Annotated in this window: 53 protein-coding genes (1 of these 53 only partly in view); 19 read left to right on the top strand and 34 right to left on the bottom strand. The window is 71.8% G+C overall.

The window, feature by feature from the left end; genetic code table 11:
- Positions 1-681: the 3' portion of a sensor histidine kinase gene (locus ACRWK8_RS20565; protein ID WP_431872242.1), read on the top strand. The gene continues 606 nt to the left of window position 1, outside the view; only the last 681 of its 1,287 coding nucleotides appear in the window; the start codon falls outside the window, past its left edge; it ends in the stop codon at positions 679-681.
- A 394-nt stretch (positions 682-1,075) separates the two neighbouring features.
- Here the strand turns inward: ACRWK8_RS20565 and ACRWK8_RS20560 are convergent, their stop codons facing one another.
- The 3 genes from ACRWK8_RS20560 to wecB all read right to left on the bottom strand — a co-directional run bounded on the left by ACRWK8_RS20560 (position 1,076) and on the right by wecB (position 6,366).
- Positions 1,076-3,265 carry a glycosyltransferase gene (locus ACRWK8_RS20560; RefSeq protein ID WP_378742483.1) on the bottom strand — a complete coding sequence of 730 codons (2,190 nt, stop codon included), beginning with the start codon at positions 3,263-3,265 and terminating at the stop codon, positions 1,076-1,078.
- Between the two features lie 136 nt (positions 3,266-3,401).
- Positions 3,402-5,147 (bottom strand): hypothetical protein, encoded by a 1,746-nt coding sequence (locus tag ACRWK8_RS20555; protein ID WP_431872240.1) that lies wholly within the window; start codon positions 5,145-5,147, stop codon positions 3,402-3,404.
- Positions 5,148-5,256: 109 nt separating this feature from the next.
- The gene (gene wecB, locus ACRWK8_RS20550) at positions 5,257-6,366 is read right to left on the bottom strand and encodes a non-hydrolyzing UDP-N-acetylglucosamine 2-epimerase (protein WP_378742420.1); all 1,110 of its coding nucleotides are present in this window, start codon (positions 6,364-6,366) and stop codon (positions 5,257-5,259) included.
- A gap of 235 nt (positions 6,367-6,601) precedes the next feature.
- Here wecB and ACRWK8_RS20545 point away from each other — a divergent pair, with 235 nt between their 5' ends.
- The 4 genes from ACRWK8_RS20545 to ACRWK8_RS20530 all read left to right on the top strand — a co-directional run bounded on the left by ACRWK8_RS20545 (position 6,602) and on the right by ACRWK8_RS20530 (position 11,991).
- Positions 6,602-8,356 (top strand): glycosyltransferase family 4 protein, encoded by a 1,755-nt coding sequence (locus ACRWK8_RS20545; protein ID WP_431872237.1) that lies wholly within the window; start codon positions 6,602-6,604, stop codon positions 8,354-8,356.
- Between the two features lie 112 nt (positions 8,357-8,468).
- The gene (locus tag ACRWK8_RS20540) at positions 8,469-9,839 is read left to right on the top strand and encodes a nucleotide sugar dehydrogenase (protein WP_378742416.1); all 1,371 of its coding nucleotides are present in this window, start codon (positions 8,469-8,471) and stop codon (positions 9,837-9,839) included.
- Positions 9,840-10,089: 250 nt separating this feature from the next.
- Positions 10,090-11,271, top strand: a complete 1,182-nt coding sequence (locus ACRWK8_RS20535; RefSeq protein WP_431872235.1) for a glycosyltransferase family 4 protein — start codon at positions 10,090-10,092, stop codon at positions 11,269-11,271.
- 114 nt (positions 11,272-11,385) lie between these two features.
- A complete protein-coding gene (locus ACRWK8_RS20530; protein WP_378742412.1) occupies positions 11,386-11,991 on the top strand; it encodes a malonic semialdehyde reductase in 606 nt (201 codons plus the stop codon).
- 54 nt (positions 11,992-12,045) lie between these two features.
- Here the strand turns inward: ACRWK8_RS20530 and ACRWK8_RS20525 are convergent, their stop codons facing one another.
- The 6 genes from ACRWK8_RS20525 to ACRWK8_RS20500 all read right to left on the bottom strand — a co-directional run bounded on the left by ACRWK8_RS20525 (position 12,046) and on the right by ACRWK8_RS20500 (position 17,780).
- Positions 12,046-13,719, bottom strand: a complete 1,674-nt coding sequence (locus ACRWK8_RS20525; RefSeq protein WP_431872233.1) for a PP2C family protein-serine/threonine phosphatase — start codon at positions 13,717-13,719, stop codon at positions 12,046-12,048.
- Positions 13,716-14,762: a SpoIIE family protein phosphatase gene (locus ACRWK8_RS20520; protein ID WP_378742408.1), complete on the bottom strand. Its 1,047-nt coding sequence runs from the start codon at positions 14,760-14,762 to the stop codon at positions 13,716-13,718. The genes ACRWK8_RS20525 and ACRWK8_RS20520 overlap by 4 nt, the downstream gene beginning before the upstream one ends.
- Positions 14,759-15,196, bottom strand: coding sequence for an anti-sigma regulatory factor (locus ACRWK8_RS20515; protein WP_378742407.1), 438 nt, complete (start codon positions 15,194-15,196; stop codon positions 14,759-14,761). Before ACRWK8_RS20515 ends, ACRWK8_RS20520 begins: the two co-directional genes overlap by 4 nt.
- Complete coding sequence (locus ACRWK8_RS20510) at positions 15,193-15,609, bottom strand: STAS domain-containing protein (protein WP_352388145.1); 417 nt, start codon at positions 15,607-15,609, stop codon at positions 15,193-15,195. Before ACRWK8_RS20510 ends, ACRWK8_RS20515 begins: the two co-directional genes overlap by 4 nt.
- 20 nt (positions 15,610-15,629) lie before the next feature.
- A complete protein-coding gene (locus ACRWK8_RS20505) occupies positions 15,630-16,508 on the bottom strand; it encodes an STAS domain-containing protein (RefSeq protein ID WP_431872230.1) in 879 nt (292 codons plus the stop codon).
- A 105-nt stretch (positions 16,509-16,613) separates the two neighbouring features.
- A complete protein-coding gene (locus tag ACRWK8_RS20500; RefSeq protein WP_378742481.1) occupies positions 16,614-17,780 on the bottom strand; it encodes a PP2C family protein-serine/threonine phosphatase in 1,167 nt (388 codons plus the stop codon).
- A gap of 169 nt (positions 17,781-17,949) precedes the next feature.
- Here ACRWK8_RS20500 and ACRWK8_RS20495 point away from each other — a divergent pair, with 169 nt between their 5' ends.
- Positions 17,950-18,447 (top strand): MarR family winged helix-turn-helix transcriptional regulator, encoded by a 498-nt coding sequence (locus ACRWK8_RS20495; RefSeq protein WP_431872228.1) that lies wholly within the window; start codon positions 17,950-17,952, stop codon positions 18,445-18,447.
- A 253-nt stretch (positions 18,448-18,700) separates the two neighbouring features.
- Here ACRWK8_RS20495 and ACRWK8_RS20490 read toward each other — a convergent pair whose 3' ends face one another.
- The 8 genes from ACRWK8_RS20490 to ACRWK8_RS20455 form a co-directional block, all read right to left on the bottom strand.
- The gene (locus tag ACRWK8_RS20490; protein ID WP_378742479.1) at positions 18,701-19,531 is read right to left on the bottom strand and encodes a glycosyltransferase family 2 protein; all 831 of its coding nucleotides are present in this window, start codon (positions 19,529-19,531) and stop codon (positions 18,701-18,703) included.
- A 289-nt stretch (positions 19,532-19,820) separates the two neighbouring features.
- On the bottom strand, positions 19,821-20,591 hold the full coding sequence (locus ACRWK8_RS20485; protein WP_378742400.1) for a CDP-alcohol phosphatidyltransferase family protein: 771 nt from the start codon (positions 20,589-20,591) through the stop codon (positions 19,821-19,823).
- On the bottom strand, positions 20,569-21,618 hold the full coding sequence (locus ACRWK8_RS20480; RefSeq protein WP_378742398.1) for an iron-containing alcohol dehydrogenase family protein: 1,050 nt from the start codon (positions 21,616-21,618) through the stop codon (positions 20,569-20,571). Before ACRWK8_RS20480 ends, ACRWK8_RS20485 begins: the two co-directional genes overlap by 23 nt.
- Positions 21,619-21,623: 5 nt before the next feature.
- Positions 21,624-22,355, bottom strand: coding sequence for a phosphocholine cytidylyltransferase family protein (locus ACRWK8_RS20475; RefSeq protein WP_378742396.1), 732 nt, complete (start codon positions 22,353-22,355; stop codon positions 21,624-21,626).
- Positions 22,356-22,388: 33 nt separating this feature from the next.
- Positions 22,389-23,030 carry a DUF5941 domain-containing protein gene (locus ACRWK8_RS20470; protein ID WP_431872259.1) on the bottom strand — a complete coding sequence of 214 codons (642 nt, stop codon included), beginning with the start codon at positions 23,028-23,030 and terminating at the stop codon, positions 22,389-22,391.
- A 77-nt stretch (positions 23,031-23,107) separates the two neighbouring features.
- Positions 23,108-23,845, bottom strand: a complete 738-nt coding sequence (locus ACRWK8_RS20465; RefSeq protein WP_431872225.1) for a hypothetical protein — start codon at positions 23,843-23,845, stop codon at positions 23,108-23,110.
- 172 nt (positions 23,846-24,017) lie between these two features.
- Positions 24,018-24,944: an ABC transporter ATP-binding protein gene (locus tag ACRWK8_RS20460; protein ID WP_378742392.1), complete on the bottom strand. Its 927-nt coding sequence runs from the start codon at positions 24,942-24,944 to the stop codon at positions 24,018-24,020.
- Positions 24,944-25,789, bottom strand: a complete 846-nt coding sequence (locus ACRWK8_RS20455) for an ABC transporter permease (RefSeq protein WP_378742390.1) — start codon at positions 25,787-25,789, stop codon at positions 24,944-24,946. The genes ACRWK8_RS20460 and ACRWK8_RS20455 overlap by 1 nt, the downstream gene beginning before the upstream one ends.
- Before the next feature lie 492 nt (positions 25,790-26,281).
- On the opposite strand from ACRWK8_RS20455, the gene ACRWK8_RS20450 reads away from it, so the two are divergent.
- Both ACRWK8_RS20450 and ACRWK8_RS20445 read left to right on the top strand, forming a co-directional pair.
- On the top strand, positions 26,282-27,028 hold the full coding sequence (locus tag ACRWK8_RS20450; protein WP_352388067.1) for an IspD/TarI family cytidylyltransferase: 747 nt from the start codon (positions 26,282-26,284) through the stop codon (positions 27,026-27,028).
- Positions 27,025-27,831: a glycerophosphodiester phosphodiesterase gene (locus ACRWK8_RS20445; protein ID WP_431872222.1), complete on the top strand. Its 807-nt coding sequence runs from the start codon at positions 27,025-27,027 to the stop codon at positions 27,829-27,831. The genes ACRWK8_RS20450 and ACRWK8_RS20445 overlap by 4 nt, the downstream gene beginning before the upstream one ends.
- Positions 27,832-27,839: 8 nt before the next feature.
- Here ACRWK8_RS20445 and ACRWK8_RS20440 read toward each other — a convergent pair whose 3' ends face one another.
- Together ACRWK8_RS20440 and ACRWK8_RS20435 are read right to left on the bottom strand one after the other, a co-directional pair.
- On the bottom strand, positions 27,840-28,895 hold the full coding sequence (locus ACRWK8_RS20440) for a DUF4429 domain-containing protein (protein WP_378742384.1): 1,056 nt from the start codon (positions 28,893-28,895) through the stop codon (positions 27,840-27,842).
- Between the two features lie 166 nt (positions 28,896-29,061).
- The gene (locus ACRWK8_RS20435; RefSeq protein ID WP_431872220.1) at positions 29,062-30,081 is read right to left on the bottom strand and encodes a glycosyltransferase family 2 protein; all 1,020 of its coding nucleotides are present in this window, start codon (positions 30,079-30,081) and stop codon (positions 29,062-29,064) included.
- 341 nt (positions 30,082-30,422) lie between these two features.
- Here ACRWK8_RS20435 and ACRWK8_RS20430 point away from each other — a divergent pair, with 341 nt between their 5' ends.
- The 6 genes from ACRWK8_RS20430 to ACRWK8_RS20405 all read left to right on the top strand — a co-directional run bounded on the left by ACRWK8_RS20430 (position 30,423) and on the right by ACRWK8_RS20405 (position 36,576).
- The gene (locus ACRWK8_RS20430) at positions 30,423-31,934 is read left to right on the top strand and encodes an LCP family protein (RefSeq protein WP_378742380.1); all 1,512 of its coding nucleotides are present in this window, start codon (positions 30,423-30,425) and stop codon (positions 31,932-31,934) included.
- Positions 31,935-31,954: 20 nt separating this feature from the next.
- The gene (locus ACRWK8_RS20425; protein WP_378742378.1) at positions 31,955-32,674 is read left to right on the top strand and encodes a YIP1 family protein; all 720 of its coding nucleotides are present in this window, start codon (positions 31,955-31,957) and stop codon (positions 32,672-32,674) included.
- 403 nt (positions 32,675-33,077) lie between these two features.
- Positions 33,078-34,409 (top strand): UDP-glucose dehydrogenase family protein, encoded by a 1,332-nt coding sequence (locus ACRWK8_RS20420; RefSeq protein ID WP_378742376.1) that lies wholly within the window; start codon positions 33,078-33,080, stop codon positions 34,407-34,409.
- Positions 34,410-34,539: 130 nt separating this feature from the next.
- The gene (locus ACRWK8_RS20415; RefSeq protein WP_431872217.1) at positions 34,540-35,238 is read left to right on the top strand and encodes a TNT domain-containing protein; all 699 of its coding nucleotides are present in this window, start codon (positions 34,540-34,542) and stop codon (positions 35,236-35,238) included.
- A 141-nt stretch (positions 35,239-35,379) separates the two neighbouring features.
- The gene (locus ACRWK8_RS20410; RefSeq protein WP_378742372.1) at positions 35,380-35,805 is read left to right on the top strand and encodes an OsmC family protein; all 426 of its coding nucleotides are present in this window, start codon (positions 35,380-35,382) and stop codon (positions 35,803-35,805) included.
- 204 nt (positions 35,806-36,009) lie between these two features.
- Positions 36,010-36,576, top strand: coding sequence for a TetR/AcrR family transcriptional regulator (locus ACRWK8_RS20405; RefSeq protein ID WP_431872215.1), 567 nt, complete (start codon positions 36,010-36,012; stop codon positions 36,574-36,576).
- 6 nt (positions 36,577-36,582) lie between these two features.
- Here the strand turns inward: ACRWK8_RS20405 and purE are convergent, their stop codons facing one another.
- Both purE and ACRWK8_RS20395 read right to left on the bottom strand, forming a co-directional pair.
- Positions 36,583-37,116, bottom strand: a complete 534-nt coding sequence (gene purE, locus ACRWK8_RS20400) for a 5-(carboxyamino)imidazole ribonucleotide mutase (protein WP_378742368.1) — start codon at positions 37,114-37,116, stop codon at positions 36,583-36,585.
- Positions 37,113-38,270: a 5-(carboxyamino)imidazole ribonucleotide synthase gene (locus ACRWK8_RS20395; protein ID WP_431872213.1), complete on the bottom strand. Its 1,158-nt coding sequence runs from the start codon at positions 38,268-38,270 to the stop codon at positions 37,113-37,115. Before ACRWK8_RS20395 ends, purE begins: the two co-directional genes overlap by 4 nt.
- Before the next feature lie 198 nt (positions 38,271-38,468).
- On the opposite strand from ACRWK8_RS20395, the gene ACRWK8_RS20390 reads away from it, so the two are divergent.
- Positions 38,469-38,930, top strand: a complete 462-nt coding sequence (locus ACRWK8_RS20390) for a GtrA family protein (RefSeq protein ID WP_431872257.1) — start codon at positions 38,469-38,471, stop codon at positions 38,928-38,930.
- Here ACRWK8_RS20390 and ACRWK8_RS20385 read toward each other — a convergent pair.
- A complete protein-coding gene (locus ACRWK8_RS20385; RefSeq protein ID WP_378742366.1) occupies positions 38,921-39,922 on the bottom strand; it encodes a CPBP family intramembrane glutamic endopeptidase in 1,002 nt (333 codons plus the stop codon). The two genes, ACRWK8_RS20390 and ACRWK8_RS20385, sit on opposite strands and share 10 nt — an antisense overlap.
- Positions 39,923-40,328: 406 nt before the next feature.
- Between ACRWK8_RS20385 and ACRWK8_RS20380 the strand changes: the two genes are divergently transcribed.
- The gene (locus tag ACRWK8_RS20380; protein WP_378742365.1) at positions 40,329-41,468 is read left to right on the top strand and encodes an Mrp/NBP35 family ATP-binding protein; all 1,140 of its coding nucleotides are present in this window, start codon (positions 40,329-40,331) and stop codon (positions 41,466-41,468) included.
- 99 nt (positions 41,469-41,567) lie between these two features.
- Here ACRWK8_RS20380 and ACRWK8_RS20375 read toward each other — a convergent pair whose 3' ends face one another.
- The 4 genes from ACRWK8_RS20375 to sigE form a co-directional block, all read right to left on the bottom strand.
- Positions 41,568-42,617, bottom strand: coding sequence for a S1C family serine protease (locus ACRWK8_RS20375; protein WP_378742364.1), 1,050 nt, complete (start codon positions 42,615-42,617; stop codon positions 41,568-41,570).
- A 568-nt stretch (positions 42,618-43,185) separates the two neighbouring features.
- Complete coding sequence (locus ACRWK8_RS20370) at positions 43,186-44,253, bottom strand: sigma-E factor regulatory protein RseB domain-containing protein (protein ID WP_431872210.1); 1,068 nt, start codon at positions 44,251-44,253, stop codon at positions 43,186-43,188.
- Positions 44,250-45,029: an anti-sigma factor family protein gene (locus ACRWK8_RS20365; RefSeq protein WP_431872255.1), complete on the bottom strand. Its 780-nt coding sequence runs from the start codon at positions 45,027-45,029 to the stop codon at positions 44,250-44,252. The genes ACRWK8_RS20370 and ACRWK8_RS20365 overlap by 4 nt, the downstream gene beginning before the upstream one ends.
- Positions 45,030-45,031: 2 nt before the next feature.
- Entirely contained in the window at positions 45,032-45,670 is a 639-nt protein-coding gene (sigE, locus tag ACRWK8_RS20360; protein WP_378742358.1) for an RNA polymerase sigma factor SigE, read from the bottom strand.
- A 318-nt stretch (positions 45,671-45,988) separates the two neighbouring features.
- On the opposite strand from sigE, the gene ACRWK8_RS20355 reads away from it, so the two are divergent.
- Complete coding sequence (locus ACRWK8_RS20355) at positions 45,989-46,579, top strand: O-methyltransferase (protein ID WP_378742473.1); 591 nt, start codon at positions 45,989-45,991, stop codon at positions 46,577-46,579.
- A gap of 230 nt (positions 46,580-46,809) precedes the next feature.
- On the opposite strand, the gene ACRWK8_RS20350 is transcribed toward ACRWK8_RS20355, so the two are convergent.
- From ACRWK8_RS20350 to ACRWK8_RS20335, 4 genes are all read right to left on the bottom strand, one after another.
- Complete coding sequence (locus ACRWK8_RS20350; RefSeq protein ID WP_378742356.1) at positions 46,810-48,300, bottom strand: leucyl aminopeptidase; 1,491 nt, start codon at positions 48,298-48,300, stop codon at positions 46,810-46,812.
- Between the two features lie 109 nt (positions 48,301-48,409).
- Complete coding sequence (locus ACRWK8_RS20345; RefSeq protein WP_017542172.1) at positions 48,410-48,577, bottom strand: DUF3117 domain-containing protein; 168 nt, start codon at positions 48,575-48,577, stop codon at positions 48,410-48,412.
- A 336-nt stretch (positions 48,578-48,913) separates the two neighbouring features.
- Entirely contained in the window at positions 48,914-49,498 is a 585-nt protein-coding gene (locus tag ACRWK8_RS20340) for a hypothetical protein (protein WP_378742354.1), read from the bottom strand.
- Between the two features lie 174 nt (positions 49,499-49,672).
- Positions 49,673-50,260, bottom strand: coding sequence for a hypothetical protein (locus ACRWK8_RS20335; protein WP_431872206.1), 588 nt, complete (start codon positions 50,258-50,260; stop codon positions 49,673-49,675).
- Positions 50,261-50,322: 62 nt separating this feature from the next.
- Here ACRWK8_RS20335 and ACRWK8_RS20330 point away from each other — a divergent pair, with 62 nt between their 5' ends.
- Entirely contained in the window at positions 50,323-50,742 is a 420-nt protein-coding gene (locus tag ACRWK8_RS20330) for a hypothetical protein (protein WP_431872204.1), read from the top strand.
- A gap of 7 nt (positions 50,743-50,749) precedes the next feature.
- Here ACRWK8_RS20330 and ACRWK8_RS20325 read toward each other — a convergent pair whose 3' ends face one another.
- From ACRWK8_RS20325 to ACRWK8_RS20315, 3 genes are all read right to left on the bottom strand, one after another.
- Positions 50,750-51,526 (bottom strand): LOG family protein, encoded by a 777-nt coding sequence (locus ACRWK8_RS20325; RefSeq protein ID WP_378742348.1) that lies wholly within the window; start codon positions 51,524-51,526, stop codon positions 50,750-50,752.
- A gap of 129 nt (positions 51,527-51,655) precedes the next feature.
- Entirely contained in the window at positions 51,656-52,720 is a 1,065-nt protein-coding gene (gene dapE / locus ACRWK8_RS20320) for a succinyl-diaminopimelate desuccinylase (RefSeq protein ID WP_378742471.1), read from the bottom strand.
- 120 nt (positions 52,721-52,840) lie between these two features.
- Positions 52,841-53,677, bottom strand: coding sequence for a 2,3,4,5-tetrahydropyridine-2,6-dicarboxylate N-succinyltransferase (locus tag ACRWK8_RS20315; RefSeq protein WP_378742345.1), 837 nt, complete (start codon positions 53,675-53,677; stop codon positions 52,841-52,843).
- Positions 53,678-54,025: 348 nt separating this feature from the next.
- Between ACRWK8_RS20315 and ACRWK8_RS20310 the strand changes: the two genes are divergently transcribed.
- Complete coding sequence (locus tag ACRWK8_RS20310; protein WP_378742343.1) at positions 54,026-54,913, top strand: hypothetical protein; 888 nt, start codon at positions 54,026-54,028, stop codon at positions 54,911-54,913.
- Between the two features lie 91 nt (positions 54,914-55,004).
- Here ACRWK8_RS20310 and dapC read toward each other — a convergent pair whose 3' ends face one another.
- A complete protein-coding gene (gene dapC, locus ACRWK8_RS20305; protein WP_431872201.1) occupies positions 55,005-56,111 on the bottom strand; it encodes a succinyldiaminopimelate transaminase in 1,107 nt (368 codons plus the stop codon).
- Between the last annotated feature and the right edge of the window lie 79 nt (positions 56,112-56,190).

Genomic DNA, 56,190 nt, shown 5'->3' with positions numbered 1-56,190 from the left:
ATCGCCGGGCTCATCGCCACCGAACGCCACTTCGCCACCGACGCCTCGCACCAGCTCCGCACACCGCTCACCGCGCTCACCATGCGGTTGGAGGAGATCATCGCGGAGTCCGACAACGCCCAGGTGGTCAGGGAGGAGGGCGAGGCCGCCCTCGCCCAGACCGAACGCCTCGTGGAGACCGTCGAGAGCCTGCTCGGCCGCGCTCGCAAGAGTCAGAACCCCGAGGTGGAACCGGTGGAGCTCGACCCGGTCCTCAACCACCTCCAGGCCGAGTGGTCGCCCGTCTTCCAACAGGAGAAGCGCCGGCTCCTCGTCACCGGAGACCCCGGACTGACCGCCATGACCGTCCCCACCGACCTCGCCCAGATCCTGGCCACACTGGTGGAGAACGCCTACAAGCACGGTGCGGGGACGGTGACCATCCGCCGACTCGACACCGGCCAGTCCGTGCGCATCGAGGTCAGCGACGAGGGCGAGGGAGTCCCCGAGCACCTGTCCGGTCGCATCTTCGAGCGCGAGGTCAGCGGCGGCGGCGGTACCGGCCTCGGACTCGCCCTGGCCCGCCACATCGCCGAGTCGGAGGGCGCGAGGGTCGAGCTGGTCCAGACCCGGCCGACCACCTTCGCACTGTTCCTGCCCGCCGGGGCCGGAGGCCTGTCGAAGATGACGGGGCCGGTGTAGCTGTGCCGCTTTGGACCTCCGCTTCGCTTCGGTGCGTGTTCGGGCGCCCCGAAAGGCAGGAACCTTCGGCACCTACGGTGTGATGGCTCGTTCCTCGCAATCCCACCTCCGGCACCTCCAGAACCCTGCCGGCGCCCGAACCAAAACACCCCCTTGTGGCCTCGGGCCCTGAGCGGGACTCACGACTGTGGGTGGGCGCGGGTCCCGCCCTCACGCCTCCATCACAAGGGGGTGCCCGTTCGGGCGCCGCCAGGGTTCTGCAAGACGAGTCAAGCCGCCAGCGAGGAACGAGCCAGGCACAGACGAGGATGCTGTGCTTGCCTCAACCCGAATCCCTGGCTTCTTGGGCGCCCGAACACGCACCGAAGCGAAGCGGAGGTGCAGAAAAGCACCCCTAGTTGGCGCTCGCGTGCGCCGTGGAACCCTGGGCGGCGGGGACCTCGCCCCGGACGACCAGATCACTCCACAGCCCCCGGACCCGCTCCAACCCGTAGACGGCCGTCACCTCCGCGCGGGCGCGCTCGCTCTCCTCACCGAACCGGCCCTCGGAGACGGTCGCGTGGATGGACTCCGCCATGGCCACCGCGTCGTCGTGGATCCAGTGCGGGTCGTAGATGGTGTCCGAGCCCGGCCACGCGAGGAGTGCCGGGAGCCCGCCGGAGGCCGCGCACTCGGCGGGGGCCAGGTGGAAGGACTCGTCGTCACTGGTGGAGAGCACGATCCCGACCCGGCGCAGCCAGGTGGCCACGTCCGGCCCGAAACCGTCGAAGACCACCCCGGAGGCCAGGCTCTCGTCACGCTGGATACGCCGGTACACCCGCTCGAAGTAGGCGCGCTCCTCCGGCCGGTTCCAGATCCACCAGTACTCCCACGGCTGCTTGGTCTTGACCGACAGCGTGTATCGGGGGTCCATCCGGCGCAGCTCCGAGAGCACGTCGAGTCCCCGGTCCAGGCGCTTGCGGGACGGCGCGATGCCGATCATGCCGAGCGAGTACTCGGCCCCGGCGAGCTTGGGGCGGTCCAGCTGGCGGTCGTCCACCCAGTTGGGCAGGACCACGACCTTCTCGGCGGGCCAGCCGGTGATCTCGCGGGTGAGGTCGGCGTAGTGCGGGCTCACGCAGACGACCGCGTCGACCTTGGCGATCTCCAGGCGGCGCGGCCACTCCGCGTACAGTTCGAAGCGGTGCAGACGGACGATCAGCCGCTGGTCCGGGCGCTTCCACTTGGCGTAGAAGAGCGCGTTGGGACCGCACCACTCGCAGATGACCACGTCGGCCCAGGCGGCGAGTTCCCGGGACCGGTACTGGTCGTGGGTGCTCAGCCCCTCCCACTCGTCGATGCGCACGTCCAGGCCGGGCAGCGAGTCCAGGTACTCGGCCAGGCGGGTGAAGAACTTGAGGTCGTGCCCGGCGATGACCACCTTGAGCGGACGTTCGGGGTCGGTGCCCTCGGGAGCGGCGGGGATGGCCTCGGCCAGGTATCCGCGCAGGCGCTCGGCCGCGCGTTCCAGGGTGTGGTTCGCGGCGGCGGCGCGGCAGCGTTCGGCGGCCTCGGCGTAGACGGAGCGGTCGTGGTAGGCGCGGGCGATCACGGCGGCCACGGAACCGGTGTCCTCACCGGCGAACAGCGGGTAGTCGGCGCCGAGCAGGGCCTCGTGCATGGGGGTGCGGTTGAGGACCACGGGCAGGCCGAGCGCGCCCAGTTCCAGGACCTTGGTGGACAGCTCCAGGCTGGCGTCCATGTCCGGGTCGCGCCAGGAGAGTCCGAAGTCGCACTCGGCGGACTGGCGGAGGGCGTCGGCCCGCGCCATGCCGCCGCGCCAGTCCACGTGCGGGGTGCTCTCCAGGGCCCTGCGCATGCGCTTGGCCCAGTCGGCGGGCTCGGCGTGGATCTTGTCACCGATCATCACCAGTTCGGAGTCCACCCCGAGGCGGGCCAGCTCCTCGGGCAGGCCGGTCATCTCCAGGGTGTTCCAGCGGGGCGCGAACTTGCCGGTGTAGGCCAGGCGTGTGCGCGCGCGGGTCCGGCCGTCGGCGGCGATGCCCTCGGGCACCACCGCGACGGGCGGGAACAGGACGGAACGGCCACAGGCGGCGGGGACCGTGGACTCCAGGAAGGCCCGCAGCTCCTCGGTCTGGCAGAGCACGAACCGTGAGGCCAGCGCGATGTCGGTGAGCTCGGCGGTGGCGGTCGCGGAAAGTTCCCCGACGCTGTGCGGGAAGTCCGTGAGGTAGGTCCACAGCTTCCCGGACAGGCTCTCCTCCTGTGCGGCCAGACCAGCGAGTCGGCGGCCCCGGACCACGACGAGGTCGAAGGGCCTGCGTGAGTGCAGCCCGCCCATGAGCTCCACGGCCTGCTCGGGCGTGAGGCCGCGCGGTCCGAGGTCGGACAGGAGCTTGTCCTCGTAGGGGCGGATCAGTCTGACCCCGGGGGTCGCGGTGAGCGGCGCCGTCAGCCGGTCGGTGCGGACCTGGGCCTTGAGCAGCAGGGTGACCTCGCAACCCGCCGCCGCCAGGGCCTGCGCCATCGACTGCGCCCAGATCGCCGAGCCGTCGATGATGTTCAGGTCCACGTCCCCGTACAAGAGTGCGCGCGGAGGAGCTGTGCTCACGTTCTTCCCTTCGGATGCTGATGGGTGGCCCGAGTCTTGCGTACTACCGCGCCGCGCGCGTCCGTCGGGGGCGGACCGGCCGACGACTGGTCGGGCGTCGTCGGGGTGGTCAACCGACCGCGCCCGTCGAGGCGTCGGCGTGGGCGGGTCCCTCGTTGTCGCCGTCGGTGCCGGAGCCGTGGTCCGGGCCCAGGGCCAGGAGCCGGGTACCGCGCCGGTTCCACTCCGCCGGGAGCCAGCCCCGGCGCAGGAGGTCGGTGCGCGCCAGCTCCGGGGTGACGGAGGTGACGAACACGTACTGTCTGCCCCCGGTGTCGCGGTCGAAGAAGCCCCGCTCCCCCAGGCCCGGGACCCCGGGGTCGTCGGAGTCGGGGGTGCCGACCGCGTCCGCGTCCGAGCACTCGGCGGCGCAGGCGAGGTCGGCCAGGCGGTGGCGGCCGACGGGGCCGGTCCACAGGTGCGACCACGGTGAGGTGGCCCGTTCGGCCAGGGCCGCCCAGTGCTCCGGTTCGAACCCGCCGACCTGGGAGCGGGTGCCCTCCCGGGTGAGTTCCTCGGGAGTGTCCGGCGCGGTCGAGCGGACGGTGCGCACGGTGAGGCCCTCGGCCCGCAGGCGCTGGACCCCGGGCATGCGCGCGGCGGTGTCGGGGACGACCACCTCGGCGGGGCGCAGGCGTGAGCCGAGGAGGTCGGCGGCGAGACGTTCGGCCTCGGCCTCGGAGGCCGGGTCCGCCAGGACGGCGACCCCCCTGCCGCTCAGCGGAAGTTCGGTGCCGGGGGTGCCCGACGCGAAGTCGAGACCCTCCAGGAGGGCGGCCAGCCGGACGGGGGCCGCCTCGTCGAGGAACACCTGGCGCAGCATGGCCCGCACCTCGCGGGGCGTGGGTGGCTCCGCGCGCAGCCGTGGCACGGTGACAGCGAAGTCCTCGGTGTCGGGCGCGGGCACGGCCGGGTGCGAGACCACCCGGGTGCCACAGGCCCAGGCGCGGCGGCGCAGGCGCAGGTCGCCGTGGCCGGACTCGGGGATCACGGCGACGTTGGCCGCGCGCAGGGCGTCGGGCAGGTCCGGGGAGTCGGCGTCCACCACACCCGCGCCGAGGTCCACCAGGACGTCGGGGACCGGCTGGTCCGGGGAGGTGCGGACGAAGACGGCCTCGGGTCCGGAGACGAGTTCGGCGGCCACCGGGTTGAACTGGTGCAGCGGCACCCCGGCGTCGCCCTTGTGCACGCGGTCGAAGCCGAGCTGGCGCAGGGCGGGCGGGGCCGGTGCGTCGTCGAGCAGGACCGTGGGGATACCGCGTGCGGCCGCGGACTCCAGCACCCAGTGCAGGGCGCGGGTGCGGTCGACGGCGGCGGGGTCGCCCACGTGGGCCCAGGGAGAGCCGGGCGCGGCGGCGGAGGACGACACCAGGAGCAGGTCGACGTCGACCGCGTCCATGACGATCTGGGCGTCGTGCGGGCGCAGCGGCACCGTGCGGAGGTAGGGGTCCACGGCCTTCTCCACGGCCGGGCCGAGGACGGTGGCGACCACCAGCAGGTCCTCGCGGCCTCCGCTCAGACCGGTGAGGAGGCGGGCCTCCTGACGGTCGGCGTCGAAGGAGCGGACCGGCTCGACTCCGCGCCGCTGGGCGTGGTTGGTGGCGCCGCTGCGGCGCCACAGCCGGTAGAGGTCGCGCGGGAGCCTGACCAGGGAGCGGCCGGGCCGTTTGGCGGCGGCGGTGAGTGCGCGACCCACCTGGAGGGAGGTCGACCCCTCGAGCGAGGCCAGGCGGGCCTGGGCCTCCTGGAGCTGGGCCTCGCGCTCGGCCAGGGCTTGCCGAAGCTGTTCGGTCTGGCTCTGTTCACGCCGTTTCACGGTCTGCCACCTTGTGCTCGGTTCGGGAAACCTCGGGTCGGGACACCGGGGTGTCCGTGGTGTGGTCCGGGTGCCGGGGGGCGCCCGCGCGGAGGGGGGACACGGCCGCTCACCGCGACCACTGGGTGAGGACGGAGGCGATGCGCTCGCCCGAGCGGCCGTCCCACAGCGGTGGCACGTCACCGAACCGTTCCTCGGTCCGTCCGTCCAGGACCTTGCCGAGGGCCTGGAGGAGCTCGGCCTCCGTGACCAGCTGGTTGGTGCCGTGGGTGATGGTGATCGGGCGTTCCGTGTTGGGTCGCAGGGTCAGGCAGGGGACCCCGAGGATCGTGGTCTCCTCCTGGACGCCTCCGGAGTCGGTGACCACGGCGGCGGCGCCCCGGGTGAGGGCGACGAAGTCGAGGTATCCGAGCGGTTCGAGCAGGCGCACGCGCGGGTGGTCGCCCAGCCCGGCGCGGTCGAAGGCGGCCTTGCCGCGGGGGTGCACCGGCATGACCACGTCGGTGCGGTCCGCGATCTCGTGCAGCCGCTCGGTGAGGAGGGCGACGTTGGCCGGGTCGTCGACGTTCGCGGGCCGGTGCAGGGTCGCGGCCACGTACCGTTCGGGCAGGTCGAGTCGGGCGCGCAGGGCGTCGGCGTCGAAGCGGTCGAGGTTGCCCAGGAGCGTGTCGATCATCGGGTTGCCGACGAGGTGGACACGGTCCGGGGAGATGCCCTCGGTGGCCAGGTGACCGACGGCTTCGGGGCTGGTCGCGAAGAGGAGGTCGCTGAGCTGGTCGGTGACCCGCCGGTTGATCTCCTCGGGCATGGTGTTGTCGAAGGAGCGCAGGCCCGCCTCGACGTGCGCGACGGGGACGCCGAGCTTGGCGGCGACCAGGGCGGCGGCGACGGTGGAGTTCACGTCGCCGTAGACCACGACCATCCCGGGCGTGTTCGCGGTGAACTCGCGCTCCAGGCCGACCATGAGCGCGGCGGTCTGGGAGGCGTGCGAACCGGAGCCGACCCCGAGGTCGACGTCCGGTGTGGGCAGGCCGAGGTCCCGGAAGAAGACGGCGGACATGCGGTCGTCGTAGTGCTGACCGGTGTGCAGGACCGTCTGGTGCGCGCCCCGCCCGCGCAGGGCGGAGACGACCGGAGCGGCCTTCACGAAGTTGGGGCGGGCCCCGACCACGTGCACGATCCCGGTGTCCTGGCTGCCAAGAGGCGCACTCGTTGCCACGGCTGTTTCCTTCTGCTTCTGGTGGGGGTGTCTGCTGTGCTGGTGTGGGCCGGGGTCCGGCCGGGCGGTCGGTGCGCACGGCCCGGGTGACGGAGTACTTTGCCCCAGCCGTCCCGTCCGTGTCGCCGTGTTGTCACCATCCGGCCACGTCCACGTGGTTGTGTGACTGACCGTGCATGACTCCCAGATTTCCGAACCCCGTGTTCCGCGTTCGCGCGTCCTCTGGCCGAGGGCGGTGACCTTCACCGCGTCGCTGGCCTGGCACCACCTGCGTTCCGATCCGGCCCGCCTGCCGCTGCTGGCGCTGCGGCTGATGCCCGGCCCGGTACGGACCTCGGCGCGTGCCGTGTCCGCCCGTTCGGGCGCGCTGCCGCGTGCCTACTCCCTGTGGGACCAGGGACGGCGCGAGGAGGCACGCGAGGTGCTGCTGTCCGCCGCCACGAACGCCTCGCCCCGCAGGGTGGGGCGCCTGGTCGCGGCCGCCCTCGCCGCCGGTGACGCCGACACAGCTCGTGACCTGGCCGAACGTCTTCCCCCGGGGCCGCACAGGACCTCGGCGGAGTACCGGACCGCCTTGGCCACGGGACGTGCCGTCCCCGCGTCCCCGTCCGTTTCGCCTGACCGTCACGGGTTCACGTTAACCCGCGGTGCGCCAACGCGGCCTGACGACACGGTGAACGCTCAGCGACCGGCCACCGGCGCGGATGACGGCGGGCGCTGGCGGGTGGCGGCCGACCCGGGGAGGCCCGGTGCGGGGATCCGGGTGCTGCATCTGGTCACCAACGCGCTTCCGCACACCAACGCGGGCTACACGCAGCGCACGCACCGGATCGCGGTGGCGCAGCGGGAGGCCGGGATGGACGTGCACGTGGCCACCCGGGCCGGGTATCCGCTGACCAAGGGGGTCCCGGATCCGCGCACGCTGGTGCGGCTGGACGGGGTGGCCTACCACCGGCTCCTGCCGTGGGCGGCGCCCCGGGACCACGTCGACGAACTGGAGTCGGGGCTGCGGCTGGCTTCGGAGTTGGTGGCGGCGGTGCGCCCGGACGTGCTGCACGCGGCCAGCAACCACCACAACGCGCGGCTCGCCCTGGAGCTGGGCCGCCGGTTCGGGTTGCCGGTGGTTTACGAGGTCCGGGGGTTCCTGGAGGAGTCCTGGCTGTCCCGGGACCCGTCACGCAGCGTGGACGACGCCTTCTACCAGGCCGAACGCGCCAGCGAGACGGAGTGCATGCTCGCCGCCGACCTCGTGGTGACGCTCGGGGAGACCATGCGGGCCGACATCGAGGCGCGCGGGGTGCCCCGGGAGCGTCTGCTGGTGGTCCCCAACGCCGTGGACGAGTCGTTCCTGGAGCCGCTGCCGTCGGGTGCGGAGGTCCGCCGCGGGCTGGGGATCGGGCCGGACGAGTTCGTGGTGGGCACCACCACGAGCTGCTTCGGCTACGAGGGGCTGGACGTGCTTCTGGACGCGGTCGCGGTCATGCGTGATCGGGGCGAACGGGCCCACGCCCTGGTGGTCGGTGACGGGCCGGATCTGGCCACGCTGCGTGACCGCGCCCGGCGGCTCGGACTGGAGGGCGCGGCGCACTTCCCGGGGCGGGTCCCCGCCGACCGGGTCCGCCATCACCACGCCGCGCTGGACGTCTTCGCCGTGCCACGACTTGATGAACGCGTGTGCCGCTTGGTGACACCGCTGAAGCCGGTGGAGGCCATGGCTGGTGGGCTTCCTGTTGTCGCGAGTGATCTTCCCGCACTGCGAGAGATCGTGGAACCGGGGGTGTCCGGTGAGTTAATTCCGGCGGGCGAATCGGCACGTCTAGCTGATGTCCTCACAAATCTCGCCTACAGTCATCCAAAGCGGACGTCCTACGGTCAAGCTGGTCAGAAGCGTGTCGGAGCCAACCGAACGTGGACCGAGGCCGCATACCGCTACAGCCAGGCGTATCGGGTTCTTATTCGAAAAATGTCCGAACCAGGACAGATCCCGTAACCGGGGACGACGTCTACCTACACTCGGACGTCCAGCACTCCGAATGGTGGATCCATGGCAGTCCTCGACTATTTGCGCCCGTTCACGAAATGAATGCGAGTGTGACCGCGAAGTGGATGCCGCAGCCTCCAACCCAGTCCCTGTCCCCGAGCAGAGCTCCGGTTCGGCCAGCGACCTCGTCGTCCTCGGCCTCGGTTACGTCGGTCTCCCGTTGGCGGCTGAGGCCGTCTCGGCGGGACTGAGGGTGACCGGATTCGACGTGAGCACGAGAGTGGTCGACGGTCTCAACGAGTCCGTGTCGCACATCGACGACCTGTCGACGGACGACGTCGCCTCGATGCTGGCCCGAGGGTTCAGCGCGACCACCGACCCCGCGTGCCTCGCCACGGCCCGCACCATCGTCATCTGCGTACCGACGCCGCTCTCCCCGGAGGGCGGCCCGGACCTGGGCGCGGTCACCTCGGCCTCCAGGGCCATCGCCGCGCACCTGTCCCCGGGCACCCTGGTGATCCTGGAGTCCACGACCTACCCGGGCACCACCGAGGAGGTCGTCCGGCCGCTGCTGGAGGAGTCCGGCCTCGTCGCCGGTGCCGACTTCCACCTGGCCTTCTCGCCCGAGCGCATCGACCCGGGCAACCCGACCTTCGGCGTCGCCAACACCCCGAAGGTGGTCGGCGGCCTGACCGAGGAGTGCGGCGAGGCGGCCGCGGCGTTCTACGGGAACTTCGTGAACACCGTGGTCCGGGCGCGCGGCACCCGCGAGGCCGAGATGGCCAAGCTCCTGGAGAACACCTACCGGCACGTGAACATCGCGCTGGTGAACGAGATGGCCGTCTTCTGCCAGGAGCTCGGCATCGACCTGTGGGACTCGATCTCGGCGGCCGCCACCAAGCCGTTCGGCTTCCAGGCGTTCTACCCGGGTCCGGGCGTGGGTGGCCACTGCATCCCCATCGACCCGAACTACCTCTCCTACAAGGTCAAGACGCTCGGCTACCCGTTCCGGTTCGTCGAGCTGGCCCAGGAGATCAACGGCCGGATGCCCGCGTACGTGACCCAGCGCGCGCAGGAACTGCTCAACGAGTCCGGCCTGGCGCTCTCCAGGTCCAAGGTCCTGCTGCTGGGCGTCACCTACAAGGCCGACATCGCGGACCAGCGCGAGTCGCCCGCGCGTCCGGTGGCCCGCAAGCTGGCGGCCAAGGGCGCCACGCTCACCTACCACGACCCGCACGTGGACTCCTGGCAGGTGGACGGGGTGGACGTCCCGCGCTCCACCGACCTGGAGCGGGCGATGGCCGAGGCCGACCTGACCGTCCTGCTCACGGACCACGCCGACTACCGGCCCAAGCTGCTCACCGAGTACGCGCGGCTGCTGCTGGACACCCGCGGTGTCCTGCGGCGCTCCGACCCGGACGCCGAGGCCGTGGCCGAGGTTCCCTCACAGGCGCGCCGTCGCGTGCAGCGTGAGGGTGTCCAGGTCCTCTGAACGGCCCGGTAGACCCGGGACCACCAAGGCACGTCGCTTCGGACGCCATCGCGCGTTCGGCGGCGTGCCTTCGTGCGTTCACCGTGACCCAGCCAAGGGTTCACCGGATGCACCCCACGCGTCCACTCGGCTTTCCTCGGGCGGTTTCCGCAGGTGAATAGCGTGTCGCACAGCTGATACCGCACCCTCACAGCGGATCATCGTAATACGGACAAGTCGTACCAACTGGTGACATACGTAGGTGATCTCGATGCACGCGCTTGTGGCCACGATTGTGCACCACCCCGAGGACGCCCGGATCCTGCACCGACAGATCCGCGCCCTCGTGGACGCCGGACACACCGTGACGTACGTCGCCCCGTTCCGGGAGTGCGGAGTGACCCCTTGGGACCAGGTGCGTTCCGTGGACGTCCCCCGCGCCTCGGGCCGTGACCGACTGTCCTCTCTGAGGGCCGCCCGGGCCGCGCTGGCACGCCTGGCTCCGCAGGCCGACCTCCTGCTCTTCCACGACCCCGAGCTGCTGTTGGCCCTGCCGTCCAAGCGCCCGGTGACGGTGTGGGACGTGCACGAGGACACCCCCGCCGCGCTCCTCACCAAGTCCTGGATCCCGGAGCGGCTCCGCAGACCGCTCGGCTCCGTCGTGCGCGGTTTCGAGCGCCGCGCGGAGCGCAGGATGCGCCTGCTGCTGGCCGAGGAGGGGTACCGGCCCCGCTTCCGGGGCGCCCATCCGGTGGTTCCCAACACCACCGAGGTCCCCGACACCCCGCTCCGGCCGCCCGGCGACGACCGGGTCGTCTACCTGGGCCAGCTCTCCAGGGCCCGGGGCGCCCACGACCTGATCGAGATGGGCCGACGGCTGCGCGACCACGGGGTGCGCCTGGAGGTCATCGGCGGCGCCGACCACGAGATCCGGCCGCTGCTGCGGGACGCCCACCAGGAGAACGCGCTGCACTGGTACGGGTTCGTGCCCAACGACCGGGCGCTGCGCATGGCCGCGGGTGCCCTGGCCGGGATCAGCCTGCTGCACGACACCGACAACTACCGGCACTCCCTGCCCACCAAGGTCGTGGAGTACATGGCCCACGGACTGCCGGTGGTCACCTCACCGAACCCGATGGCGCGGGCCCTGGTGACCCAGCGCCCGGAGGGCCCGGCGGGTCTGGTGGTCCCGTTCGAGGACCCGTCCGCCGCCGTCCGCGCGGTGCTGGAGCTCCGCGACGACCCGGGCCAGCGTGAGGAGTTCGCACGTACCGGTCACCGGATCGCGCGGACCTCGTTCCACTGGCCGGTGCAGGCGCGCATGTTCGTCAAGCAGCTGGAGGAGTGGGTCACCGAGGCCAACGGGCCGAGGCCGACGATACCGCGCCAGCGCGTGCCGCGACCGAGCGGTCGGCGGCCGAGCGGTCGACGTCCGGCGCCGCTCGTGGAGTGAGTGAGCTCACCAATGGTTCTCTGTTGAAATATCTTCCTGGCAAACCAGGTTGTGCCCGGTAGCCGGCCCCCAGCGGCATGCCCTGAACCGCACGAGCACAGCTGAGGTTTCCCTATGAGTGACGCCCTCGTTCTGGCCAAGGACGCGCAGGACCTGCTGTTCCGCAGCGCGCGCACCGCCAACACCTTCACCGACGAACCGGTGACCGACGAGCAGCTGCGCGCCATCTACGACCTGGTCAAGTACGGCCCCACGGCGATGAACAACCAGCCGCTCCGGGTCACCGCCGTCCGCTCGCCAGAGGCCCGCGAGCGCCTCGTCAGGCACATGGCCGGGAACAACGCCCCCAAGACCGCCACGGCCCCGCTGGCCCTGGTGCTGTCGGCCGACAGCTCCTTCCACGAGCACTTCCCCACGACCTTCCCCGTCCTCCCGGACGCCCGTGAGAACTTCTCCGGTATGCCGGTCGAGGCCCGTGAGGACATGGCCATGCGGAACGCGTTCCTCCAGGTCGCCTACCTGATCGTCGGTGTGCGCGCCGCCGGTCTGGCCGCCGGGCCGATGACCGGCTTCGACGCCGAGGGCCTGCGCGAGGACCTCTTCGGCGCGGACTCCACCCAGACCCCGCTGGTCGTCATGAACATCGGTCGCCCCGGCCCCGACGCGTGGTTCGACCGTCTCCCCCGCCTCGACTACGAGGCCGCAGTCACCGAGATCTGATCCTCGGTGAGGGAAAGGGGGCGGGGTGCCCACACACGGCACCCCGCCCCTTCGTCATTCCGCGGGCGGCACGGGCCCGAGCACCAGCATGCACACGTCATCGTCGCAGGCGTGCCCGCGCAGCGCCGAGGCCAGCAGCCGGTCCGCGGCCTCCTCGGCCCCCCGGGAGCGTCGCGACGCGTCCCCGAAGCACGCCCGCAGCCGGGCGATCCCGGTGTCGATGGGCTCGCCCCGCCGCTCGACCAGACCATCGGTGTACAGCAGCAGGGCGCCTCCCGGGGGGACCTCCACGCGGTTGTCCGTGAAGGTGAGGTCGATGGGCAGGCCCAGCATTCCGCCCGAGTCCGCCTCGACCGGAGCCGCCTCCCCCGAAGCGTCGCGCAGCAGCGGTGGCGGGTGCCCCGCCGACGCCAGTGTCACGTGGGGGTCGCCCGGACGGAAGCGGACGATGACCGCCGTGGCGAACAGGTCCGGCTCCAACCGGTCCAGCAGGCGGTGCAGGAGCCCCAGGAGAGCGGCCGGGCTCCGCTCGTGGACCGAGTAGGCGCGCAGGGCCGTCCTCAGCTGGCCCATGGTGACCGCCGCGTGGATACCGTGACCGGTGACGTCACCGACCACCCCGACGTACTCGCCGTCCTCGACCGGGAAGACGTCGTACCAGTCGCCGCCCACGTTCATTCCGTCCTCGGCGGGCAGGTACCGCGCGGTCAGCTCCATCCCCGGCAGCCGGGGGAGCCGGGTCAGCATGGCGCGTTGGAGCGCCGCCGCGGTGTCCCGCTCGTGCTCGAAGCGCTGGGCGTTGTCCATCGCCGTGGCCACCCGCCGCGCCAGCTCCCCGAGCATGACGTCGTCGTCGGGGACGGCTCCGTCGGTCCGGTGCAGGACCATGGCGCCCAGCGAGCGGGACGCGAGGAGGAACGGGAAGGCGGTACCGACCAGGCCGTCGGGTGTCGCCTCGCCGCGCACGGGACGCCGCTCCGCGACCGCACGGACCGCGGCGTCCGGGGGCGCGCCGCTCCCGGACCCCTCCAGGGGCACCAGCGAGCCCTCCTCGACCACCCACAGGTCCACGGCGGAGGCGTGGACCGGGATCAGCAGCTTCTCCAGACGCCCGTAGATCTCCGAGCGTTGGAGGGTGGCCATGAGCTGCGCGCTCGCTGCGGACAGGAAGGTGAGCCGGTTCCGCGCCGTCTCGGCCTCGTCCCTGGCGGCCCGCTCCGCCCGCAGCAGTCTGCGCTGTTCGTCGCTGGCCTGGGCGAGTTCGGCGTGCAGGGCCAGCACACCCAGGTTGGTCTCCTCCAGTTCCCGCTGGTGGGAGTCGAGTTCCCGGGCCCGCTGAGTCGCCAGCCCCGACAGCCTCCTCTGGTGCCGGTCGTCGTCCAACTGCTGCGCGACCAGCAGTTCGACCTCGGACTCGGGTGGTTCGAGGGCGGTGTCCGGCAGGGGACCGTCCAGGACCAGGGTGCGGGACCAGGCTCCGTCCGGCTCCGTACCGTCCCCGAGCACACTGGCCCGTAGTTCACGGAGGTCCCCCGACGCCTCCAGCCGCACGACGGCGGCCCGGCCCGCGCCGACCCGGTCCAGGGCGTGTTCGGTGGTGGCGGACAGGAGGTCCGCGCCCCTCTCCTTGACGTCACCGTCCGCGCGCAGGACGTGCCCGACCCGGGCACGGGCCAGCGCCACGTCGACGGCCGAGCGCACGCGCTCGTTCAGGAGACGGTGTCTCATGTCCTCACTCCCTGGAGGCGTCCGGTGTGCCGTACGACGGCGACGGCGGTGTCGTCCCGCAGGGGGCGGGCGGCACTGCCCGCGTCCCGGAACACCCGTGCGGCGATCAGCGCGGCGTCCAGGTCGGCCAGGCGTTCGATCCCCTCCGGAGACCACCGGCTGGGCAGCCCGTCGGTGCAGAGCACCAGGAGGTCGCCCGGGTGCCACTCCCGGTGCAGCGGCACCGGCGTGCGCAGGCCGAAGGCTCCGACGATCCCGGGGCGGGACAGGAGCGTCTCCCAACCGCCACGGCTGTACAGCCGCGCACCGATGTTGCCCACCCCGCAGAAGCTGAGCCGGTGCGCCGACTCGTCGATGTCGGCCACGGCCACGGCCGCGCCACGGCTCGACCTCAGCTCCGAGTGCAGGAACCGCAGGAGGTCCTCGGGTCTGTCACCCGCCCTGCTCCGCACCGTCCGGGCGGCCAGGTCGCTGGCCTCGGCCGCCGCCGGGCCGTGCCCGAGGCCGTCCGCCAGCATGACGGTCCGGTGACCCGAGGCGCTGCGGAAGGCGAGGCCGTCGCCGGACTCGGGCGCGCCTCCCAGCGGCAGGTGCAGTCCCCCGGTCACGGCGCCCGAGGCGAAGGCCTCACGGGCCCCCTGCGGTGCGATCCGGGCGAGGGCCAGGGTGCCCTGCCCGGGGACGCTGTCCACCGCGAAGTAGTCGCAGGCCCGGAGGCACGCGCCCAGACCGGTGCCGAGAGAGCTCCCCGTGGTGAAGCCGTCGGTCATGGCCCGCCGCACGTCACGGATGCCCGGCCCGTGGTCGAGGGCGAGGATCTGGAGGGCCCGGGCGTTGCCCCACGGGTCACGGGAGATCTCGGCGACGAGTCTGCCCCCGCCCGCGTACTTGACCGCGTTGGTGGCCAGTTCGGTCGCCACCAGGGCGGCGTCCCCGGCGCGTTCGGGGTCCAGCCCCGAGGCGGCGGCCGCCGCCTCGGCCGCCTCGCGCGCCCGGCGGACCAGCGTGGAGTCGCTGACCGTCACGTCCCAGACCCTGGTCATCGGCGTCCGTTGAGCGGCGGGCCCGACCACAGGGTGGCGGTGACGGCGGTGCCCTCTCCCGGTGTGGTCTCGACCTCGAAGTCGTCGACCAGCCGTTTGGAACCGCTCAGCCCCATGCCGAGGCCGCCCGCCGTCGAGTACCCGTCACGCAGGGCGAGGGCGATGTCGGGGATGCCGGGTCCCTCGTCGGAGAAGACCAGGGTGATGCCGGTCCGACCGTCGCCGTCGGTGGAGAGTTCCACGGTCACGCTCCCGCCCCCACCGTGGATCAGGGTGTTGCGGGCCAGTTCGCTGGCGGCGGTGACGAGCTTGGTCTGCTGGACGAGGCCGAACCCCTGCTCCTGGGAGAGGCCGCGCACGCGCTGGCGCACCGTCATGAGGTCCGCGTCGTTGCGGACCGGCAGACGGAAGGAGGTGCGCTCGTCGGTGCTCACGTCTCGTTCCAGTCCGTGCCCCTGGCGGCCGTCCGTGGTGCGGTGTCGCGGATCTCGATCCCGAAGCGGGCCGCCGCTTCCGAGACCGTCCGGGCGGTGTCGAGCCCGGGCAGCGCGAGACCGAGTTCGACCAGGGTGATGGCGACGCTCGGGCGCATACCCACGAGCACCGCCTGGGCGGCGAGGAGCCGGGCTCCCGCGGCCAGTTCCGCCAGGACCCGGGCGAGGAAGGAGTCGACCATGTCGAGTCCGCTGATGTCGATGATGACCCCCCGGGCCCCCGTCGAGGCGACGGCGCGGGTCACGTCCGTCCGCAGGTCGACGGCGGCGTGGTCGAGGAGTTCTCCCTGGATACTGATGAGCAGGATGCCACCCAGGTCCAGGACGGGGACGGGGGATGCTCCAGGCTGCACGGGCGGGTCCGATCGGTGAGTCAGGCGCGGGGCGGGAGCCCCTGGACGTTCGTGTTCTGCCGTTCCAACGCGAGTTCCAGCGCGTCCGCGAGGGTGGCCCGGGTGGTGACCGGGCCGAGGTCGAGTCCGAGCTGGACGATGGTCTGCGCGATGGCGGGCCGGATACCAGAGATCACGCAGTCGGCCCCCATGAGGCGGGCGGAGGCGACGGTCTTCATGAGGTGCTGGGCGACGAGCGAGTCGACCGTGGGCACACCGGTGATGTCGAGGATGGCCATGTTCGCGTTGTGTTCGACGATGGCCTCCAGGAGGTTCTCCATGACGACCTGGCTGCGCGCGCTGTCGAGCATGCCGATCAGCGGAACGGCCACCAGGCGGTCCCAGAGCTTGATCACCGGGGTGCCCATCTCCATCAGCTGCTGGCGCTGGCGGTCGACGATCTCCCGGTTCTCCTGGAGGGTGGTCTCGATGACGACGACCCTGAACGTGGACAGCAGCTCGGTCCACAGCAGCCGCGCGAGCAGCACGTCGCGTCCGTCGGCGTCCTCGGCCTCGCGTTCCAGGATCTCGACCGGGGCGGCCCCGAGCGCGCCGACCTCACGGTCGATCTGACCGACGGAGAGCCCGGACCGGCTCCGGGAGGCGCTCATCGCCGCCAACTGTTGCCGGATCGTTCCGAAACCGGGGGCCTCGATGTCGTCGACCCGTCCGGTCTCCGCCACCTGGGCCAGGGATTCGAGCACCGAGTGGCAGGCCTCCACGGCCTCGTCCCGGGTGACGGTGAAGACCGCCTGGAACAGCGGCAGGTCCGCCCAGCGCTGGGCGATCTGCTCGCTCCTGTCCCGCAGGACACGGGCCACGGTCCGCGGCGCGTTCCCCGTCGGGGAGTCGTCGGTCATGTCGTTTCCGTCCTCGATCGTTTGTCGCCCGACAACTGTCTACCAGAATGTCCCGGCCGGGGTCGGTTTCCTGCACCGTTTCCGACGCCGTCCGCCCGTCGGAGCTCAGTCCTTGCCGCGCCAGTCCAGGCACACCACCAGTGCGTCGTCCTCGCTTCTCTCCGCTCGACGGTATCCGCTGAGATGGCGCAGAATCTCCTGGGGGACCGAGGCCGCGGGCAACAGCCGCGTCGCGAGGATGGAGCGGGCCAGCGAACGGTGGCCGAAGGTCTCGCGGCCGCGCCCCGACGCGTCGAAGACCCCGTCACTGACGAAGACCAGCCGGTCTCCCGGCTGGACGGTGAAACGCTGGGTCGTGTAGACGGTGTCCTCCGCCATGCCCAGCGGCATCTGGGCGTCGAACGGGAAGTGCGCCACCGCGTCGTCCCGCAGCAGGTACAGGCGCGGGGACCCCGCGTCGACGACCTCGACCTCCCCCGTGGCCTGGTCGAAGGAGAGCAGCAGCAGGTCCAGGTAGAGCTCTCCCTGGTGCTGCGCGAAGACGGCCTTGTCGGCGAGTGCGACCTGGTCGGCCAACGGCACCCCGGCCCGGCGCGCGTTGCGCAGGGCGTTCACCGCGAGGCTGGTGAGCAGGGACGCCTCGATGCCCTCCCCCATGCCGTTGGTGACGCCGAGCAGCAGGCGCTCTCCCCCGGCCGACCAGTCGAAGTTGTCGCCCCGAATGGAGTAGGCGGGCTCCAGCTGGGCTCCCAGCGCGTACTCCGGGCACTCGTAGGCCCGTCCCGCCAGGAGGTCCCACTGGATCTCCGCCGCCAGGGTGAGTCGGCCCCGGCGCCGTAGGACGCGGTAGTGGTCGGTGTCCCTCTCCGCGACGAGCAGTTCGTGCCCCAGGGCGCGGGCGACGCGCTCCAGTTCCCTGATCGACTCCGGGGTCGGCTCGGGGGTGGGCAGCTCGACCACGAGCACCCCCGTGCGGTCACCCCGGAGGGTCACGGGGAGGCGCACCACGGAGCGACCGGCACCGGGGAAACCCTCGACCATGGGTTCCTGGGAGCCGAAGACCCTCCCCTCAATGCTGTTGAAGAGCGAGAGCCAGCGCGGCTCCTCCCCCGGATCGGTGACGTGGCACAGGGACGTCATCCCGTAGTCGGCCAGCAGCAGGTTCGCCGCCAGCGCCTCGAAGTTCTCGGTCAGGGCCGCGCGCAACGCGGTCAGCAGACCGTCGGGCCTGGCCTGCTGGAGGGCCCGTACGACTGCCTCGTAACCGTTCAAAGTCGTCAACCTGTGTTTTCTGTCAGGGGGAGTAGACGTCCCCCGCCCGATCTGCGGGAGGGGACGGCGATCGGGCACGGAACCGGGCGTTCCGTTATGGTCTTGGAGATACCCGGCCGCCGACCAGGGCACGGGTCCTACTCACAACCGCGAGTGGTGAGGCTGGAAAGTGAGCGCTGAATCGCAGGAAAAGGCACATGACGCCACCCGGGCCGCCTCGGAGGCGACCGAACTGATGGAGGTGCTGTGGGGCCGTGGGCGCGAGTTGGCGACAGCGCCGGTCTCAGCGTCCCAACTCAAGGTCCTGTTCATCCTCGACAGCGAGGACGGCGTGAACCTGCGGACCATCACCGATCGTCTGGGCTCCACCCCTCCGTCCGTCAGCAGACTGTGTGACCGCCTGGAGGCGGTCGGCTTCGTACACAGGACCTCCAGCCCCAACAGCCGTCGTGAGCTGCGGGTCTGGCTGACCGAGAGCGGGCGCTCGTTCATGCGGGACCTTCGCGCCCGGAGGGAGCGGGAGCTCCACACCGTGATCGCCCGTATGCCCCCGAGGAAACGGGCGATGCTGCTGGAGGGTCTCGCCGCCTTCCAGGAGTCGGCGAGCCGGGTCGACGGTGACACCGGAGAGGCCGAGCACGAGCGACGGGGATTCCGCACGGCGTGAACCGCCGCCGTCCGGCGCCCCTCCCACCGCAAAACAATGCCCACATCGTCAACTATTGTCAAGAAGCAACAGTCTGGCCGGCCTCCGGTGATGACCGGGTGCACGGGCCCGCACACGAACGCTCCCCAGGAGTGGGACCGAGTAGGTCGGTCCGGCTCCTGGGGAGCGATCCACGGGGCGGGCACCGTGCGCGCCGGCGCCCCGAACCCCTGTGTCCGTTGGCTTCGGCCCGCGCGCGGGCCGAGGCCAACCGTCAGATGACCGGGGGACGACCGGCGCGGGTCATCCGCCAGGCGGTGCGCCAGCTGATCGGCGTACGCCGCCCCGCGTCCTCGCGCCAGCCCTCACGGAAACCGGAGAACCACGACCTCAGGGCCTCGCGGTCGCGCTCGCGCAAAACGGTCAGCCCCACCCAGGTGCCCAGGTAGGCGAAGGCCAGGGGCCACGGCAGGTTGCGGCGGGCCAGCCACACCCGGTTCCGGGCGTTGAGCCGGTAGAAGTTCTCGTGCCGCGTCGGCGCCACCGCCGGGTGGTACATCACGGCGTCGGCGTCGTACTCGATCGTGTACCCGGCGTCCATGATCCGCCAGGCGAGGTCGGTCTCCTCGTGGGCGTAGAAGAACTCGCCGGGCAGGCCGCCGCCCTCGTCGAAGGCGGTGCGCCGCACGGCGCTCGCCCCGCCGAGGAACGTGGTCACCACGCTCGACTTACGGGAGTCGCCCACGCGCAGCCGGGGCACGTGACGGCGCTGGTCGGGGCCGCCGTCCGGGTCCGCGATCCGGAACGACAGCGCGCCCAGCGCGGGATCGGCCGCGAACCGCTCGCGCACGTGCCGGGCCAGGTCCATGGACCGGTACCAGCCGTCGTCGTCCAGGAACAGGACCACGTCGCCGCTGGTCGCCCGCACGCCCTCGTTACGTCCGGCGGGGATGCCCACGTTCTCCGGGAGCCGCACGGTGGTGACGCCCTCGGGCAGCTCGGGCAGGTCGGCGCCGTTGCCGACGACGACCACCTCGACGTCGGCGTCCTGCTGCTCGAACACGCTCGTGATCGCGCGCCGCAGCTCGGCCGGGCGGTTGCCCATGGTGAGCAGGACGCAGGACAGTGTGGGCTTTCCAGGCACCTGGGAACTGCTCCGTTCGGCTCTGGGCGCACGGTTGTCGTGCGCCGTGGGCGCGCCGGAGCCTTGCGATGGAGGGATCACGGGTGTGGCCATGGTTGCGACCGTTCAGTGGACGTCGTGCGGCTGACAGGTGGACACATGTCAACGTTCGCAGAAACAGACTAACGAAAGAATAAAAGCGACGTGTACGGAGCCGCGGACGGGGTAGCGTCCACGGCTCCGCCAGTGACGTCGAACGTGGGTGCTCCCGCTACTCCAGGCGGCGGGAGGCGAGCACGCTCACGAAGTGCGCGAAACTCATCAGCACCGCGACGGCGGCACAGGCCACCACCAGCACGCGGGTCGCCAGCAGGTCCCCGAGGAGGAGGTCGGCCACGGCCGCCACCACCACGATCAGGGACAGCTCCACCGCCTGGATCAGGCGGTGGACCTTCAGCGCCGAGGCCAGGCGGCGAGCCAGGCTCAGCCCCGAGGACTTCGGCCGCATGGCCTCCTCGGTGATGTTCTCCGGCAGCCCGGCCTTGGCCCGGGCCACCACCACGTTGTCGGTCTCGGCCTTGATCAGGACGACCCCCAGCGCGGCGGTCATGCCCAGGATCACCCAGCCGCCCGACTCGAACTCGCCCTGCGCACGGATGCCCAGGCCGACGAGCAGGGCCACCTCGGACACGTAGTGCCCGATGCGGTCCAGGTAGATCCCGGCCACGCTGGTGCGGCCCGTGTACCGGGCCACCTCGCCGTCGGAGCAGTCCAGCAGGAGGTAGACCTGCACGAACACGGCGGCGAGGACCGCCGACCACAGACCGCCGAAGGCCACGATCACACCGGCGAGCACACCGAACACCATCATCAGGTACGTGATGGGGTTCGGTGGCACGCGCAGCCGCACGAAGAGGGTCGACAGGTACGGGGAGACGTCCCTCATGTAGAGACGGCCCGCCCAGTGCTCCTCGTTGACGCGCTCCTTGATCCCCGCGGGCTGGCCGCCCGCGCGGACCTCAGCGACCGACGGCTTCGACATAGTCCGCGACACTCCGCCCGATCTCGTCCTCGGAGAGGTTCAGGTGTTCAAGGATGGTGAACCGGCCCGGGCGGGTGCCCGGGGCGTGGGCCACCGCACGCGCGAACGAGGCCTCGTCGAGACCCACGTCGGAGGGCACGATCGGCAGTGAGTGGCGGAGCAGGCAGTCCCTGATCTCCTCCAGCCGCGCCTGCGGCCAGTCCAGGTGCCTCACCCGCAGGTAGGACGCGAACAGCGCGCCCAGACCGGCGAGCTCGCCGTGGTTGCTGGTACCCGGGTACAGCTGGGTGACGGCGTGCAGGATCTCGTGGCAGGCGCCGCTGGCCGGACGGCTGGAACCGGCGACGGACATGGCCATCCCGGACAGCACCAGGCCCTCGGCCAGGACCTTGAGGAACCCGTCGGAGTCGATGGAGTCGGGACGGTGCAGGACCGCCTCCGCCGCCACGCGCGCGAAGGTGACCGCCATGCCGTCGACCGGCTCGCCGTTCACCTTCCCGGCCAGTTCCCAGTCCTCGATGGCCGAGATGTTGCTGACCACATCACCGATGCCGGACCGGACCAGGTGCGAGGGGGCCGCCTGGACGTAGTCGACGTCGATCACCACGGCGATGGGCATGGTGACGCCGATGGACGGCTTGCCGCCCTCGTGCTCCAGGGAGCTGACGGGGGAGGCGATGCCGTCGTGGGCCAGGTTGGTGGCCACGGCCACCATCGGGATGCCCGCCATGGTCGCGGCGAACTTGGTGACGTCGATGGTCTTGCCGCCACCGATCCCGGCCACGGCCTCGTAGGCGCCGGAGCGCAGCTTCTTGCCCAGTTCGGTCGCGGCGTCGACGGTGCCTTCCTCGACCTGGAAGACCTCGCACTGCGGCAGGTCCAGGTCAGCGGCGATCTGCGCGCCCTGCCCCGGGCCCACGGCCACGGCGATGCGTCCCTCGGTCGCGATGCGGCGGTCGGCCAGCACGGTCCCGAGCGAGGCGATGGCTCCCCTGCGGACGTCGATCGCCAGCGGGGAGGGAAGCATTCGGGCTAGTAGTGGCACGCGATCTCCCTCGCCTTGGCCAGGTCGTCGTGGTTGTCGACCTCGACCCAGTCGACCTTGCCGATGGGGGCGACGGAGATCTTCTCGCCGCGCCGGACGAGCTCCTGGTAGCCGTCCTCGTAGTACAGCTGCGGGTCGCGCTCCCAGGTGGCCTTGAGGGCGTCGGCCAGACGCGGGGCCAGCGAACCCTCGATGAGGGTGGCGCCGATGTACTCACCGGCGGCGGTCGCGGGGTCCATGAGCTTGGTGATGGTGCTGAGGTGACCGTCCTCGTCGAGGGTCACCTTCATCTCCTCGTCGGCCAGGTTTTTCACGTTGTCCACCGCGAGGAGGAGTTCCGGTCCCCGGGCGGCCAGTAGCGTTTCCTCGACACTCACGGGGTGGACGGTGTCACCGTTCACAAGGAGGACGCCCTCGGAGAAGAACTCACGCGCGGTCCACAGGGAGTAGGCGTTGTTCCACTCCTCGGCCTTGTCGTTGTAGCTGAGGGTGAGCTTGACGCCGTGGCGCTTCTCCAGCGCCTCCTTGCGCTCCTCGACGGCCTCGGCACGGTAACCGACCACGACGACGACGTCGGTGAGCCCGGCGGCGGCCAGGTTGCGCAGCGAGATGTCCATGATGGTCGTCTCGCCGTCGACTGGAACCAGGGCCTTGGGCAGGGTGTCGGTGTAGGGACGCAGACGGCGCCCCGCGCCTGCGGCGAGAACCATTCCGAGCATGAGGGCGTGTTCCTCCTTAGTTCGAGGAGGCTCTCACGCCTCCCCGTTCGTTCCGGCGGCCGGTTGGCCCCCGTCTCCCTGGCGGGTGATCGGGTGATCCCCCAGGACGTCGGTGCCGTCGCCGCCTTCCGTCGCGGTGCCGACGCGGACGTCGGACACCGGTGTGGCGCTCCAGGTGCGCACGGCCTCGCGAACGAGCAAGATCGCCAGGTATGCGGCGAGTATGCCGTAGGCGGCGGCGAGGGCGGACAACGCGCCCCCGACCGCGATGACGAGCATGCGGCCGTCCCAGCCGAGCGCGGCGCGCCGTACCCGTTCCGACCGGCGCACACCGACCGCGGGACGAGCGACGTCGTCACGGTGGTGGCAGACGATCGTTACCAAGAGTACGAACACCAGGAGACCGGGCACACCGGACGCGAGCCCGACCACCGCCAGGTAGCTGTACTCGGTGACGCGCAGGAGCGGGGGTACGAGCCAGTCGTACCGCCCGTCGTGGGGGTGGCCCGAGGCCAGACCGGACAGTAGCAGGGCAGCGACCGGTGCGAACAGGGTAATGCCTGTCAGCCGTCCCCCGTCCGCCACGATCAGGACGAGCACGACGACGGCCCCGGCGACCGTGGTGAGCAGCGGTGGTGCGAGGCCCGGCGCCACCCTTCCGAGCAGAGCCCCCATGTGACTGTCATCACGGAGGAACCGGAGGTCGGGGACGGTCGGCAGGAACCTCTCGCGCGCGGGCGTCTCCCCCGCGCTCACGGACGGGGCTCCCGCGAGGAGGGGTCGACCAGTTCGCCGGTGATCGCGACGACGCAGCCGACCACGAGGCTGAGGAACGCGATCCGCGCGTCGAAGGCGACGGTGGCGACCGCGATGACGAGGAACCGGGTCGGCTGGCCGAAGACCATGATCCGCCGGGCCAGGTGGATCAGGGAGAGGCTCTCGGACGTCTCGGCGGGCTCCGCCCCGGCCACCGGCCGGACCCGGGTGACGGTCTCCGAGGAACCGTCCCGGGGCGGTGGCACCCTGGGACCGGGCAGCCGGAGGCCCTCAGGACGACGCTGTGAGGGCAGGGCGAGAGGATTCGGGTTCGAGGACGCGGGAGGCGCCGAGCGGGCCACCAGGAGCGCGTCACGCAGGGCCAGGGCGATCAGCGCGCCAGCAGCCCACCCCCAGGCGCTGGCGAACCCGGCGGCGGCCGCCCCGAACGCCAGGCCGACGTAGACGACGTACTCACGGAGCGGCGCCACCATGGACACCGTCCAGACGGTGAGGGCGTCCCGACGGTGGGCGCGCATCCGGGCGCGGACGGCGTCACAGCACAGGACCAGCCCGAGCAGGGCCGATCCGGCCGCCGCGCCGACGACGTCGGCCCGGCTGAACCAGACGGCCGCGGCGACCGCCGCCACGAGACTGATCCGGGTCACCCCCGAACGGGTGACGTGCCTGCGCTCCAACATGCGCGCGGTCACCCGCGTCACTGTGCCAGTCATGTCCGTGCCCTCCCAGTATCAACTGAGAGTCACCGTCACCCACGCTCTGTGTACAATCAACCACTGACACGCGTATGGCGCCCGTCGTCCCCTCTTCGGCCTTTACGGACAGTTCCGGACACGAAAGAGCGCACCTCCGGAACAGTCCGGGATGCGCTCTTTCAGGGGTGAGTCAGGCGGCCTGTCCGCCGTCCTTGCCCTCGTTGCCGTCCTTGGGCTCCTCCGGAGCGGGGTCCACGGCCTTCTCCTCGGCCTCGACCTTCTTCTCCGCCGCCTCGGCGCGCTTCTTCTTGGCGGCGTCCTTCTTCTTGCGCTCCTCGATCTCCGCCTTGGTGTCCTCGTTGTAGGCGGCCAGGGCGGAGTCGATGTCGGTGTCCAGGGCGAGCGCGCCGCCCTTGATGTACAGACCCCGGTTGCAGAAGCGGCGCAGGTCCTTCTCGTTGTGCGAGACCAGCACCATGGTGCGCTCGTTGGCGAGCATGCGGTCGATGGCCTCGTAGCACTTGCGCTTGAAGGCCTTGTCCCCGACCGCGAGGACCTCGTCCACCAGCATGATCGGGTGCTCCAGCTGGGAGATGAGCGCGAAGCCCAGGCGCACCTTCATGCCGCTGGAGTAGTGCCGAACCGGGGTGTCGATGAACTTCGGCTTGACCTCCGCGAAGTCGACGATGTCCTCGAAGCGCTCGTCGATCTCCTTCTCGCTCATGCCGTGCAGCGAGCCGACCAGGTACACGTTCTCGCGCCCGGTCAGGTTGTCGTTGAACCCGGCGCGCAGCTCCAGCAGCGGGGCCACCTTGCCGTGCACGCTCACCTTGCCCTCGTCGGGCAGGAGCACCCCGGCGATCATCTTGAGCAGGGTCGACTTGCCGGTGCCGTTCTTGCCGACGATGCCGACGCAGTCGCCCTTGCCGATCTCGAAGGAGACGTCGCGCAGCGGCCAGAACTCGTTGCCCTCGGCGTTGGGGTCGCGCTTGTTGCCGTGGATGAACATCTCACGGAGGCTCCGCTTGCGGCGGCGGTTCACGGCGAACTTCACACCGAGGCCCTGGGCCTCGATGACCGGACCGCTGGCGACCGCGGCCTCGTAGGTGGACGCCATCACAACTCCTTCAGAACGGACATCTCCAGGCGCCGGAACGTCCAGTACCCGATGACGAGCATCAGGAGGGAACCGACCACCGCAGAGGTCAACGCGAGAGGACTGGGCGTAAGTTCCTCGAATCCGGCGAACCACACCGTACGGTGCATCTGGAAGATACCCATCAGCGGGTTCAGCTCGTAGATCGTCTTCGCCCAACCCGGGGCGCCCGATTGCAGGACCATCGTGGCCGGGAACAGGATCGCCGACCCGTAGAACAGAATCCGGGTCAGGATACGCGTCAGTCGTTCCACGTCACGGAGCAACACGTTGACCGCGGACAGGAACAGGGTCACGCCCAGCCCGAACATGAAGGTCAGCACGATCGCGAGCGGCAGCCAGAAGAGCATGCCCTCCCAGCTGAACCGGCCGCCCAGCGCGAACACGAAGATCAGCAGCACCGGCCAGGTCAGCAGGTACTCGACGAACTTGGTGCCGACGGTGGCCATGGGGAAGATCTCACGCGGGACCTTCATGGTGGTGATCAGCTTCGAGTGCGTGATCATCGCGCGCGGGGCCTCGCTGAGGATCGCCCCGAAGGTGGTCCACGGGAGGATGCCCGCGACGAGGAAGAGGATGTAGCCGCCCTGCGCCTTGGCGTCCTCGGGTATCCCGCGGTCGGCCTGGAGCACGTAACCGAAGATGAAGAAGTACACCAACGTCAGTGCGAGGGGTTCCAACATCGTCCAGGCGTATCCCAGCACGGACTGCTGGTACTTGACCTTCAGGTCGCGCCGGACCAGGAGGCCGACGACCTTCCGGTTCTCCCAGACGGCCAGCGTCCTTGACGCCACCGCCACCTCCAAGGTTTGAGATCGTCCGGATCACGATGTGCCGGACGTCGCGTCTACGAACTCGCCTGCGCGCACCGACCGTCTGCCCGGTCGGTTCCTCACCGGACCGGAAGAGGGGGCATCCGGGCGACCGGGGGAAGTCGCGCACCGCGCCCGGCTCCGCTACCGGCTCAGAGGAGGTAGCGACCGGGCACGCCCAACAGGCGTCCATAGGTTACCGCTGCATGGGACAGACCGTGCCAACCACGTGCCGCGCCCGCCTCATTCGTATGGTTCGCGGACGGGCCGGCGGTCCCGTCGATCCGACGCGACCGCCGGTCACACCCCCACTCGGCCCGATCCCCCAGCAATCCCCATCACGCGCAAGGGGCCCAACAGACACCTCGCTCACCACCCCGCTGGGGCGGAACGAGCGCCGGGCGTGGACGAGGATGAGGAATCCCTCTGCGAAGGCGCCGAACACGGGCCGAAGCGAAGCGGAGGCCCGAGGAGAAAGGTTCAAGCATGCCCACACGCGTGATCGCGGCGGTCCTGGCCGGAGGGGTCGGCTCACGGATGGGTGCCCCTTCACCCAAGCAGTTGCTGCCGTTGGCGGGACGGCCGATCATCGAGCGTTCGATCGCGGCGTTCGAGGCCAGTCCCGAGGTGGACGAGATCGTCGTGCTGATGGTGGACGGGTTCGTGGACCGGGTCGAGGAGATCGTGGCCGACGCGGGTTTCACCAAGGTGTCCCGCGTCCTGCCGGGCGGGGCGACCCGGACCGACACCTCGGTCGCGGCGCTCGCGGCGATGGCGGGGGCGGCCGACTCCGACCTGGTCCTGCTGCACGACGCGGCGCGTCCGTTGGTGCGTCCGGAGACGATCGCGGCCTGTGTCGCGGCCCTCGGGTCGGCCGGGGCGGTCGGGGTGGCGGTGCCCAGCGCGGACACCGTGGTCGAGGTGGCGCCGGGGAGCGACGGCGGTGAGGTGATCGCCCGGACCCCCGACCGTTCACGGCTGCGCAGGATGCAGACGCCCCAGGGGTTCCGGCTGGGGGTGGCCCGCCGGGCCTACGAGCTGGCGACGGCCGATCCGGGGCTGGTGGCCACCGACGACTGCGGGGTGGTGCTGCGGTACCTGCCGGAGGAGGAGGTGCGGATCGTGCCGGGGGACGAGACCAACATCAAGGTGACCAACCCGGGTGACGTGGAGATCGCGGAGACACTGCTGCGCCGGGCTCGGGAGGACGCCGGTCAGGGGGCCGCGTCGTGAGCGGGGTGTTCGAGGCGACCGAGGTGATCGGCCATCGGGGCGCGGGCCGGGGTGTGGTCGGTGGTGCGCTGGAGAACACGCCCGCGTCGTTCGAGCTGGCGGCGCGTACCGGCGCGGACTGGATCGAGATCGACGTACGCCGCACGGCCGACGACCGGCTGGTGCTCTTCCACAACGCGGCGTTGGACGACGGCCGGGCGATCGTGGACCTGACGGAGGCGCAGTGCCGGGCGGAGGGTCTGGTCGGCCTGGAGGAGGGGCTGGCCGCGATCCCGCCCGAGCTGGGGTTGGACGTGGACGTGAAGACGGTCATGGAGGACGGGGTGGACGCCGCGTCGCGGCGGACGCTCTCCCTGGTCCTGCCGTTCCTGCGCCGCGAGGCCGGGCGCCGGAGGGTGTTCGTGTGCTCTTTCGACCCCGGGCTGTTGCTGGGGGTGCGCGAGGGTGCGCCGGGGGTGGCGACGGCGTGGATGCCGTACGTGCGCAACCCTGCGGACACCGCGATCCCGGGCGCGGTGGGGCTGGGCTGTCCGATCGTGGCGGTGGACGCCCGGGCCCTCGGTCTGGCGGACGACGGTCCGAGGCCGGGGCGCCGGGCTCTGGAGTACACCGTGGAGACGGCGCACCGGGCCGGGCTGGAGTTGATCTCCTGGTGCCCGGCCCCGGTGGACGCGGCGCGGTTCGCGGCGGCCGGGATGGACGCCGTGGTCGTGGACGACGTTCCGGGCGCGGTGGCCGCCCTCGCCCGCCCCGGGAGCGCCGGGGGTGCCGGGGGTGCCGGGGGTGCCGGGGGAACCGAGTAGGGGCTCGCTCAGATCCGGTCGAGGAGTTCGGCCTTCTTCTCGCTGAACTCCTCGTCGGTGAGCAGGCCCTTGGCGTGCAGGGCTCCGAGCCGTTCGATCTGCTCGAAGATCCACGTGGTGTCCGCGCCCGTCGCCCCTGCGGCGGCGGGTGCGGGGCCGGTTCCCACCGGAGCCACCGCACCGTCGTCCGGCCGGGGGTCCCCGCCTTCGGGCAGGTCCGCGTTGAGCCGGGGGGCGCGCACGGCCTCCATGGCGTTGCGGGCCGCGTCCTTCCACCACTCCGGGTCGGCCGGGCCGGGCCGGGCGTCGCCGTCGGCGACCTCGCCGGAGCCCAGTGCGAGCCGGTCCGCGCCGCGCGCCCAGCGGTGCGCGGTGACGGTGGCCGCGAGCAGGAAGACCTGGTGGATCTCGTTACCCTCCTCGCCCGCGCGCAGCAGGTTGAGGTCGTTCCTGGGCTTGGCCGAGGCCTCCTTGGCGCTCTGGTCCGTGACGAACCGCACGAAGCCCCAGCCCCAGTCGTCGAGGGGCGCCCACTCCACGCCCCGGATCTCCGCGAGGTCGTACTCGCGGCGCTGTTTCTTCTTCTTGTAACCGCTCGCGTAGCTGCCCGCCCAGACGAGGGTGAGGCGGTCGCCCTCCAGGCGCGCGGTGCCCTCGCAGGTCATGATGTGCAGTGGCAGGGCGGGGACCAGGCGGGTCGGGATCGCGGGGTGGGGGTCCTCCGCCTGGCTCGCGGCGAAGCGGAGCTGGTCGGCCAGGTACTCCGCGACCAGTTCGGTCTTGGCGGGGCCGGTGAGCCGGAAGGGCTGGGCCTTCTCGTCGAGCATCGCGCCGACGGCCTCGTAGGGGTCCATCCGCTCGTGCAGCCGCAGGTGCATCACCCAGCCGTTCTTGCGACCGGCTCCGGGACGGAAGTCGACCTCGCGGACGGCCGCGACGGGTACCTCCAGGGTGCCGAGGAGTCGGAGGAGCGGGCTTTTGAACCAGCCCTTCGTCTCGTAACGGATGGAGACCGACTCCCCGTCGAAGACCCAGGCCGCCTGGTCGCCACGCAACTCGTCCATCGACACCTTCTCCGGTTCTTCGCCGCCCCGCCGACCCGGGGCCGCCGCCTGAACCCTGCCTAGCAGAACGTCCGCCCCCGATCGAGGGCGGACGTCGTCCAGTTGTGGCCGATGCGGCCGCGGCGTGCCGGGCGCCACGCGAACGCGGCGGACGCGGCCGTACCCGTCAGGCGCCGCCGGAACCGCTCGCGGGCTCGCTGCTGGTGCGTGCGGTGCGGGAGTCGGCGCCGAGCCCGGGAGGGCTGGTGATGAAGCCGACGCCCCACGACATGTGCATGGTGGCGAGCGCGACCGGGATGAGCGGCCATGAGGACGCGGGCAGGCCGCGGGCGAGCGGCGCCGACGCGGCGGTGATCAGGGCGAGGTAGGCCGCGGGCACCAGCAGGAGCGGCCAGAGGAACACGCCGCCGACCAGTCCGAGCACGATCCCCGCCACGGCCACCGGCGGGGCCAGGTACCGCAGGTTGATGGTGCCCTTGTGCTGGCGGGCGACCACGCGCCGCCAGCGCCCGTAGTGGAAGTACTGCTTGGCGAGCAGTCGGACGTTGCGGCGCGGACGGTAGGAGACCCGCATCCGGGGCTGGAACCAGACGGTGCCGCCGGTGGTGCGGATGCGGTGGTTCATCTCCCAGTCCTGCGCCCGCAGGAACGCCTCGTCGTAGCCGCCGACCCGCTCCAGGGCCGAGCGACGGAAGACGCCGAGGTAGACGGTGTCGGCGGGGCCGCCCTCACCTCCGGTGTGGAAGCGGGCGTTGCCCACCCCCACCTTGGAGGTCATGGCGGCGGCCACGGCCCGCTCCCAGGGGGTGGTGCCCTCGGCGGCCATGATGCCGCCGACGTTGTCCGCCCCGGTCTCCTCCAGGGTCTCCACGGCCACCCGGAGGTAGTCCGAGGGCATCATCGCGTGCCCGTCGATCCGGGCGACGACGTCGTGCGTGGAGGCGCCGATGGCGGCGTTCAGCCCGGCGGGGGTCCTCCCCGTCGGGTTGTCCACCACCTTCACGCGCGGGTCGGCCGCGGCGAGGCCGTCGGCGACCTCGCGGGTGCGGTCCGAGGAGGGGCCCACACCCAGAACGACCTCCAGCTCGCCCGGGTACTCCTGGGCGAGGACGTGCTCCACCGCTGCGGCGAGGTGGCGCTCTTCGTTCAGTACGGGCATGACGACGGAGACAGGCGGCCAGGACACGGGCACTTCCCAAGGTCAAGACTGTCGGGACTGCGTGACACCGTGAGGGCTCCAGGGGCGCGGGGCCCCGGGCTCGCTCGACGGTGGCGCGGGCTCAACGGTACTGCACGCGGGCCGCCGGACGGCCGGGTCGCGGGGCGCGCGGGAGCGACGCGCGGGGAGGGAGTGTCGAGACGTTCGGGTCCCGGAGAACTCCTCCGCTGATCACGGCGTCTCACCCAAAGGGGAGAACAACACGCCGAGGGTTGACATCTCGCACCCTTCGGCCGATCGGGTGACAACCTAGATACCCAGGTACCGGATGCCTAGGACACCGTGGAACGGGTGGGACGGGGACGCCGATGAGCGACGAGGACGCCGGAAGGCAGAGGAAGCCGGGCGAGTTCCGACGGGAGCGCTCGCAGCCTCAGCCACCCGGTCGGCGGCGCTCGTCACGGTCCGGTCGGTTCACCGTCCCCGAGCCGCGTGTGCGCCGCCGTCGCAACGGCCTGGTCCTGATGAGCGTGCTCTCCGTGCTGGTCCTGCTCGCCTCGGGGACCTCGTGGGCGATCACGGGGTGGATGTCGGGGTCGCTGAACCGGTTCGACGTGTTCGGCGGGCTGGCCGACGGTGACCGGCCGGAGGAGACCGGCGGACTCACCTTCCTCGTCATCGGCTCCGACAGCCGCGACGAGATGAGCAAGGAGGACAAGAACGCGCTCAGCGTGGGGTCCACGCCCGGGCAGCGTTCGGACAGCATGATGCTGGTCCGGCTCAACCACGAGCGTGACCACCTGACCGTGGTGGGCCTCCCCCGCGACCTGTGGGTGGACATCCCCGGCGAGGGCGACGACAAGATCAACGCCGCCTACGCCTACGGTGGCCCGCAGCTCGCCGTCCAGACAGTGGAGTCCGTCACCGACGTGCGGATCGACCACTACGTCGAGGTGGACTTCACCGGGTTCGTGGAGGTCGTCGACGCCCTGGAGGGGATCGACGTCTGTCTGCCCGAGGCCATCAACGACCCCAAGGCACACCTGGACATGCAGGCCGGGACGCACCGGGTGGACGGCGCCGAGGCCCTGGCCTTCGCCCGCACCCGGGCCACCCCGCGCGGTGACCTGGACCGGATCGACCGGCAGCAGCAGGTGCTGTCGGCCATGCTAGACCGGGCCATGAGCACCGAGACGCTCTCCGATCCGCGCAAGCTGACCGCGTTCCTGGACAGCGCGCTGACGTCCGTGACGGTCGACGAGGGGCTGGACACCAGCACCATCAACGACCTCGCGTACCAGATGCGCGACGTCGACCTGGGAAACGTCACGTTCGCGCAGGTGCCCATCGCGGACATGGAGCACTGGACACCGCGAGGCGACGTGGCCCTGCTGTGGGACGAGCCCGCCGCGAGGGAGATGTTCGCGACCATCAACGCCGACCGCCCGTTGTCGGAGCCCGAGGAGGAGCCGGAGGCCGCCGAGGAGGACGCTGAACCGGCGCCGTCCGAGATCAGTCTGCGGGTGTTCAACGGCACGGCCACCCCGGGGCTGGGGTCGCAGTTGGACTCGCAGCTGGCCACGGCCGGGTTCGACGTGACGGACGTGGCCGAGAACTGGAGCAGCCGCGACGTCCCCACCACCGAGGTCAGGTTCGGGCCGGGCCAGGAGGAGGCGGCCGAGTTCCTGGCGTCCACCCTCCCGGGTTCGCGGACCGTGGAGGACCGGACCCTGGACGACGACCTCCAGGTCGTGATCGGATTCAACCACACGACGTTCGAGGCCCCCCGGGTCGAGGCGACCGAGGCGGCACCGCAGGAGGAGCCCTCCGCGAGCGCCGAACCGGGCACCACGACCGCGAAGGACAACATCTGCGGGTGACCCCGCCAAGGAAGGGAATCGTGCTCCGCCACCTGGTCGGTCTGCTCTCCGGAATAGCCCTCGCCCCCGTGCTGTGGGTGGGTGTCGCGTGGTCGGCCGACCTCCTCCCGAAGATCACCGAGGGTGACGTGAGCGTCGCGACGGTGTTCTCCGTGGTGGTGCTATGCCTGGTGGGGATCGTCGGCGCCGCTCTCGTGGCGTCCAGGTTCTCCCCGATGGCGGCGGGCGCCTCCGGGCTCCTGCTCGTGGCCCTGTGCCTGTGGCCGGTGGTCGCGCTCGACTCGGTGGGTCCGGCCCTGTACTGGCTCAACGAGGAGAGCTTCCTGTACCCGAGCGGCGCGGGGCTCGGCGTCGCGCTCCCCCTCGGCGTGCTGCTGCTGGTCTCCGCCACGACGCCGACCCGGTGGCGGGCGGCCGCCGACACCGGCCCGGCGGGCCTCCCGGCCGCCCGTGTGGTGGCCAGCCACAGCCGCGAGGACTTCCAGAGGGGCGGGCGGCCGCCCGAGCCGGAGTTCGACGGTGAGTCGGTCACGCTGGTCGACCCGAAGCGGATCTGGAACGACGGCGGCCCGGCGGGCGACACCGTTCCGGACGTGCCGCCGCCCTCCTCCCCCGTGCGGCGTCTCGACGATCCCAGCAGGACGACGACACCGTTCCGTCGCGGGGAGAGCGGCGCGGTGTGGACCCCGGTGGACGAGGATCCCGGTCACAGCGGGTCGTTCGGGGACGGGCGCTACTAGGGCGATTTTTCCGGATGCTCTCGCCGGTGGTGGCGGAGGCGCCACCGTTTCGAGCGGCCGTCTCCCCTGCTGTGCGCTGCCCCGAAGGCTCCGCGGTGTCGCACACTGAGGCCCGGCGATCCCTCGCGGGACGAGGAGTGAAGGTCAGCCCGCCACGCCGCGTGAATCCCGACACTCCTCCCCCGGTGCGTACCGCCCCCCACCCGCCGGTAACCTGACCGCCTGACTGTTCACGTGTTGTTCGGTCACGCGCCAGACCCCGACGCGTAGGGTGATGCACCGTCCCCCACGGACTACCCGTCGGCCGAACCATGTCCGTTTTCTGCCCTCATGCGGGATGTGAGCCGCCTCCAGCGGGCACACCAGCTGGTGAGGCGCGTGCGGAAGCAAGGAAGGAACACCAGTGGTCGAAGCGGAACGTATGCGGGTCTCCGTCATCGGAACCGGCTACCTGGGCGCCACCACGGCCGCCTGCCTGGCCGAGATGGGCTACGAGGTCATCGGCCTCGACGTCGACGAGGCCAAGATCAGCATGCTGCGCTCCGGCAGGGTCCCCTTCTTCGAGCCCGGACTCGACGAACTGCTGACCGCCAACCTGGAGACCGGTCGGCTGCGCTTCACCACGGACTTCGCGGAGACCGCCGAGTTCGCCGACGTGCACCTGATCTGCGTGGGCACTCCCCAGCGCGACGACTCCGGCGCCGCCGACCTGCGGTACGTCAACTCCGCCGTGGAGCGGCTCGCCCCGCACCTGACCCGGCCGACCGTGGTCGTGGGACGGTCCACCGTGCCGGTGGGCACCGCCGCCACCCTGGCCGCGCGCCTGGCCGCGCTCGCGCCGGTCGGCGCCGAGGCCGAACTCGGCTGGAGCCCGGAGTTCCTCCGTGAGGGCTTCGGCGTGGAGGACACCCTGCGGCCGAACCGGATCGTGATCGGCACGGACTCCTCCCGGGTGGAGAAGACCGTCCGAGCGCTCTGGCAGCAGCAGGTGGACGAGGGCGTCCCGTTCCTGGTCACCGATCTCCAGACCGCCGAGCTGGTCAAGGTGTCCGCCAACGCGTTCCTGGCCACCAAGATCTCCTTCATCAACGCGATGGCCGAGGTGTCCGAGGTAGCGGGCGCCGACGTCATCCAGCTGGCCGAGGCGCTGTCCTACGACGACCGCATCGGCGGCAAGTTCCTCGGGCCGGGCCTGGGCTTCGGCGGAGGGTGTCTGCCCAAGGACATCCGGGCGTTCATGGCCCGCGCCGACGAGCTCGGGGTGGAGCCCGCGCTGTCCTTCCTGCGCGAGGTGGACGCGATCAACCAGCGCCGCCGCGCGCGGACGATCGACATCGCCCGCCAGCTGATCGGCGGCAACTTCGCCGGGCGCACCGTGACGGTCCTGGGCGCGGCGTTCAAGCCGAACTCGGACGACATCCGCGACTCCCCGGCGCTGGACGTGGCCTCCACCATCGCCTCCCTGGGCGCACGGGTGACCGTGTACGACCCGGCCGCGCTGGAGCGTGCGCGCGAGGAGCACCCGGAGCTGAACTACGCGGACTCCATGCTGGAGGCCGCGCGCGGCGCCGACGTGGTCCTGCTGCTCACCGAGTGGGCGGAGTTCCGCGAGGCCAACCCGGAGGAACTGGCCACGGTGGTGGCGCAGAAGAGGATCGTGGACGGGCGCAACGCCCTGGACCCGACCTTCTGGCGCGCCTCGGGCTGGACCTACCGCGCGCTGGGCCGCCAGTAACCGACGTACCGAACGGCCGCTCCCGGGGGGAGCGGCCGTTCGTCGTGTACGCCACACCCGTGGTTGACTGCGTTCGGTAGTTTTCCCGTGACCCTTGGTGTCGACCGAGGGTCCAGCCGAACGGAGTCCCATGTCGAAGTTCCCCCTGGTGGTCGGTGCCGCCCTCGCCCTGGTGGTCGCCGCCGGTGCTCCCGCCTCCGCCGAGCCCTCGGGCTGCCCGGTCCTGACCCCGCCGCCCAGCGCGGAGGACCTGGACCGCTACCTGTGCGGCGACTCCCGGCTGGGCCCGTCCGAGCTGCCCGAGGACGGCCCGGTGGGAAGCCTGGTCGAGGGGTACGACCGGCTCGGCGGCCTGTCCCCCGTGGAGTTCCTGGACCGCTGGTGGACCGTCGACGGCAGCTGGGACTACCCGGAGCACGACGGTTTCGTGGTCGTCGACGGTCAGCCCCTGAAGGAGCTCCAGGAGTTGCCCTCGGGCTGGATGCTGGATCGCTTCGGTTCCCCGTGGGGCTCGTTCCTCGCTCCGGCGGGCGCCCCCTACGCCGAGCGCGCGCTGCCGCCGAACTCGCTGAACACCTGGCCGGACGGGCCCGAGCACAACTACAACTGCTACGAGGTCACCGAACCCGTCTCCGCCTGGGTCGGCCCGATCGCTCCGCACTTCGAGCAGCCCGGCGGCGGGGAGCAGCTGCTGGTCCCCGCCGAGGAGGTCCCCGAGGCCGAGGGTGAGGGCAACGTGCCGGTCAACGACCTCCTGGAGTGGGGCTACCTGGAGCAGCGCCCCACGGAGGAGTGCGTCGCCCCGGACGGCTACGGCCTGGGAGCCTGACGGCCCAGGGGCGTGTCCCCGCCCGCCGGGGACGGCGGACGCGTTCCCGCATCCGGATTGCGGGGCGTCGTGGCGCCACGAACGCCCTCGGGCTGCGAGGCTGACTGCGACCGTTCGACCAGTACACACGAGGAGCACGCCATGGCGACCACACGCAACGCGACCGCGCACTGGGAGGGAGCGCTCCTGGACGGGCAGGGGCAGGTCTCCCTGGACTCGTCCGGGGTCGGGACCTTCGACGTCACGTGGGCGTCCCGCGCCAACGCCCCGGAGGGCCGGACCAGCCCGGAGGAGCTGATCGGCGCCGCGCACGCCACCTGCTACTCGATGGCGTTCTCGCACGCCCTGGCCGGTGCGGGCACACCTCCCCGGAGTGTGGACACCCGGGCGGCCGTGACCTTCCAGCCCGGTGAGGGGATCACCGGTGTCCAGCTCAGCGTAGAGGCCGACATCCCCGGGATCTCCGAGGAGGACTTCCAGCGGATCGCCGAGGACGCCAAGGAGAACTGCCCGGTCAGCCAGGCGCTCAGGGGAACGACCATCACCCTCACGGCCACCCTGCGCTGAGGCCCCGCGCTCCCGGGGGCCGGGAGCGGGCACGAGGGCCCGGGGCGACGAAGGGGCGTCGCCGCGGGCCTCGGCCCGCCCGGCGTCCGGGGAGTCGAGGGCCCCGTCCGGTCGGCACTGGCGTCGTCCACGGCCGTGTCCGCCGCCGGCCCCGACCGGACGGGACAGCGGTATGTACGTACGTCAAAATGCTAGGCTGGCGGCATGAGCCAACGTGAGGACCTGCTGGTGGGCGCGAGGAAGTGCCTGGCGGAGAAGGGCTACGCCAAGACCACTGCCCGGGACATCGCCGCCGCCTCCGGCGCGCACCTGGCGTCCATCGGATACCACTTCGGGTCCAAGGACCGCCTCATGAACACCGCCGTGATCGAGGCGACCGGCGAGTGGGGCGACGTCTTCGCGGAGGCCGTAGCCCGGGCCCGCCCGGAGACCGCACGGGACCGGGCGCGGCTCCTGCTCACCACGCTGTTCGAGACCCTCCCCCAGCACCGCGACCTGATGGTCTCCAGCGTCCAGGTCTTCGGCCAGGCCCAGTTCGACGAGGACATGCGCGCGCACCTGGCCGACGGGATCGCGGAGGCCCGCCGGGAGTTCGGCGCCCTGATCCTGGGCGTCCCCGTGGCCGAGGTCGACCCGGGCACCGCCGCGGGCCTGGGGTCGATGGTCTACAACCTGGTCACCGGATACGTCCTCCAGTACCTGGTCGACCCCGACTCCCTGCCCACGGTGGACCAGGCGATGGACGGGCTGCGCGCGCTCCTGCCCGAGTGAGGCTCCCTACCGGCCGAACCCCATGGTCCGGCCGCCGTCGGCCACCTCGCGGCGCAGCCGCTCGCCCTTGGCGTGCGCCTGCTCCCTGAGCTCCTCCTGGAAGGCGGTCATGCGCTCGGCCAGCCGCTGGTCGTGCGCGGCGAGCTGGCGCACGGCCAGCAGACCGGCGTTGCGCGCGGCGCCCACCGCCACGGTGGCCACCGGCACCCCGGCGGGCATCTGCACGATGGACAGCAGCGAGTCCATGCCGTCGAGGTACTTGAGCGGCACCGGGACACCGATGACCGGGAGGGTGGTCACCGAGGCCAGCATCCCCGGCAGGTGGGCCGCGCCGCCCGCGCCGGCGATGATCGCCTTGAGCCCGCGCCCCGCCGCCTCCGAACCGTAGGAGATCATCTCGTGCGGCATGCGGTGCGCCGAGACCACGTCGGCCTCGAAGGGGACCCCGAACTCGGTGAGGGCCTCGGCCGCGTCACGCATCACGGGCCAGTCGGAGTCGGACCCCATCACGATGCCCACCAGGGGCTTGCTGTCGGTCACTTCTGGTCTCCTCGCAGGTAGGAAGCGGCGTCGCGGGCGCGTTCCAGCAGGTCCTGGTAGTCGTCGCCCATCACGGTGACGTGCCCGATCTTGCGGCCCGGACGCACGTCCTTGCCGTAGAAGTGCACCTTCACCTCGGGGTCCTTGGCCATCACGTGCAGGTAGCGGCGGTAGACCTCCGGGTCCTCGCCGCCGAGCAGGTTGGCCATGACGGTGTAGGGGGAGTTGGTGCGCGGTGAGCCCAGGGGCAGGTTCAGGACCGCGCGCAGGTGCTGCTCGAACTGGGACGTGCGAGCACCCTCGATGCTCCAGTGACCGGAGTTGTGCGGGCGCATGGCCAGCTCGTTGACGACCACGTCGTCGGCGGTCTCGAACAGCTCCACCGCGAGCACGCCCGTGACGTCCAGGGCGTGCGCGATCTCGATGGCCAGCTTCTGGGCGCGCAGGGCCCTCTCCTCCGCCAGGTCCGGCGCGGGGGCGATCACCTCGTGGCAGATCCCGCCGCGCTGGACGGTCTCCACGACGGGGTACACGGCGACCTGCCCGTGCGGCGAGCGGGCCACCTGGACGGCGAGCTCGCGGGAGAAGTCCACCTTCTCCTCCACGAGCAACGGGACGTCCTCGGCGGCGGCGCGGTCCACGACCTCGCGGGCCTCCTCCGGGCCGTCGGCGATCCACACGCCCTTGCCGTCGTAACCGCCGCGCGCGGCCTTGAGCACGACCGGCCACCCGGTGTCCCCGGCGAACCCGGTGACGTGTTCCAGGGTGGTCACCGCCCGCCAGCGCGGGGACGGTGCGCCCAGCTCGGCCATGCGGGTGCGCATGCGCAGCTTGTCCTGGGCGAAGCGGAGGGCGTCGCGACCGGGCCTCAGCAGCCCGCCCGCCTCCTCCACGGCCCGCAGGACGGGTTCGGGCACGTGCTCGTGGTCGAAGGTGACCACGTCGTTGGCCTTGGCGAAGGCCAGGACGTCGTCGAGGCCTCGGTCGTCGCCCAGGGTGACGTCGCCGCAGACCAGGGCCGCGCTGTCCCGGGGGTCGGCGGCCAGGACGGAGAAGTCCACGCCCAGCCCGATGCCCGCCTGGTGGGTCATCCGGGAGAGTTGGCCTCCGCCCACCATTCCCACGCGGGGGACGATGCGGTTACGCTCGCTCACAGTTCCTCAACTCAATGCTCGTCAACCGCGGATGCGGGGCGGCCCCGCGCACGGCGGAACCTGGCCGTTCGGCTCGGAACCCGCGGCCGGGGTGTCTCTCGAAGGCCCCGGATAGAGTCTAGGGTGTGCGGGTGCACCACCCCCAGGGCCCACTCCCCCGCCGCCGTGACCCCCACCAGGACCCGGAGGGCGCAGGCCATGCGCGAGTTCCTCTCCCGCCGCCCCAGGCTGGCCCGGCTGGCCTCCGAGGTCGGCAAGTTCGGCTCCGTCGGCGCGATCGCGTACGTGGTGCAGCTGACCGCGACCAACCTGCTGTGGGCGGGCGGCATGGGGTCGATGGCGGGGCAGGTGGTGGGCACCTCGTGCGCCATCACGGTGGCCTTCGTGGGCAACCGGTTCTGGACCTTCAACGACCGGGCCAGCACCGGCCTGGGGCGGGAGACCTTCCTGTTCCTGGTGATGAACGGCGTGGGGATGCTCATCCAGGTGGGCTGCCAGGCCTTCTCGCTGTACGTGCTCGGCCTGGAGGGCGCCCTGGCGCAGAACGTCTCCGGGAACGTGGTGGGGGTGGGGCTGGGGACGCTGTTCCGCTTCTTCGCCTACCGCACCTGGGTGTTCCCGCCGGACCCCGTGCCGGACGCCGCGCGCTCTCAGACCTGAGAGGTGGCGCTGCGGCGTCGCACCCCGTGGCGGCGCGCCATGGCGCCGACCAGGAGAAGGTAGAGCCCGACCTGGACCACGGCCAGGGCCAGGGTCATCGGGGTGTTGGTTCCCAGGGGCAGGCCTCCGCCGAGCACGACCCCGGTGCCCACCTCGTCCAGGCGGCCCTCCACGGCGCACACGCCGAACTGGACGAGGCTGTTCACCACGTGCAGGCCGATCGCGGCCTCCAGGCCGCCGGTGCGCCAGGTCACCCAGGCCATGCCCAGACCGAGGACGGCCAGCGCCGCCGTGTTCCACGCGTCGCCCGGGTGGGTGGCCGCGTACAGGGCCGCGAAGAGCGTGCCGCCCGCCAGGATGGCGGGCCACGGGGAGCGCAGCACCCGGGAGAAGGCGGAGTCTCCGTCGGGTGACCCCAGCGAGCCGACGAGCTGCATGACCATCCCGCGCAGCGTCATCTCCTCGGCCACGGACTGGAGCGGGACCAGCAGCACGATCACGAGCATCGCCGCCGCGAGGACCTCGACGCTTCCGTAGTCGACGGTGATCGGCAGGTCGGCCGGGCCCTCCCCGGTGAACGCCAGGAGCAGCGCGGTGGCCGCGGTGACGGGGACGGCCGCCGTGAACACGCAGCGGGCCAGCCAGCGCCAGCGCAGGTGTCCGGTGACGGAGAGCAGGGAACCGGGTCTGCGCCACTGCACCACGCGGGCCACGAAGAGGGTGACCGGTGCCAGCAGGGCTATCGCGGACAGACCGAACGCCAGCCCGGCGATCTCCCCCACCCGGACGGAGTCCGGTGCCAGACCGCTGCCGCCGAGGATCGCGACGATGGTCATCACGACCACCACGCCGACCCACAGGAAGAACAGCAGGACCGCGAAGACCAGGAGGGCGAGGGGCGGGACCCACCAACGGAACCTCGGAGTCCGGGCCAGCCTGTGATAGGACTCACCCTCGGGGATCTCCGCACACGCGAACAGGTTCTGCCGCACCGGTCGCGGTGGTGGCCAGGCCCACACCGACGGGTCCGGAGTCAGCGCGGGGTGCCCGCCGGGCGGGGTCTGGCGCGCGCCTCCGGGAGGCCAGGCCCAGGTCTGCTCCTGGGTGGAGCCACCAGAAGTCTGCCCCTCCGGCCCCTCAGGCGCGGCGGGCCAGGACGAACCAGGCGGTGGCGGCACATTTCCCATCGTGCGCTGAGACTACTATCCGGGCATGTATCGCCTGCGTTAAGGCCACGCCGTTATCGCCTGGTCACGGTGCGGGGCGGGAGCCGCGAAGGCCCCCGGACGACGGAATAGCGGCACGCCCCTCCCCTGTTGGAACTGGTGGTCCTGCGGGCGGTCACACGAGCGCCACCACAGGCCAACCACCCCGTCCCGCTGACCTACGATTGAGTACATGTCCTCCACACCAACCACCGAGCAGGTCCACGAAGCCCTGACGACGGTGCAAGACCCGGAGATCCACCGACCCATCACCGACCTCGGCATGGTCAAGAGCGTCGAGATCGGTGACGACGGCGCGGTGCACGTCGGCATCTACCTCACGGTGGCCGGGTGCCCGATGAAGGGCCGCATCGAGAAGGACGTGACGGGAGCGGTGACCAAGGTCGCCGGCGTCACGAAGGTCACGGTCGAGCTCGACGTCATGAACGAGGAGCAGCGCAAGGAGCTCCAGACCAAGCTCCGCGGCGGCCAGGCGGAGAAGGAGATCCCCTTCGCCAAGCCGAACTCCCTCACCAAGGTCTACGCGGTCGCCTCGGGCAAGGGCGGTGTCGGCAAGTCGTCCGTCACCGTGAACCTCGCCGCCGCGCTCGCGGCCCAGGGTCACAAGGTGGGCGTCGTCGACGCCGACATCTACGGCCACTCGGTGCCGCGCATGCTCGGTGCGTCGGACTTCCCGACCAAGGTCGAGGACATGATCCTCCCGCCGACCGCGCACGACATCAAGGTCATCTCGGTGGGCATGTTCACCGAGGGCAACACCCCGGTGGTGTGGCGCGGCCCGATGCTGCACCGCGCCCTCCAGCAGTTCCTCTCCGACGTCTTCTGGGGTGACCTGGACGTCCTGCTGATGGACCTGCCCCCGGGCACCGGTGACATCGCGATCTCCGTCGCCCAGCTCCTCCCGGCCGCCGAGCTGATCGTGGTCACCACGCCGCAGCAGGCCGCCGCCGAGGTCGCCGAACGCGCGGGCGCGATCACCGCCCAGACGCACCAGCGGATCGCCGGTGTCATCGAGAACATGTCCTACTACCAGCCGGAGGACGGCGGAGAGCCGGTCCACCTCTTCGGCCAGGGCGGTGGCCAGACGGTCGCCGACGCGCTGACCAAGACCCTCGGTGCCGAGATCCCGCTCATGGGGCAGGTCCCGCTGGACACCCGTCTGCGTGAGGGCGGCGACGAGGGCCAGCCGCTGGTCCTGACCCACCCCGAGACCGAGGCCAGCAAGGTGATCGTCTCGATCGCGGAGAAGCTCGTCGGCAAGCCGCGCGGGCTGGCCGGGATGCAGCTCGGTATCTCCCCCGCCGGTCGCTGACGACCGACCCCTCCAGGGGCGCCTGGAGGACACGCGCACGGCCCCCGGATCCCTGCGGATCCGGGGGCCGTCGTCTCTCCCGGGGCCGGGCGGCGCCGGTCAGTCCCCGGAGCCGAGGGTGACGGTGACGGACTCCCGTTCGCCGTCGCGCTCGTACTCCAGCTCGACCTCCTCGCCGGGGGTCCGGTCGCGCACCATGGCCTGGAGCTCGCCGTGGGAGTTGACCCGGCGTCCGTCGAAGGTGACGATCACGTCGCCCGGCTCCAGCCCCGCCTCGTCGGCGGCGCCCCCGCTCTCGACGGCCCCGGAGTCGTCGGCGATCACCGCGCCGATGACCGAACTCTCCTGGTCGAAGGTGACCCCGAGGTCGGCGTAGGTGGTCTCACCGTGGTCGATCATCCGGGTGACGACCTCCTCCGCCTCCGTGGAGGGGATGGCGAAGCCCAGTCCGATGCTGCCGCCCTGCGCCTCTCCCATGAACCCGCCGCCCATGGTGATGATCATCGAGTTGACGCCGATGACCCGGCCCTGGATGTCCACGAGCGGGCCGCCCGAGTTGCCCGGGTTGATCGCGGCGTCCGTCTGGAGGGCGAAGAACTGGCTCTCGCCCTCGTCGGAGCTGACCGGCCGGTCCTTGGCGCTGATGATGCCCTGGGTGACCGTCCCGTCCAGGCCCAGCGGGGCGCCGATCGCGATGACCTCGTCGCCCACGACGGCCTCGTCGGAGTCGCCGAACTCCAGCGGCTCGACCTCGTTGGGCTCCTCCAGCTGGAGGACGGCCAGGTCCGAGCTGGGGTCCGAGCCCACGACGGTGGCCGGGCTGAACCTGCCATCGCTGTACTCGATGACGATCCCGTCCTCCTCCAACGGGGCGGAGACGTGGTCGTTGGTGACGACGTAGTCGTCGGCGATGACGAAGCCGGAGCCGGACGCCCCGACGCGTCCGCCCGCGCTGCGCAGGGAGACCACGCTGGGGCTGACCCGCTGCGCCACGCCCGCGATGGTGTCGGCGGCGCGCTCGGGCGCCTCGGGCGGGGGTTCGTTGATCTTCGGGCCCTGCTGGGAGTCGGGGGCCGCCTGCTGACCGGAGCCGAGCAGACCTCCCGCGAGACCGCCCGCGCCGCCCGCGATGAGGGCGACGACCAGCATCCCGCTCAGCGCGGCCCAGGCCGGAACCCCTCGTCTACGTCGCCCCGCCGTGGGGTCGGGGGCGGGCTGGCCGTACCTCGTGGGGGGTCCGGGGGGCGCGGCGAAGTGACCGTGGCTCGGTAGCTGCCCGGTCAGCTGGCCCTGGTGTGAGGCGGGTGGGTGCTGGCCCTGCGGCTGCGGGGTCTGGTGGGGGGTAGGCGCCTGCGCACCGGGATGCCCCTGAGACTCGTGGTACGCCTGCGATCCCGGGGAGTGCTGCGACCCCTGAGACTGCTGGGGGCTGGACGCCTGTGCGCCGGACCGGTGCGAGGGGTGGTCGGGGCGGGGAGGCTGACCTCCCTGCGGGGGCGGTGGGGCGCCCCATGGACCGGCGGACCCGCGCGAGGGGTCGGCGGGCACCTGCCCGGGGGCGGGCGCGTCCGGCGCGCCCGGCTGGGGTGCGCCACCGTTCGGCGGGGGCGGGGCCCACCCCTCGGCGGGTTCCGAACGGTCGTTGTCCTGGCTCAAGACCTGCTCCGTATGTCGCTCGGCTTTCGGTCCCGGCACGCGCCGCGCCGGTCGGCCGGGCCTACAGCAGGCCCAGCCGGGACAGACCTCTCAGCACCCTGGCCCAGAAGCCGGAGTCCTCGGGGCCTGGCAACGCGGCCACCGCCGAGGACGCCAGGTCCGCGGGGGCGTCGGCCAGCACGGTGTAGACGAATCCGTTCGCCTGCCACACGCTCTGGTACTGGCCCACGTCTCCGCCGAAGATCGTGTCGTGCCCTGGTGTGACGCCACCACCCCCCGTTCCGGTTCCGGTGTATCCGTTACCAAGTGTGGAGGGATGTTCGGTTCCCAGCTTGCCACGCTGGACGAAGACCGAGACCTGGGAGAGCCCGTCGGAGTAGACGGCGTGGACGACCCGCTCCTGCCCGTAGCGTTTGGCGCGGGTGTCGACCAGTCGGAGGTCCCAGGTCAGGTGCTCGGGGAGCACCCACCCGGCCTCCCGGAGCTCCTGCCGTTCACCGCCGTCGAGGGCGTCACCCCAGGGCGAGTCCCCGAGGGCCTCGTCCGGCCAGGCGCCCTCACCCAGGTCGAGGTCGGTGAGGTGGCTGCTGAACGCCTCGTCTCCCGCGCGGTCGTAGACGACGTGGCCCAGCAGGAGGTGGGTCTCGGCATCCACCCAGAACCGTCCGGCCACCGTGGAGTCCGCGCGCAACGCCTCCACCAGGTGCGCCGGGCGGCCGTCGAGGCGTTCCCGACCCGCGTCGACCACCTGGTAGGTCTCCTCCAGTACGGCCAGGAGCCGTTCGTCGAGGGACTCCAGGGCGGAGGAGCTCAGCACGACGAAGGCCGACTCGGTGTCCCCCTCCCCCAGCGGCGACATGGCCACGCCGGAGTCGGGGCGGTTGACCACACTGAGGTCGACCCCGTCCCGACCCCGCGGTCCGCGCACCTCACGAACGGCGGTGTAGGCCACCCGGCCGTGGGCCTCGGAGGCGCGTTCCAGGACGGTCATGCCGTGGTCCTCCCCCTCGGCCGGGACCGAGGTGGCCTCCGGGTGGACCGCGCCGGTGAGCACGAGGGCGCACAGCAGCGCGGCGGCCACGGAGGCGGGAGCGGAGTTCGGTCCGGGAGAGGGTCTGTCAGCCCTCACCGGGTCGTTTCGGTCGTGGCCGAGGGCTGGGACCCCTCAGCCGCGACGGGCAGCGGCTCGAACGGCGGGCGGTCCGCGGGCAGCGGTTCCACCACCGGTATCTGGCGGCTGGTCACGGCGTGCTCGACGGCGAAGTCGGCCAGGTGGGGTTCGACGACCGGGGTGTCCTCCCCCTCACCGCCCGCGACGAACGCGCTCCCCAGGAGCGCCGTCGCCACGGCCAGCCCCGCGACCGCGTAGCGTCCGCCGGAGAAGTGCGGCAGCAGGCCGGAGAACCGGTCGCCGCCACGCGGTTCCGGCCGGGGCGGGACGTACCGCTCCGGCTGGGTGCGCGGCTGGGGTCTCTCCTGGCCGGGGTCCGGGCTGGTGGCCGAACCCCCGCCCCGGTGCACCGGTTCGCTCGGGTGGGCCGCCCGCCCCGCTCCGATCAGGGGCCCGCCCGTGGGGAACCCGCCCAGCGGACGGGAGTGGCCCAGTGGTGGGCTGGATCCGAAAGGGCCGGTGGGCGGCGGGTCCGAGGGGCCGCGATCACCCCGATCACGTCCCCCCGGGCCGCCGGGTCCGCCGAAGCCCGGCTGGGACATCAGGCGTCCCATGAAGTCCATGTCGGGTTCGGGTTCGCCGAGCCCGGTGAGCCTGCGCTTGAGTCTGCGCATCATGTCGGCCTCGAACCGGCACGACTCGCACTTGGCCAGGTGGATGAGGGCGCGCTCGTGGTCGGCGGCGCCCAGTTCCCCGTCGATGAGCGCCGACAGGCGCTCCCCGAGGTGGTCCATGCTCATTCCGCCTCCCCGTGGATCACGTTGGCAGTGGCGCCGTCGGGCCCCTCGGTGCCCCCCTGGGCCCCGTTCGCGGCAGCCAGGGACCTGCGGTGTTCCAGGGCGCGGCGCAGCTGGGCGCGGCCCCGGTGGATACGGCTGCGGACGGTCCCGAGCTTGACGTCGAGGGTGGCGGCGATCTCCTCGTAGGAGAGGCCCTCGATGTCGCAGAGCACGACGGGGGCTCGGAACTCGGCGGGGAGGGCGTCGAGCGCGCTCTGGACGTCGGCGTCGAAGTGCCGGTCGTCGTAGCGCTGGGCCGGTGAGGGCTCGCGGCCCTCCAGACGTTCGTCGGCGTTGTCGGCCAGGCCCTCGAAGCGGATGCGGGCCTTGCGCCGGGCCATGTCGAGGAAGAGGTTGGTGGTGATGCGGTGCAGCCACCCCTCGAAGGTGCCGGGGGTGTAGTTGGCGAGGGAGCGGAACACACGGATGAAGACCTCCTGGGTGAGGTCCTCGGCGTCGTGCTTGTTCCCGGTGAGGCGATAGGCCAGCCGGTAGACGCGCGGCGAGTGGACGCGCACGACCTCTTCCCAGCTCGGGGGTTCCCATGCCTCGAACTCGACGGCAGGGCCGGTCTCTGGCACCGCTGCTCCCTTCATCCCGCTGAGTTCACCACGCGAGGACAGGTGGGGGGCGTTCACTTCGTGGCGATCAACGTGCGTTCATCCCGATTCAACGTCGGAGGGCACCGATTAAGTTCCCGCCACCACGCTCGGAGTTCCGGCTGGTTCAGGCTAGTCTTTTGCCCAGGGACATACCTGGCCGCGACCACCATTCTACGGTGGGTGACGATCCCCCGGTCAGAACGCCTGGCCATGACATTCAGCCGTGCTTGGGAGGCCGTCATCAGCGCAGAAGAGAGCGTCGCCCGGACCGCGTGGGTCCGGACCGAGCAGGCTCGGTTCGAGGAGTCCGCCATGGGGGACGGACCTCTGGCGGACGCCTACGACGCGGGGGTACGCGCCGCGGCCTCGCCCGTGGACGCGGCGACGGGGGCCGCGCTGCGGTTCCTCACCGCCGCCATCGGGGCCCGTTCCGTGGTGGAGATCGGCACGGGCTGCGGGACCTCGGGGATCTGGCTGCTGCGGGGGATGGTCCCCGAGGGCATCCTGACGACCGTGGACGTCAACGCCGCGTACCAGGACTACGCGCGCTCGGCCTTCTCCCGGGCGGGGTTCGGCGCCGGCCGTGCCCGGCTGATCCGGGGGACGGCGTTGGAGGTGCTGCCCCGGCTCACCGACGGCGGGTACGACATGGTGTCGGTCGACGCCGACCAGGCCTCCTACCCCGCCTACCTGGAGGAGGCGCTGCGGCTGCTGCGCCCGGGCGGGGTGGTGGTGTTCAACAACGTGCTGACGGGCCCCGCCGAACCGGACAGTCCGCTGCGGGTGCCGGACCCGGCGGAGACCGCGGTGCGCGAGGTGATGCAGCGCATGCGCGAGGACGAGGCGTTCATTCCGCTGCTGGTCCCGGTCGGTGAGGGGCTGCTCGCCGCCATCCGCCCCTAGGTCGTGCTTTGTGGATCACTCCGCGCTCGCGTTGCCAGGCTGCCGCTCGCATCGACGGCGGCTCCGCCACCACCGGCGAAAGCATCCAAAAAACACTCCCTGGGCACGGACGCGGCCCGTGGACCGGGCCCTGTTCGCAGAGCGCGTCACCGCACCCGTGGACGCGCGCGGGCCCGGGCGGAGGGTGTCCGCCCGGGCCCGTGGTGGTCGGTCGGCACCGACCGGAGCGCCTACCTCGCGGCGAGCCAGCGGAGCAGGGTCCGGGTGGCGAAGGCCGTGCCGCCCTTGGACAGCAGGCCGCTCTCCTTCATGGACCGGCCCGGACCGGCGATGTCCAGGTGGGCCCAGGGCAGGCCGCCGGTGAACTCGCGCAGGAACAGGGCGGCGTCGGTCGCCCCGGCCGGGCCGAAGTCACCGCCGCGGGTCCCGATGTTGGCCAGGTCCGCCACCCGGGAGCCGGTGGTCGGGACGTAGTCCTCGGTGAGGGGCATCCGCCACAGCGGCTCGCCCGACTCCGCTCCGGCGGCCTCGATCTGCGCCGCGACCGTGTCGTCGGTGCTGTACAGGGCGCCGATGCCGGTGCCCAGCGCCAGCTTGGCGGCGCCGGTCAGGGTGGCGACGTCCACCAGCACGTCCGGGTCGAGGCGGGTGCTGGCGTACCCCATGGCGTCGGCCAGGACCAGACGGCCCTCGGCGTCGGAGTTGAGCACCTCGACGGTCCGGCCGGTGTAGGTGGTCAGCACGTCACCGATACGCGTGGCGTCACCGGAGAAGGCGTTCTCCGCGAGGGCGAGCAGACCGGTGACCCGCACGCTCGCGCCCACGGACGCCAGCGCCGACAGGACGGCCAGGACGATCGCCGCGCCGCTCATGTCGGTCTTCATGAGCTTCATGTTGTCGTTGGGCTTGAGCGAGAGCCCGCCGGTGTCGAAGGTGATGCCCTTGCCGACCAGCACCACGTGCGCGGTGGGGTTCTCCGGCGTGTAGCCCAGCTGGACCAGTCGGGGCGGCCGGGAGGAGCCCTGGCCGACACCGAGGATCGCGCCGAAGCCCTCGTCGCCCAGGGCCTTCTCGTCCCACACCCGCACGTCGAGCCCGGACCGGTCGGCGGTCTCACGCGCCCGGGCGGCCATCCACTCCGGGTCCTTGGTCAACGAGGGGGTGTTGATCAGGTCCCGGGCGAGGGCGGTCGCCGTGGCCAGGGTGGTGCCCAGGGCCAGGGGCTCCGCGAGGGCCGCGACGTCGCCGACCACGTCGATCACCGGGGCGGGGCGCTGGGACCTCGGGGGTTCGGTGGTCCGGTAGGTGAAGGTGTACGAGGCGAGCAGCGCGCCCTCGACGAAGGCCGTGGCGGTCTCGGCGTCCGTGCCGGGCCAGGCCAGGGCGACGCGCTCGTTGCCCCGTGCGGCCCGGGAGAGGGCGGCGCCGGCCTTCCGGAGGTCGGCGGGGCTACCCGAGCCGACTCCGAGAAGGGCCAGGCGGACCAGGCCCCCGTCCCGGGACACCGGGAACTGGGAGAGCTCACCGGACGCGCCGGTGAGTGCGTAGTGCGCGAACAGCTCCGCGAGCGACGACGGAAGGACCTGTGTCAGTCCACCGTCGGTGACCCCTTCGACCGCCTCGGGGCCTTCCTCGCCCGCGAGTACGGGGAGGACCAGCAGGTCCGCGGTGGATTCGGCGAGGGTCCCCGGTACGGGGTGGATCTCCGTGGCGAATGGCACAGGCCGCTCACAATCGTTCACTCTTCGGGGAGGTTCACGCAGGTGGGAGGTGTGGAACCTCGGGGGTCATCAGGGCGTTCCGGCCCAGGTGGGGGACGATTGGTGCCGGTTAACCGACGACACCCCGGAGCGCGTCCCGGAGTTCGGTCGCCTCGTCCGGCGTGAGCTCCACGACCAGACGGCCGCCGCCCTCAAGCGGGACCCGCATGATGATGCCGCGACCCTCCTTGGTGACCTCCATCGGCCCGTCGCTGGTCCTCGGCTTCATCGCCGCCATGCCATTCCCCTTTCTAGGTGTTCCTCGCAGGTGACCGGGGCCGACCCACAGCACCGACACCGATCCGCAGGGTCGTCTCGGCTTCGGAGCCGTCGGCCGGTTCCGTGTGACTCGCGCCCGTGTGGCGGGTCGGGAATCACTCTTCGACCATTATCTCGGAGGTTGGGCCCTGGGTGTGCGCCAGGCGACACCCGGAACTCCCCCGCGAGCGCTCACCGGCGAGGAATCGTTGGTCAGTAAGGTTATATCGGTCTCGACCGAAACCCGCGCGCTGTGCGGGCGTCCGTGCGTTCTCCGCCCCGGGCGGGGCGGTCGCTGAGCGGGCTCGCGGCCCGCTCAGTCCAGCAGACCGGTGGAGACCATCCGCGTCCCCTCGCGGGTGACGGAGGACCACTCGGCGTTGAGCCGGTCGCCCTCGGAGGCGGGCCAGAGGGTCAGTTCGGACTCGTCGACGCACCGGTCCTCGGGGTCGGAGGTCTCGGTGTAGGCGTACACGAGCCGGTCGCCGTCGCGTGCCGACAGCTCCAGGGTCCCTGAGCAGGAGAAGGTGGTCCAGGCGGTGCTGCCGCGTTCGGCGCCCTCCTCGATCCGTACCTCCGCGTCCCACTCGGCGACGGGCCGTCCGTCCGTGTCCACCTGGCTCATCCGGCCCGACCAGGCCCCGACGAACTCCTCGGGGTCGGACATGGTGGTGACGGTGTCCTCGCGGGCCCCGTCCAGGTGGGACCAGGCCGCGAAGCCCCCACCTCCGACCAGGAGCAACGCGACCAGGGCCACGGCCGTCCTGGCGAACTGGCGGCGGCGCCGGCCCGTGTGTCGGGTCGATCGGGGCGGCGGCCAGAGGGACATCTGGCGCACCGGGGTGGAGGAGTTCCCGGGCTCGTCCTCGGAGCCCGCCCGGAGTTCGGGTGCTGTGTCCATCCTCGCCATCCTCACGACGGTCCACCCGCTCCGGCGGAGCAGGGGTACGCATGTACAGCGACCGAGAATAGAACACCCGAACGCACCACATCCGACCAAGAAGGACGAGACGGATGTGATGCACGGCATAGGAGGCCCGGGCGTGCCGCGGCCTCTCCGGGCCTCCAGGAGGGGTCAGGACCGGTCGTCGCCTCGACCGCCGACCGAGGCGTCGTCCGCTTCGGGGGTGGTTTCGGACACGAATTCGGGGGAGGTTTCGGGGGTCGATGCGGGGGTGGCACCCGAGTCGGGCGCCGGAGCGGACCCGAAGGGCGCGTCCTCCGCACGGGTGTCGGCCGGACTCCCGTCGGGCGGCGGGACGAGGGTCACGCGCTCGACGTCGTCGGCGTACCCGTCGAGCTCCTCCTCGCCCGGCAGGTAGGCTCCCGGGCTCGGCCCCGTGCCCCGGGGCACGTAGGACGGGTCCAGCCGGGCCAGCCGCCACTCCAGGTCCTCGATCCGCTCCTCGCGTTCGCGCAGGGTGGACGTGAGCCGCACCAGCAGCTCGTCGACCGCGCGCACGTGGTACCCCCACATGGACAGAGGGACGAGGAGTCCGGCCAGGTCACGGGAGCCCACCGGGCGCCCCTCCGGCAGGTTCAGCGGAGGGAAGTCGGCCTCGAACCGGGCGAGCTGCCCGCCCTTGCCGAGCACGACGAAGACCACGCCCACGAGGACGGCGAGCGCGGCGGCGGCGACCAGGATCAAGATGAAGAAAGGCACGGGACCGATCGTGCCACACCGCCGCACTCCCCAGGGAGCGCCGGGCATGGGAGACTCGGCGGGTGTCGAACGCACCCTTCCGAGTCCTGACCCCCACCGCGCCCGGCGCCGGGGCGGGGGCTCCCGCGTCCCCCACCGGGGACGGTCCGAGGGACGGCGCCCCCCGGACGGTGGACGCCGGTCACCGGCCCACCGCCGCCCGGGTCGCCGCCCTCGTCGCGGAGGGGCACACCGTCCTGGTCCGCTGTACGCGGCCGGACGGCGACGCACCGCGCACCGACCTGCCCCCGGCCCCGCCCGGGATCGTGGGCGCGGTCCCGGTCGCGGCGGCCGAGGAGGTGGCCCTGGCGACCGTGTACGCCTGGGCCGGCGCGCGCGTGTTCGTGACCGACCACCCGGAGCGGGTACGGCACGCCCTGGACATGGCCGCCTCGGTGCGCGGGGAGCGCCCGCCCGCCGCCGTGCGCAGGGGACTCGCCTGAGCAGCGCCTAGCTGGCGGGGCCCGCCTCGTCGCGCTCGAACCTGTTCTCCAGGTGCAGGTGCGCCTGCTGGACGATCCGCACGGCCTCCTCCGGGTCGTCGGTCACGTACAGGAGCTCCATGTCGTGGTCCGCGACCAGGCCGTGCTTGAGCAGGCTGTCCTCCACCCAGGTGCGGAGGCCGCCCCAGAACTCGGTGCCGATCAGCACCACGGGGAACCGGGTGATCTTCTTGGTCTGGACGAGGGTGATCGCCTCGAAGAGCTCGTCGAGGGTCCCGAACCCGCCGGGCAGCACCACGAAGGCCTGCGAGTACTTCACGAACATCGTCTTGCGGACGAAGAAGTACCGGAAGGTCATCCCCATGTCGATGTAGGAGTTGAGGGACTGCTCGAAGGGGAGCTCGATGCCCAGGCCCACGGAGAGCCCGCCCGCCTGCTGGGCGCCCTTGTTGGCCGCCTCCATCATCCCGGGGCCGCCGCCGGTGATCGTCGCGTACCCGGCCTCCGCGAGCCTGGCCCCGACCTGGACGCCGAGCTCGTAGAACTCGGAGCCGGGCCTGATCCGCGCCGAGCCGAACACGCTCACGGCGGAGGGGAGCTCGGAGAGCAGCCCGAAGCCCTCCACGAACTCGGACTGGATGCGGAGCACACGCCAGGGGTCGGTGTGTACCCAGTCGGCGGGGCCGCGCCGGTCGAGGAGTCGTTGGTCGGTGGTGGTGTCGGGGATCGCGCGACCGCGGTAGGTGAGCGGTCCGGCACGCCTCACGTTCTCTTCTTCCGTCATGCTCGTAAAGCTATCCATCCGTGGCCGGACCACACCCGAACGACGCGTGTCGGTCCGGTGACCGGTAGCGGACACGGAACCGCCCACCAGGGCCGGAGCGCCCGGCGGGCGGTCGCGGTCCGGGTTCGCTCAGCGCCGTCCGGTGAGCCAGGCCACCATGCGCTCCTCGGCCTCGCGGATCTGCGGGATGCTGGCGTACTCGTCACGCGTGTGGGCGAGCATCGGGTCGCCGGGGCCGTAGTTGACGGCGGGCACCCCCAGCTCCGAGAAGCGGGAGACGTCGGTCCACCCCAGCTTCGCGCGGGCCCGTCCCTCACCGACGGCGGTGACGAAGGCCGCCGCCGAGGGGTCGTCCAGGCCGGGGCGGGCCGGAGCGGAGGAGTCGGTGACCGTCACCTCGAAGCCCGCGAACACCTCGCGCAGGTGGGCCTCGGCGTCGGCCGGGGAGCGGTCCGGGGCGTACCGGTAGTTGACGCGGACCACGCACTCGTCCGGGATGACGTTCCCGGCCACGCCGCCCTCGACGAACACCGCGTTCAGCCCCTCGTGGAAGGTCAGGCCCTCCACCTCGGGCTGGCGGGGCGTGTAGGCGCGCAGCACGTCCAGGATCGCGCCCGCCTTGTGGATGGCGTTCTCTCCCTTCCAGGAACGCGCGCTGTGCGCCCGCTTGCCGTAGGCCGTGACGTCCACGCGCATGGTGCCCTGGCAACCGCCCTCGATGACCCCGTCGGTGGGCTCCATGAGGATCGCGAAGTCACCGGCCAGCCACTCCGGGTGGTTACGGCTGAGGCGGAGGAGGCCGTTGCGGACGGCGTCCACCTCCTCGTTGTCGTAGAAGACGTAGGTGACGTCGTGGAGGGGCTCGGTGACCAGCGCGGCCAGCTTGAGCTGGACGGCCACGCCCGCCTTCATGTCGGTGGTACCGCAGCCGTACAGGCGGTCGCCGTCCACGTGCGAGGGGACGTTGTCCACGATCGGCACGGTGTCGAGGTGACCGGCGATCACCACGCGGCGGTCCCGGCCGAGCTCCGTGCGGGCCACGACGGCGTCGCCGTCCCGGGTCACGGTGAGGTGGGTGAGGGAGGACAGGGCGTTCTCGACCGCGTCGGCGAGGGCCCTCTCGTCCCCGCTCTCGGAACGGATGTCCACGAGGGCGGCGGTCAGGTCCGCCACGTCCGAGGTCAGGTCCAGCATGGTGTCGCCCCGTTTCGGTGAGGTCAGTGGATGGGTCACGCGCACGGCCACCCTAGAACAACGGCGGGGCGCCCTCCCCGGGTGGGAGGACGCCCCGGACGTGCGCGCGCGGTGCGCGGTCTAGGCGTTGACGCCGTGCTCGCGCAGGAGGTCGTTCAGGGCGAGCTTGTCGTGCTCCTGCCCCTCCTCGAGGCGCTTGAGCACCAGCAGGACCGGCATGCCGAAGTCGCCGCCGGGGAAGCTCTTGGTGCGGCTGGAGGTGACGCACACCGACCAGGCCGGGGCCTCGCCCCGGGCCAGTTCCTCACCCGTCTCGGCGTCGAAGACGCGCGTGGAGGAGGTGAGGATGGTGCCCGCGCCGAGCTTGGCGCCCTTGCGCACGCGGGCGCCCTCGACGACCATGCTGCGCGAGCCGAGGAAGGCGTCGTCCTCGATGATCACCGGGGAGGCCTGCGGGGGCTCCAGGACGCCGCCGACACCCACGCCGCCGGAGAGGTGGACGTTCTCACCGATCTGCGCGCAGGAGCCGACCGTGGCCCAGGTGTCGACCATGGTGCCGGAGCCGACGTAGGCGCCGATGTTGGTGAAGGACGGCATGAGCACGACGCCCGGGGCCAGGAAGGAACCCCAGCGGGCGATGGCGCCGGCGACGACGCGGACGCCGTCGAAGCGGGTCTTCAGGGGCATGCGGTCGTGGTGGTAGAAGTCGCCCACGTGGGACTCCTTCATGTCCAGGACCTTGAAGCCGAGGAGGATGGAGCGCTTGGCGCGCTCGTCGACCACCACGTCGTCCGTGGCGGGGTCGACGAAGGCCACGCGGGCCTTGCCCTCGTCGATCTGGTCGATGGCGCCGGTGATGACGGCGCGCGCCTCGGAGTGGTCGGGGGTCAGTTCGGAGCGCCGCTCCCAGAGTTCGTCGATCTGGTCGGGCAGCGGACTGGTGTACGAGCTGGTCATGTGAACCCACGTTAGCCGCTCGTCCGGGGTGGGTCGTCTGCGCCCCGCCCGCTCCGGATGAGCCTTTGGCCACTCGTGCCGGTGACCGCCCGGAGACCGCCCGGAGTCCGCCCGGAGCCGGGACGTGCGGCGGCTTCGGAACGGATCGGGTGGCCCGGTCACGGGTCCGGACACACGCTCAGCGAGGGTTCCCGTTGACTGATCGCGGCGCCGACTACACTTTCGCCGGGGCTCGTCCGGGAAACCGCCTCCGTCAGGAACCCGGCACAGCGCCCAGCGCACCGCCTCGGCCCTCCCCTCGGGTCCGCGACCGGTGGGCTCCACCCGTCGCCGACCCTTGGTGCGCCCGTGCCCAGTAAACGCAGGACGTTCTCCGCGTTCGCCAAGATCCTCCTCATCCTCACCTTCGTCTGCGGACTGTTCGTGGCCGGGGGCTACTACGTGCTGACCACGTTCGAGCCGCTGGACACGCGCGAACGTCCCGACCCCGGCTGCCGTCTGGCACTCCCCGAGGGCCGCTACGACATGGAGATCACCCAGGCGGCGAACGCGGCGACCGTGGGCGGCGTCGCCTTCAGCCGCGACCTCCCCGAGGAGGCGGTCACGGTGGCGTACGCGACGGTGTGGCAGGAGTCCACGTTCTACAACGTGGAGTACGGGGACCGGGACTCCCTGGGCCTGTTCCAGCAGCGGCCGTCACAGGAGTGGGGCGATCCCGAGGAGATCCTGGACCCGGTGACCTCCAGCCGGTCGTTCTACGACGAACTGGTGGAGGTCGGCGGGTGGGAGGACCTGCCCGTCTACGAGGCCGCCCAGCGGGTGCAGCGCAGCGCGCACGGGTTCGCCTACGACCAGCACGAGGAGCTGTCCTCCGGGATGGCCGACGCCTTCACCGGGCCGGGTGGAGCGGCGGTGACCTGCTGGTTCGACGAGGCGACCCTGGAGTCGCTGCGGGCCGGGGACGCGGACGTCGCGGGGGCCGAGGAGGAGATGGCCCGGGTGTTCGGCACCGACCCGGCGGAGCTCCCCGTGTCGGAGGACCGGGAGCCGCGCACCGGCGACCTCGGCTGGGCGATGGCCCACTGGGCGGTCGTGCACGCCGAGGAGTACGGGATCACGTCGGTGTCGTACGAGGACCAGCGGTGGCGCGCCTCGGAGGGCATGGACGGCGCGCAGAACTGGACCGAGATCGAGGACGCGAGCGAGGCCACGGGCGGCCGGGTCGTCCTGCGGTAGGGCCGCCTCCGACGGACGGGGTCCGCCCGGGGGCGTTCCGATCGCGGCGGTGGGGGCCGGCCGTTCCGGCACCGGCCCCCACCGCCGGGGGTCACTCGGCCAGACGCTTGGCGGCGGCCTCGACACGTTCGTCGGTGGCGGTGAAGGCCACGCGGACGTGGCGCTCGCCGGTCGGGCCGTAGAAGGCGCCTGGGGCCACCAGGACGCCCCGCTCGGCCAGCGCCGCGACCGCGCCCCACGCGTCGTGGTCGGGGTGGCTGGCCCACAGGTACAGCCCCGCGTCGGAGTGTTCGACGCTCCACCCCGCGCCCTCGAACGCCGCGCGGAGCCGCGTGCGACGGGCCCGGTAGCGCTCCTTCTGCTCGGCGGCGTGCGCGTCGTCGTCCAGGGCCGCCTTCATGGCCGCCTGCACGGGGGCGGGCACGATCATGCCCGCGTGCTTGCGCACCGCGAGGAGTTCGGCCACCAGGTCGGGGTCGCCCGCGACGAAGGCGCCCCGGTACCCCGCGAGGTTGGAGCGCTTGGACAGCGAGTGGACCGCGAGCAGGTTCTCGTGCGATCCACCGCACACGTCCGGGTGCAGGATCGAGACGGGCTCGGTGTCCCAACCCAGGTCCAGGTAGCACTCGTCGGAGGCGACGATCGTGCCCCGCTCTCGGGCCCACTCGACCACCTTGCGCAGGTGGTCGGCGCCGAGGACGCGGCCGGTGGGGTTGGCGGGCGAGTTGACCCACAGCAGCTTGACGTCGGCCGGACCCAGCGCGGTGAGGCTGTCCGAGGCGACGGCGGTGGCCCCGGCGACGCGCGCGCCCGCGTCGTAGGTCGGGTACGCCAGCTCGGGGTGGACGACAGTGTCACCGGGGCCCAGGCCGAGCAGGGTGGGCAGCCAGGCCACCAGTTCCTTGGAGCCGACCGTGGGCAGGACCGCGCCGTCCGCGACCCGGACGTCGTGGCGGCGCTCCAACCAGCCCTGGATGGAGGCGCGGAGTTCGGGGGTGCCCCAGGTCAACGGGTACCCGGGTGAGTCGGAGGCGTCGGCGAGCGCGGCGCGCAGGTTCGCGGGCACCGGGTCCACAGGAGTGCCGACCGAGAGGTCGACGATCCCGTCCGGGTGGGCGGCGGCCGTTCTCTTGTACGGCGTCAGCCGGTCCCACGGGAAGGTCGGAAGCCGATCGGTCACCGGTCGACGTTCACCCATCGGTGCACTCTCCATTCGGTTCTCGGGCCGTTCAGGTCTGGGTCGGGCCCCACACAACAGCGTCGGGGGGGAACAACGG

The sequence above is a fragment of the Nocardiopsis eucommiae genome (assembly GCF_965344335.1).
Classification (GTDB): domain Bacteria; phylum Actinomycetota; class Actinomycetes; order Streptosporangiales; family Streptosporangiaceae; genus Nocardiopsis; species Nocardiopsis eucommiae.
Note: the sequence above shows the minus strand (reverse complement) of the source record. Positions and strands in the feature narration are given on the sequence as shown.

Coding starts and splice junctions, on each gene's coding strand:
- ACRWK8_RS20460 (WP_378742392.1), bottom strand. CDS start 24,944: ATGGCGTCCACCTACGAGGCCGCGGTCGCCAGCGGTCCGGTCATCGAG.
- dapE (WP_378742471.1), bottom strand. CDS start 52,720: ATGCTGGACCTGACCTCGGACGTGGCGGACCTGACCGCCGCCCTCGTG.
- ACRWK8_RS20365 (WP_431872255.1), bottom strand. CDS start 45,029: ATGGACCACCTCGGGGAGCGCCTGTCGGCGCTCATCGACGGGGAACTG.
- dapC (WP_431872201.1), bottom strand. CDS start 56,111: ATGGGTGAACGTCGACCGGTGACCGATCGGCTTCCGACCTTCCCGTGG.
- ACRWK8_RS20325 (WP_378742348.1), bottom strand. CDS start 51,526: ATGACGGAAGAAGAGAACGTGAGGCGTGCCGGACCGCTCACCTACCGC.
- ACRWK8_RS20465 (WP_431872225.1), bottom strand. CDS start 23,845: ATGACTGGCACAGTGACGCGGGTGACCGCGCGCATGTTGGAGCGCAGG.
- ACRWK8_RS20480 (WP_378742398.1), bottom strand. CDS start 21,618: ATGCTTCCCTCCCCGCTGGCGATCGACGTCCGCAGGGGAGCCATCGCC.
- ACRWK8_RS20505 (WP_431872230.1), bottom strand. CDS start 16,508: ATGACCGACGACTCCCCGACGGGGAACGCGCCGCGGACCGTGGCCCGT.
- ACRWK8_RS20440 (WP_378742384.1), bottom strand. CDS start 28,895: ATGGACGAGTTGCGTGGCGACCAGGCGGCCTGGGTCTTCGACGGGGAG.
- ACRWK8_RS20380 (WP_378742365.1), top strand. CDS start 40,329: ATGTCCTCCACACCAACCACCGAGCAGGTCCACGAAGCCCTGACGACG.
- ACRWK8_RS20525 (WP_431872233.1), bottom strand. CDS start 13,719: ATGAGACACCGTCTCCTGAACGAGCGCGTGCGCTCGGCCGTCGACGTG.
- ACRWK8_RS20520 (WP_378742408.1), bottom strand. CDS start 14,762: ATGACCAGGGTCTGGGACGTGACGGTCAGCGACTCCACGCTGGTCCGC.
- sigE (WP_378742358.1), bottom strand. CDS start 45,670: ATGAAGGGAGCAGCGGTGCCAGAGACCGGCCCTGCCGTCGAGTTCGAG.
- ACRWK8_RS20450 (WP_352388067.1), top strand. CDS start 26,282: ATGCCCACACGCGTGATCGCGGCGGTCCTGGCCGGAGGGGTCGGCTCA.
- ACRWK8_RS20490 (WP_378742479.1), bottom strand. CDS start 19,531: ATGGGCAACCGCCCGGCCGAGCTGCGGCGCGCGATCACGAGCGTGTTC.
- ACRWK8_RS20430 (WP_378742380.1), top strand. CDS start 30,423: ATGAGCGACGAGGACGCCGGAAGGCAGAGGAAGCCGGGCGAGTTCCGA.
- ACRWK8_RS20345 (WP_017542172.1), bottom strand. CDS start 48,577: ATGGCGGCGATGAAGCCGAGGACCAGCGACGGGCCGATGGAGGTCACC.
- ACRWK8_RS20485 (WP_378742400.1), bottom strand. CDS start 20,591: ATGTCGAAGCCGTCGGTCGCTGAGGTCCGCGCGGGCGGCCAGCCCGCG.
- ACRWK8_RS20535 (WP_431872235.1), top strand. CDS start 10,090: ATGCACGCGCTTGTGGCCACGATTGTGCACCACCCCGAGGACGCCCGG.
- ACRWK8_RS20315 (WP_378742345.1), bottom strand. CDS start 53,677: ATGACCAGCTCGTACACCAGTCCGCTGCCCGACCAGATCGACGAACTC.
- ACRWK8_RS20405 (WP_431872215.1), top strand. CDS start 36,010: ATGAGCCAACGTGAGGACCTGCTGGTGGGCGCGAGGAAGTGCCTGGCG.
- ACRWK8_RS20340 (WP_378742354.1), bottom strand. CDS start 49,498: ATGGACACAGCACCCGAACTCCGGGCGGGCTCCGAGGACGAGCCCGGG.
- ACRWK8_RS20410 (WP_378742372.1), top strand. CDS start 35,380: ATGGCGACCACACGCAACGCGACCGCGCACTGGGAGGGAGCGCTCCTG.
- ACRWK8_RS20470 (WP_431872259.1), bottom strand. CDS start 23,030: ATGGGGGCTCTGCTCGGAAGGGTGGCGCCGGGCCTCGCACCACCGCTG.
- ACRWK8_RS20375 (WP_378742364.1), bottom strand. CDS start 42,617: ATGCTGGTCGTCGCCCTCATCGCGGGCGGCGCGGGCGGTCTCGCGGGA.
- ACRWK8_RS20475 (WP_378742396.1), bottom strand. CDS start 22,355: ATGCTCGGAATGGTTCTCGCCGCAGGCGCGGGGCGCCGTCTGCGTCCC.
- ACRWK8_RS20390 (WP_431872257.1), top strand. CDS start 38,469: ATGCGCGAGTTCCTCTCCCGCCGCCCCAGGCTGGCCCGGCTGGCCTCC.
- ACRWK8_RS20530 (WP_378742412.1), top strand. CDS start 11,386: ATGAGTGACGCCCTCGTTCTGGCCAAGGACGCGCAGGACCTGCTGTTC.
- ACRWK8_RS20355 (WP_378742473.1), top strand. CDS start 45,989: ATGGGGGACGGACCTCTGGCGGACGCCTACGACGCGGGGGTACGCGCC.
- ACRWK8_RS20415 (WP_431872217.1), top strand. CDS start 34,540: ATGTCGAAGTTCCCCCTGGTGGTCGGTGCCGCCCTCGCCCTGGTGGTC.